Origin of the sequence: Paraburkholderia bannensis NBRC 103871 (assembly GCF_000685015.1) — a bacterium.
Classification (GTDB): Bacteria; Pseudomonadota; Gammaproteobacteria; order Burkholderiales; family Burkholderiaceae; genus Paraburkholderia; species Paraburkholderia bannensis.
In genome coordinates, this window is the sequence record NZ_BAYA01000010.1 from 230,686 (window position 1) to 288,356 (window position 57,671).

Annotated in this window: 48 protein-coding genes (1 of these 48 running past the window's edge); 20 read left to right on the forward strand and 28 right to left on the reverse strand. The window is 63.3% G+C overall.

Annotated elements, in window-relative coordinates:
- Positions 1-153 precede the first annotated feature (153 nt).
- The 6 genes from BBA01S_RS18120 to BBA01S_RS18150 all read right to left on the reverse strand — a co-directional run bounded on the left by BBA01S_RS18120 (position 154) and on the right by BBA01S_RS18150 (position 7,095).
- Positions 154-1,602 carry an APC family permease gene (locus tag BBA01S_RS18120; RefSeq protein WP_027817690.1) on the reverse strand — a complete coding sequence of 483 codons (1,449 nt, stop codon included), beginning with the start codon at positions 1,600-1,602 and terminating at the stop codon, positions 154-156.
- A 223-nt stretch (positions 1,603-1,825) separates the two neighbouring features.
- A complete protein-coding gene (locus tag BBA01S_RS18125) occupies positions 1,826-2,779 on the reverse strand; it encodes a helix-turn-helix domain-containing protein (RefSeq protein ID WP_027817691.1) in 954 nt (317 codons plus the stop codon).
- A gap of 102 nt (positions 2,780-2,881) precedes the next feature.
- A complete protein-coding gene (locus BBA01S_RS18130) occupies positions 2,882-4,210 on the reverse strand; it encodes an aspartate aminotransferase family protein (protein ID WP_027817692.1) in 1,329 nt (442 codons plus the stop codon).
- Positions 4,211-4,242: 32 nt separating this feature from the next.
- Positions 4,243-5,742, reverse strand: coding sequence for an aldehyde dehydrogenase family protein (locus tag BBA01S_RS18135; RefSeq protein WP_027817693.1), 1,500 nt, complete (start codon positions 5,740-5,742; stop codon positions 4,243-4,245).
- Between the two features lie 197 nt (positions 5,743-5,939).
- A complete protein-coding gene (locus BBA01S_RS41705; RefSeq protein WP_042297473.1) occupies positions 5,940-6,374 on the reverse strand; it encodes a hypothetical protein in 435 nt (144 codons plus the stop codon).
- Positions 6,375-6,399: 25 nt separating this feature from the next.
- Positions 6,400-7,095, reverse strand: coding sequence for a helix-turn-helix transcriptional regulator (locus BBA01S_RS18150; RefSeq protein WP_027817694.1), 696 nt, complete (start codon positions 7,093-7,095; stop codon positions 6,400-6,402).
- A gap of 205 nt (positions 7,096-7,300) precedes the next feature.
- Between BBA01S_RS18150 and BBA01S_RS18155 the strand changes: the two genes are divergently transcribed.
- A complete protein-coding gene (locus BBA01S_RS18155) occupies positions 7,301-8,098 on the forward strand; it encodes an SDR family NAD(P)-dependent oxidoreductase (protein WP_027817695.1) in 798 nt (265 codons plus the stop codon).
- 588 nt (positions 8,099-8,686) lie between these two features.
- Here the strand turns inward: BBA01S_RS18155 and BBA01S_RS18160 are convergent.
- The 5 genes from BBA01S_RS18160 to BBA01S_RS18180 all read right to left on the reverse strand — a co-directional run bounded on the left by BBA01S_RS18160 (position 8,687) and on the right by BBA01S_RS18180 (position 13,937).
- Positions 8,687-9,454, reverse strand: a complete 768-nt coding sequence (locus BBA01S_RS18160) for an SDR family oxidoreductase (protein ID WP_027817696.1) — start codon at positions 9,452-9,454, stop codon at positions 8,687-8,689.
- The gene (locus BBA01S_RS18165; protein ID WP_027817697.1) at positions 9,451-10,311 is read right to left on the reverse strand and encodes a MoaF C-terminal domain-containing protein; all 861 of its coding nucleotides are present in this window, start codon (positions 10,309-10,311) and stop codon (positions 9,451-9,453) included. The genes BBA01S_RS18160 and BBA01S_RS18165 overlap by 4 nt, the downstream gene beginning before the upstream one ends.
- A 141-nt stretch (positions 10,312-10,452) precedes the next feature.
- Positions 10,453-11,562, reverse strand: coding sequence for a class II histone deacetylase (locus BBA01S_RS18170; protein ID WP_027817698.1), 1,110 nt, complete (start codon positions 11,560-11,562; stop codon positions 10,453-10,455).
- A gap of 90 nt (positions 11,563-11,652) precedes the next feature.
- On the reverse strand, positions 11,653-12,840 hold the full coding sequence (locus BBA01S_RS18175) for an MFS transporter (RefSeq protein WP_027817699.1): 1,188 nt from the start codon (positions 12,838-12,840) through the stop codon (positions 11,653-11,655).
- A gap of 44 nt (positions 12,841-12,884) precedes the next feature.
- Positions 12,885-13,937 carry a porin gene (locus BBA01S_RS18180; RefSeq protein ID WP_042297474.1) on the reverse strand — a complete coding sequence of 351 codons (1,053 nt, stop codon included), beginning with the start codon at positions 13,935-13,937 and terminating at the stop codon, positions 12,885-12,887.
- A gap of 414 nt (positions 13,938-14,351) precedes the next feature.
- Here BBA01S_RS18180 and BBA01S_RS18190 point away from each other — a divergent pair, with 414 nt between their 5' ends.
- Positions 14,352-15,431, forward strand: a complete 1,080-nt coding sequence (locus BBA01S_RS18190; RefSeq protein ID WP_042297508.1) for a response regulator transcription factor — start codon at positions 14,352-14,354, stop codon at positions 15,429-15,431.
- On the opposite strand, the gene BBA01S_RS18195 is transcribed toward BBA01S_RS18190, so the two are convergent.
- The 3 genes from BBA01S_RS18195 to BBA01S_RS18205 all read right to left on the reverse strand — a co-directional run bounded on the left by BBA01S_RS18195 (position 15,428) and on the right by BBA01S_RS18205 (position 19,511).
- Entirely contained in the window at positions 15,428-16,585 is a 1,158-nt protein-coding gene (locus BBA01S_RS18195) for a porin (protein ID WP_156965979.1), read from the reverse strand. The genes BBA01S_RS18190 and BBA01S_RS18195 overlap by 4 nt on opposite strands.
- Before the next feature lie 96 nt (positions 16,586-16,681).
- On the reverse strand, positions 16,682-17,782 hold the full coding sequence (locus BBA01S_RS18200; protein WP_245641517.1) for a formylglycine-generating enzyme family protein: 1,101 nt from the start codon (positions 17,780-17,782) through the stop codon (positions 16,682-16,684).
- 1 nt (position 17,783) lies between these two features.
- A complete protein-coding gene (locus tag BBA01S_RS18205) occupies positions 17,784-19,511 on the reverse strand; it encodes an arylsulfatase (RefSeq protein ID WP_218004248.1) in 1,728 nt (575 codons plus the stop codon).
- Positions 19,512-19,792: 281 nt separating this feature from the next.
- On the opposite strand from BBA01S_RS18205, the gene BBA01S_RS18210 reads away from it, so the two are divergent.
- The 3 genes from BBA01S_RS18210 (at position 19,793) to BBA01S_RS18220 (ending at position 23,402) form a co-directional block, all read left to right on the forward strand.
- Complete coding sequence (locus BBA01S_RS18210) at positions 19,793-20,701, forward strand: LysR substrate-binding domain-containing protein (protein ID WP_027817705.1); 909 nt, start codon at positions 19,793-19,795, stop codon at positions 20,699-20,701.
- Between the two features lie 132 nt (positions 20,702-20,833).
- Positions 20,834-22,126, forward strand: a complete 1,293-nt coding sequence (locus tag BBA01S_RS18215; protein ID WP_027817706.1) for an MFS transporter — start codon at positions 20,834-20,836, stop codon at positions 22,124-22,126.
- A 25-nt stretch (positions 22,127-22,151) separates the two neighbouring features.
- On the forward strand, positions 22,152-23,402 hold the full coding sequence (locus BBA01S_RS18220; RefSeq protein ID WP_027817707.1) for a metal-dependent hydrolase family protein: 1,251 nt from the start codon (positions 22,152-22,154) through the stop codon (positions 23,400-23,402).
- Between the two features lie 5 nt (positions 23,403-23,407).
- On the opposite strand, the gene BBA01S_RS41710 is transcribed toward BBA01S_RS18220, so the two are convergent.
- Positions 23,408-24,982 (reverse strand): GGDEF domain-containing protein, encoded by a 1,575-nt coding sequence (locus tag BBA01S_RS41710; RefSeq protein ID WP_052391785.1) that lies wholly within the window; start codon positions 24,980-24,982, stop codon positions 23,408-23,410.
- Positions 24,983-25,054: 72 nt separating this feature from the next.
- Between BBA01S_RS41710 and BBA01S_RS45210 the strand changes: the two genes are divergently transcribed.
- Complete coding sequence (locus BBA01S_RS45210) at positions 25,055-26,884, forward strand: response regulator (protein WP_167336024.1); 1,830 nt, start codon at positions 25,055-25,057, stop codon at positions 26,882-26,884.
- A 3-nt stretch (positions 26,885-26,887) separates the two neighbouring features.
- On the opposite strand, the gene BBA01S_RS18235 is transcribed toward BBA01S_RS45210, so the two are convergent.
- On the reverse strand, positions 26,888-27,802 hold the full coding sequence (locus tag BBA01S_RS18235; protein ID WP_027817708.1) for a LysR family transcriptional regulator: 915 nt from the start codon (positions 27,800-27,802) through the stop codon (positions 26,888-26,890).
- A 93-nt stretch (positions 27,803-27,895) separates the two neighbouring features.
- Here BBA01S_RS18235 and BBA01S_RS18240 point away from each other — a divergent pair, with 93 nt between their 5' ends.
- The 6 genes from BBA01S_RS18240 to BBA01S_RS18265 all read left to right on the forward strand — a co-directional run bounded on the left by BBA01S_RS18240 (position 27,896) and on the right by BBA01S_RS18265 (position 36,108).
- On the forward strand, positions 27,896-29,461 hold the full coding sequence (locus BBA01S_RS18240; RefSeq protein ID WP_027817709.1) for an AMP-binding protein: 1,566 nt from the start codon (positions 27,896-27,898) through the stop codon (positions 29,459-29,461).
- A 41-nt stretch (positions 29,462-29,502) separates the two neighbouring features.
- The gene (locus tag BBA01S_RS18245; RefSeq protein WP_027817710.1) at positions 29,503-30,678 is read left to right on the forward strand and encodes an acyl-CoA dehydrogenase family protein; all 1,176 of its coding nucleotides are present in this window, start codon (positions 29,503-29,505) and stop codon (positions 30,676-30,678) included.
- A 71-nt stretch (positions 30,679-30,749) separates the two neighbouring features.
- Entirely contained in the window at positions 30,750-32,111 is a 1,362-nt protein-coding gene (locus tag BBA01S_RS41720; protein WP_084162272.1) for an MFS transporter, read from the forward strand.
- A gap of 64 nt (positions 32,112-32,175) precedes the next feature.
- Positions 32,176-34,083, forward strand: a complete 1,908-nt coding sequence (locus tag BBA01S_RS18255) for an alkyl/aryl-sulfatase (protein ID WP_027817711.1) — start codon at positions 32,176-32,178, stop codon at positions 34,081-34,083.
- A gap of 183 nt (positions 34,084-34,266) precedes the next feature.
- Positions 34,267-35,328 carry a porin gene (locus tag BBA01S_RS18260; RefSeq protein ID WP_027817712.1) on the forward strand — a complete coding sequence of 354 codons (1,062 nt, stop codon included), beginning with the start codon at positions 34,267-34,269 and terminating at the stop codon, positions 35,326-35,328.
- A gap of 156 nt (positions 35,329-35,484) precedes the next feature.
- Positions 35,485-36,108 carry an outer membrane lipoprotein gene (locus BBA01S_RS18265; RefSeq protein ID WP_027817713.1) on the forward strand — a complete coding sequence of 208 codons (624 nt, stop codon included), beginning with the start codon at positions 35,485-35,487 and terminating at the stop codon, positions 36,106-36,108.
- 86 nt (positions 36,109-36,194) lie between these two features.
- On the opposite strand, the gene BBA01S_RS18270 is transcribed toward BBA01S_RS18265, so the two are convergent.
- Together BBA01S_RS18270 and BBA01S_RS18275 are read right to left on the reverse strand one after the other, a co-directional pair.
- Positions 36,195-37,868 carry a long-chain-fatty-acid--CoA ligase gene (locus tag BBA01S_RS18270; protein ID WP_027817714.1) on the reverse strand — a complete coding sequence of 558 codons (1,674 nt, stop codon included), beginning with the start codon at positions 37,866-37,868 and terminating at the stop codon, positions 36,195-36,197.
- Positions 37,869-37,936: 68 nt separating this feature from the next.
- Positions 37,937-39,853: an MFS transporter gene (locus BBA01S_RS18275; protein WP_027817715.1), complete on the reverse strand. Its 1,917-nt coding sequence runs from the start codon at positions 39,851-39,853 to the stop codon at positions 37,937-37,939.
- A gap of 179 nt (positions 39,854-40,032) precedes the next feature.
- Here BBA01S_RS18275 and BBA01S_RS18280 point away from each other — a divergent pair, with 179 nt between their 5' ends.
- Positions 40,033-40,776, forward strand: coding sequence for a helix-turn-helix domain-containing protein (locus BBA01S_RS18280; protein ID WP_027817716.1), 744 nt, complete (start codon positions 40,033-40,035; stop codon positions 40,774-40,776).
- Positions 40,777-40,848: 72 nt separating this feature from the next.
- Here the strand turns inward: BBA01S_RS18280 and BBA01S_RS18285 are convergent, their stop codons facing one another.
- The 7 genes from BBA01S_RS18285 to BBA01S_RS46855 all read right to left on the reverse strand — a co-directional run bounded on the left by BBA01S_RS18285 (position 40,849) and on the right by BBA01S_RS46855 (position 48,269).
- Positions 40,849-41,379 (reverse strand): GNAT family N-acetyltransferase, encoded by a 531-nt coding sequence (locus tag BBA01S_RS18285; RefSeq protein ID WP_027817717.1) that lies wholly within the window; start codon positions 41,377-41,379, stop codon positions 40,849-40,851.
- On the reverse strand, positions 41,376-41,966 hold the full coding sequence (locus BBA01S_RS18290; RefSeq protein WP_027817718.1) for a helix-turn-helix domain-containing protein: 591 nt from the start codon (positions 41,964-41,966) through the stop codon (positions 41,376-41,378). Before BBA01S_RS18290 ends, BBA01S_RS18285 begins: the two co-directional genes overlap by 4 nt.
- 149 nt (positions 41,967-42,115) lie before the next feature.
- On the reverse strand, positions 42,116-43,165 hold the full coding sequence (locus BBA01S_RS18295; RefSeq protein ID WP_042297475.1) for an HAD family hydrolase: 1,050 nt from the start codon (positions 43,163-43,165) through the stop codon (positions 42,116-42,118).
- 81 nt (positions 43,166-43,246) lie between these two features.
- Positions 43,247-44,659 (reverse strand): DUF1254 domain-containing protein, encoded by a 1,413-nt coding sequence (locus tag BBA01S_RS18300; protein WP_052391788.1) that lies wholly within the window; start codon positions 44,657-44,659, stop codon positions 43,247-43,249.
- Positions 44,656-45,708, reverse strand: coding sequence for a DUF1254 domain-containing protein (locus BBA01S_RS41725; RefSeq protein ID WP_218004249.1), 1,053 nt, complete (start codon positions 45,706-45,708; stop codon positions 44,656-44,658). The genes BBA01S_RS18300 and BBA01S_RS41725 overlap by 4 nt, the downstream gene beginning before the upstream one ends.
- A gap of 1,209 nt (positions 45,709-46,917) precedes the next feature.
- Positions 46,918-47,541 (reverse strand): LysE family translocator, encoded by a 624-nt coding sequence (locus BBA01S_RS18315; RefSeq protein ID WP_027817722.1) that lies wholly within the window; start codon positions 47,539-47,541, stop codon positions 46,918-46,920.
- Between the two features lie 149 nt (positions 47,542-47,690).
- Positions 47,691-48,269, reverse strand: coding sequence for a hypothetical protein (locus tag BBA01S_RS46855; RefSeq protein WP_156965980.1), 579 nt, complete (start codon positions 48,267-48,269; stop codon positions 47,691-47,693).
- A 407-nt stretch (positions 48,270-48,676) separates the two neighbouring features.
- Here BBA01S_RS46855 and BBA01S_RS18325 point away from each other — a divergent pair, with 407 nt between their 5' ends.
- The gene (locus tag BBA01S_RS18325; protein WP_027817723.1) at positions 48,677-49,027 is read left to right on the forward strand and encodes a VOC family protein; all 351 of its coding nucleotides are present in this window, start codon (positions 48,677-48,679) and stop codon (positions 49,025-49,027) included.
- On the opposite strand, the gene BBA01S_RS18330 is transcribed toward BBA01S_RS18325, so the two are convergent.
- Together BBA01S_RS18330 and BBA01S_RS18335 are read right to left on the reverse strand one after the other, a co-directional pair.
- Positions 49,024-49,620, reverse strand: a complete 597-nt coding sequence (locus BBA01S_RS18330; protein WP_027817724.1) for a hypothetical protein — start codon at positions 49,618-49,620, stop codon at positions 49,024-49,026. The two genes, BBA01S_RS18325 and BBA01S_RS18330, sit on opposite strands and share 4 nt — an antisense overlap.
- A gap of 46 nt (positions 49,621-49,666) precedes the next feature.
- A complete protein-coding gene (locus BBA01S_RS18335) occupies positions 49,667-50,599 on the reverse strand; it encodes a LysR family transcriptional regulator (RefSeq protein WP_027817725.1) in 933 nt (310 codons plus the stop codon).
- 127 nt (positions 50,600-50,726) lie between these two features.
- Between BBA01S_RS18335 and BBA01S_RS18340 the strand changes: the two genes are divergently transcribed.
- The 5 genes from BBA01S_RS18340 (at position 50,727) to BBA01S_RS18360 (ending at position 55,225) form a co-directional block, all read left to right on the forward strand.
- Positions 50,727-51,476, forward strand: a complete 750-nt coding sequence (locus tag BBA01S_RS18340) for an SDR family NAD(P)-dependent oxidoreductase (RefSeq protein ID WP_027817726.1) — start codon at positions 50,727-50,729, stop codon at positions 51,474-51,476.
- A 69-nt stretch (positions 51,477-51,545) separates the two neighbouring features.
- Positions 51,546-52,085 carry a carboxymuconolactone decarboxylase family protein gene (locus BBA01S_RS18345; protein ID WP_027817727.1) on the forward strand — a complete coding sequence of 180 codons (540 nt, stop codon included), beginning with the start codon at positions 51,546-51,548 and terminating at the stop codon, positions 52,083-52,085.
- Positions 52,086-52,138: 53 nt separating this feature from the next.
- Complete coding sequence (locus BBA01S_RS18350) at positions 52,139-52,996, forward strand: alpha/beta fold hydrolase (protein ID WP_027817728.1); 858 nt, start codon at positions 52,139-52,141, stop codon at positions 52,994-52,996.
- Between the two features lie 204 nt (positions 52,997-53,200).
- Positions 53,201-53,908, forward strand: coding sequence for an SDR family NAD(P)-dependent oxidoreductase (locus BBA01S_RS18355; RefSeq protein WP_027817729.1), 708 nt, complete (start codon positions 53,201-53,203; stop codon positions 53,906-53,908).
- 66 nt (positions 53,909-53,974) lie between these two features.
- Positions 53,975-55,225, forward strand: a complete 1,251-nt coding sequence (locus BBA01S_RS18360; protein WP_027817730.1) for an MFS transporter — start codon at positions 53,975-53,977, stop codon at positions 55,223-55,225.
- A gap of 25 nt (positions 55,226-55,250) precedes the next feature.
- On the opposite strand, the gene BBA01S_RS18365 is transcribed toward BBA01S_RS18360, so the two are convergent.
- Positions 55,251-56,195, reverse strand: coding sequence for a LysR family transcriptional regulator (locus tag BBA01S_RS18365; protein ID WP_027817731.1), 945 nt, complete (start codon positions 56,193-56,195; stop codon positions 55,251-55,253).
- 100 nt (positions 56,196-56,295) lie between these two features.
- Here BBA01S_RS18365 and BBA01S_RS18370 point away from each other — a divergent pair, with 100 nt between their 5' ends.
- Positions 56,296-57,671, forward strand: partial view of an aldehyde dehydrogenase family protein gene (locus BBA01S_RS18370; RefSeq protein WP_027817732.1) — the 5' portion only. 43 nt of this gene lie beyond the right edge of the window; 1,376 of the gene's 1,419 nt are visible here — the first part of the coding sequence; it begins with the start codon at positions 56,296-56,298; its stop codon lies off the right edge, out of view.

The window sequence follows — 57,671 nt, forward strand, 5'->3', positions numbered from 1 at the left end:
CCTCCACTCGCCACGGGCCTTGCGCAGAGAATCGAAAAAATGTTTCCGATCGTTGAAGCACCCCATGCGGGCATTGCAATCGCCGTGCCCTGAGCCGTAAACGCAGTGCGGCCCGTCATCGACGGGCCGCACTTCACCGCTTCAAGCGCTCAATTACAGGCGCGAATTGCCGAGTCGCCCGTAAGCCGCCGGATCGCGCTGCTTCAACCGGCGCGCCAGATACACGCCAATCACCGCGAACACCGGCAGCAGCGCCGTCAACGCATACGAGAGCGTTGCGCCCGCGCCCGTGAGCAGCGGGAAGTTGGCGACCGCGAGCATCAACACGACGGCCAGCGCGATCCCCGAAATCACCGGGAACCACACGACGCGCAACGCGCCTTCCTGACGTACCGTTTGGCGGCGGAAGAACACGAACACCGCCGCCGACGCCAGCGTCATCAACGCGATGATGCACAGCGTCGCGACATTGGTGAGCCACGAGAACAGCGTCAGCACCGGATCGGCGTGCGCGACGATGAAGACGAGCACCACCACTGCCGCAATCGCCGATTGCCACAGCGAACCGCGATGGGGGCTGCAATGCACCGCATGCGTGCGGCCCAGCGACTTCGGCAGCAGCCCTTCGCGGCCGCTCGCAAAGAAGTAACGCGCCGCCGAGTTGTGGAACGCGAGCAGGCCCGCGTACACGCTCGTGATGAACAGCACGCTCATCGCCGCCGTGAGCGTGCTGTTGGCGTAGTGATCGGAAAGCGTATAGAGGAACGTGGTCGGATCCTGCAACGCGCTGAGCGTCTTGACGATATCGTCCGCGCCCGCGCCGATCACCATGCACCAGACCGAGAACGCGTAGAAGCCGCCGATCAGCAGTACTGAGATGTAGGTCGCGAGCGGCACCGTGCGCTGCGGGTCTTTCGCTTCCTCGCTGTAGATCGTGGTCGCCTCGAAGCCGATGAAACTCGCGAAGCAGAACAGGAAGCCGAGCGCGGGCGTGCCGCCAAGGAACACGCGCGGCGTGAACGACACGGCATTCACGCCATGTGCGCCGCCGCTCTTGAGGATCGCGAGATCGAGGATCAGCACGACCACGTACTCGCCCAGCACGAGCAGCGACAGCACCTTGGCCGACAAATCGATCTGCCGGTACCCGAGCACGGCGATGCTCGCCATCGCGGCGAGCGAACAGACCCACCACGGCGCATTCAGGCCGAAATGGGTCTGCAGGAAGCCCGACGCCACCGCGCCGAACATGCCATACAGGCCGATCTGCATGGTGTTGTAGCCGAGCAGCGCGAGCAACGCCGCCGCGCCGCCCGCCGTGCCGCCCAGCCCGCGCGCGGTGAACGCGTAGAAGCCGCCCGCATTCGTGACGTGACGCGACATCGCCGTATAGCCCGCCGCGAACAGCAGCAGGATCACGACGGTGGCGATCAGCAGCGCAGGCGTGCCCGCACCGTTGCCGAGCATGATGCCGATGGGAAAGCCGCCCGCAATGGCCACGAGCGGCCCGGCGGCGGAGATGACGAAAAAGACGATGAAGCCCAGACCGAGGGCGCCTTTGCGTAGTTCGGTCGAGGGCGTGGGTTCTGCCGCGACGTTCATGTATCTCGCTCCGATGAGTAGTAGTCGTCCCGCGGCGCATGATGTGCCGGGTGTCGGGAACCACTGTAGGGAGTCAAAATTGACTGGCGGCAGCACAAATCGGCAAGCCGCGCGGCGCGGGGCCAGAACCAGGGTTAGTCGGGAGCAGAAAGACGGGAAAACCGCGCCCTGCCGAAAGCAGAACGAAAAGGAACGCGATGGAGCGCGATGGAGCGTGACGGATTCAGCTCTTGCGCACCGTCTGCGAAGGCAGCTCGCCGAACAGGTCGCGATACTCGCGTGCGAAGTAGCTCAGGTGCGTGAAGCCCCAGCGCGCAGCGGCGTCGCCGATCAAAAGCTCGTCGGCGCTGGTAGAGCGCAGCAAGCGATGCACGGCGTTCAGGCGGATCGATCGCAGGTACTCGACCGGCGTGACGTTGGCCACGCGCTGGAAGCTCGTTTGCAGCGTGCGGCGGCTGCAACGCAGCATCCGGCACAGGTCGAGCACCGTGAGCGACTCCTGGGTGTTGTCTTCGGTGATGCGCTCGCAGCGCTTGACGATGTCGCTGTAGGTCGCGTGCGTGACGTCGCGCGAGGGCAGCCCCGTCGCGCTCTCCAGCAGGCCGAGCAGCACGCTCAGCACCTCGTCCTGGAAGCGCTTGACCGACGCCGCGTTCGACGCCGCATCGGCAAACACCGCGCAATTGCGCTCGCTGGCGTCGAGAAAAGGGGCAAGACGCAGGCGCAGCGCCTTCGCGGCTTCAGCCGGAAATGGCACCACGTTGCGGCGCAACTGGCGCGCGGACTCTTCGCCGATGGTCACGGCGACGAGTTCGAACATGGTTTCGGCGGGCAGGCTCACGCCCACGTAGTGCATGGCCTCGGGCGTGTAGAAGCGGAATTCCTCGCCAGGGCCAAGCTGCATGAGCGCGTAGCCATCGACCTTCTGGCCCTGGAACGTGCCCACCACGGGCGCATAAAGCGGCACCGCCAGCGAGGCAAAGCCCGCTGGCGACACGCCCGCCTGGACGACGCGGCGATTGGTCTGCTCGCGGAAGAAATGAAATTCGCTCGACGTGGCCTGTACGACGCGGCTTTCGTAGCGGCCTGGCGTCATCTGACGATAGACCTGCTCCCAGCCGCTCACGGCGAGCGAATGATCATGCACGTCGGCAAGCGCGCTGACCCTGAAATCCATCTGCTGTCTCCTGCATGAATCAACAGCATCTTAATCGACCCAGTTTAATCGATGAAGTCGGAAGCGGGTCTGCCGCAAAAAATATCCAGAAGAGCCTGAAAATCAGGCCTCTTCGAAGCCCGCAGCCAGCGCCTGGACGATGGCGTCGATCTGCGCGGTCTCGATCACGAGCGGCGGCGAAAGAATGATCTTGGTGCCGACCGGGCGCACCAGCACGCCGTTTTCGCGGGCGATTTCGGCGACGCGGTTGGCGTAACCGTCGGTGGGGTCGATCGGCTCGCGCGTGGCCTTGTCCTTCACCAGATCGAGCGCCACCATCAGGCCCTTGCCGCGCACGTCGCCCACGGCCGCGTAGCGCTTCGCGAACGGCTGGAGCGCTTCGAGCAGATGCTTGCCCTGCGCCGCCGCGTTGGCCGGCAGGTTTTCGTCGGCGACGATCTTGAGGTTGGCCAGCGCCGCCGCGCACGCGACCGGGTGGCCCGCGTAGGTATAGCCGTGCATCAGCGCGCCCGTGAAGTCGGCGTTCTTCATGAAGGCCTGCTCGATCCGCGCATTGAACGCGGTCGCGCCCAGCGGGATATAGCCCGACGAAATGCCCTTCGCGAAGCACATGATGTCCGGCTTCACGCCCCAGCCGCGGCTGCCGAACATGCTGCCCGTGCGGCCAAAGCCCGTCACGATCTCATCGGCGATCAGCAGGACTCCGTACTTGTCGCAGACTTCGCGGATCAGCGGCCAGTAGTTCTCCGGCGGCACGATCACGCCGCCCGCGCCCTGCACCGGTTCGGCGATGAAAGCGGCCACGGTGTCGGGGCTCTGGAACAGGATCTCGCGTTCGAGCATCTCCGCGCAGATGCGGCCCAGTTCCTGCGGATCCTGCGTGAACGGATTGCGATAGAGCCACGGCGTTTCCACGTGGAAGCAGCCTGGCAAATTAGGCTCGTAATTGCGGCGGAAAACCGTATTGCCGTTGACCGACGCGCCGCCGAAATGCGTGCCGTGATAACCCTGCTTCAGCGAAATAAACTTGGTGCGATCGGCCTGGCCCTCGACCTTCCAGTACTGGCGCGCGAGCTTGAGCGCCGATTCCACGGCGTCCGAGCCGCCCGAGCTATAGGTCACGCGCGTCATGCCTTCGGGTTCGAGCATGTCGATCAGCAGGCGCGAAAGTTCTTCGGCGCGAGGATGCGAAATGCCGTCGAACAACTGGAAGTATTCGAGCTCGTCGAGCTGCGCCGTGATGGCCTCTTTCACCTCGCGGCGGTTGTGGCCGATGTTGACGTTCCATAGCCCCGCCACGCCGTCGACCAGCTGCTTGCCGTGCTCGTCGAACACGAAGCAGCCGTCGCCGCGCACGATGCGGATTGGCGTGCGCCGCTGCATCTCGGCGGGGTGGATCATCGGGTGCCAGAAGGCGGATTGATGGCTCATGGTGTCTTCCTCTACGTCGATATTCAATGCGCTCAGTGCGCGATGCAGATGGACTTGGTTTCGGTGAAGCCTTCGACCGCGTACTTGCCGAACTCGCGGCCCATGCCCGATTGCTTGTAGCCGCCGAACGGCATCGACGGATCGAGCGGCACGTGGCAGTTGACCCAGACCGTGCCCGCCTCGATGCGCGGCACGAGGTTCATGACCGCGCGCAGATCGTTGCTCCACAGACTCGCGGCCAGACCATAGGGCGAATCGTTGGCCTGGCGCAGCGCCTCGGCGGGGTCGTCGAAGGGGATCAGCGCGAGCACCGGCCCGAACACTTCGTCGCGCACGAGCGCCGCGTCCTGCGGCACGTTGTCGATCACCGCCGGATTGACGTAGTAGCCCGGCCCATCGACGCGCGTGCCGCCCGCGAGAAAGCGCAGGCCATCGGCATGCGCGCGCGCGATGTGCTGCTCCACGCGGTCGCGATGCTGCGCGGACACCAGCGGGTTGATCTGCGCAGTGGGATCGAGACCGGCGCCCAGCGTCATCGAGCGCGCGACATCGGCAAGACCGTCGGCGATCTGACGGTACTTGCTGCGATGGATATAGATGCGCGAAGCCGCCGCGCACACCTGCCCCTGGTTGAGAAAGCCGCCCGCGAGCGCGCCCTGCACGGCCTGGTCGACGTCCACGTCCGCGAGCATCACAGCCGGATTCTTGCCGCCGAGCTCAAGCGAAAAGCGCGTCATGTTCTGCACGGCCGCCGTGCCGATCAGCTTGCCCGTGGGCGTCGAACCCGTGAACGATATCTTGGCGATCGCGGGATGGGCGGCGAGCGCGGCGCCGCATTCGCGCCCGCCCGTCACGACGTTGAACACGCCCGGCGGGATGCCCGCCTCGACAGCGATTTCGGCAATACGCAGCGCTGTGAGCGGCGTTTCCGGCGACGGCTTGATGACGATCGTGCAACCCGCCGCGAGCGCGGGAATCAGCTTCCACACGGCGATCATGAGCGGGAAATTCCACGGCACGATGCCCGCGACCACGCCTACCGGCTCCTTGCGCGTGTAGGCCGTGTAGCGCGCGCCCGGCGGAAACGGAATCGACACGTCGAGCGTTTCGCCGGTGATCTTGGTGGCCCAGCCGGCCATATAGCGCACGTATTCGACGGTCGCGCCCACTTCGATCGCGCGCGAAATGTTGATCGACTTGCCCTGTTCCAGCGTCTCAAGTTGTGCGAGGTCTTCGGCGTTGGCTTCGATCAGGTCGGCGAAATGCAGCAGGATGCGCTCGCGATCGGCGGGACGCAGGCCGCTCCAGACACGCGCGTCGAATGCCTCGCGCGCATTGGTCACGGCGCGGTCGACATCGGCGGCATTGGCGTCGGGAACCGAAGCGATCGCCTCGCCCGTGGACGGATCGAACACATCGACACGCATTGCGCTGAGCGCGGGCTGCGGGCCGCCGTTGATGAACAGGCCATGTTCGCGCGCGAGGAACGCGCGCACGCTTTCGTTGACCCTGACCTTTGCATCGCTACTCATAATCTCGCTCTCTCGCTTGGCACACTGTGGGCGCTTTTCGGGCGCTGATTGCTCGGTTGCCTGCGCCGACGGGCGCGGCATCGTGTTCCGACTTTAGGGGCGCGGGTCAGCACGCGTTAGCGCAAATTGGCAGATCGCCGCGCGGTGCGGGTAAACGTTCATCGCAGCGTTCATTGCGGCGTTCATCGCGGCTTTGATCAGTTCGGCCAGATGCAGCGCTCGAAACCGTCGCGCTCGCGAAACGGGCGCTCGGCCATCAGCACGGCTTCTGCCGCGTTCACCTGCATCAGCAGCACATGGCGCTTGCCGTCGTCGTGCGCAACGATGGCAAAGGCGGTGGCATCGATACCATGCCGAAAACGCGGATCGGCGGCGACGATGTCGGCGTCGTCGTGCAGGCCGCAACAGCGTGCGGCGTCGGCGATATTCCAGCAGTCGGGCAGGCGCAGGAGCACGTCGGGCACGTCCTCCTCGCGCGAAATCACGGCTGCGCCCGCGTGCGCGCAGCGGCGAAACCAGCCAGGCTCGCCAGCGGGTTCGACCGCGACTGCCGCGACCGCATAGAGCAGCAGGCCGCCTTCTTCGTAAGTCGAGGGAGCGTCGTCGTCCAGCAAGGGCGCGCGGGCGTTCATCGTGCAGTCCTCGTTCGATGGCAGGTCAAAGAAACAGCGCGCCGACCAGCTCGGTGCGGCTAGACACGCCGAGCTTGCGGAACATGCGCAGCAAGTGGGTCTTCACGGTGGGCTGCGAAAGCGCGAGGTCGCGCGCGATGGCCTTGTTCGAGAGGCCATCGCGCACGAGACGCGCGATCTGCTCCTCGCGGTGCGTGAGGCGCGGCGCCCCGGTCTCGTCGCTGGGCGCGGCGATGTGCAGTGCGCTTTCGCTGCGCAGCAAAGGCGCGAGTGCGACTTCGAGCAAGGGCTGTAGCGCCCGGGCATGGTCAATCTCGTGGGGCTCGAAAGGCGTATCCGGCGCGAAGCGCAACAGCGAAAAAGCAGCGACGGCGCGGCCCTCTTCCCGCAGCAGCACCTCCATCACGTCCACGACGCGATGGGGCTGCAAGAAGCGCCGCCAGTACACCGAATCGCCGCGCAGCGCCTCGGGCAACTCGCCCGCTAGCGTGAGCACGTTGCCGTGCTGGCGCAGGTAGCGCGACGGGTGCATCGGGTCGAGCACGAGATAGCGTTGCAGCCACGTGCGATGCATGGTCTCGGCGAGGCCGAACAGCTCGAAGCTAGATGGCTGCTGGTCGCCGCCGATCCGGTAAAACACGGTCGCGCCGGGGCGCACCAGCTTCGCGAGCGTGGCGACCGCGGTTTCGAGCACGGCGGCGCGGCAATCTTCTCTGGGCATGGGCGGTCTCCTGGCCGTGAGTCTTTCCGGACGGTTCGTATCGACGATGCTAGGCAGGCGGCGCGCCAGGGTGTGAGCGCAAATTGGCAAATCCGCTGCGCAGGCGCGGCTGTCTTGTCATCCTTTTGCCCGATAGGCCCGTCGATGCGCGACGCCTAGACTGCCCGCACACCTACGCGGTGCAACCATTTCAGGAGCCATCGGCATGACATCTTTTTTCCCGCCCGCTCAGGGCTGCGTCGTCATCACGGGTGCGGGCACCGGCATTGGCGAAGCCTGCGCCCGACTCTTTGCGGCTCAAGGCGCGCGCGTCGCGCTGATTGGACGACGGCGCGGGCCGCTTGAGCACGTCGCGGCGGCGACGGGCGGTCTCGTGCTGGAAGGCGATGCGGCGAGCGCGGCGGACTGGGAGCGGTTTAATGCTGCGCTGGAGGGTGAAGGTGGCGTCGCTAGCCTGATCGCTTGTGCGGGTGGACTGGGTGCCGGCAGCGCGCTGCAAACGGGCGACGACGCGTGGGCGGCTGCGATGCGGGCGAATGTGGATACCGCTTTTGTGAGCGCTCGTGCGTGTCTGCCGCAATTGATCGAGCGGCGCGGGTCGATCGTGATGGTGGCTTCTATCGCTTCGCTTGCCGCTGGGCCTGATGTGTGTGGGTACACCACGGCCAAGCATGCTTTGATCGGGCTAATGCGCTCGCTGGCGCGTGATTATGGCCCGCATGGCGTGCGGGTGAATGCGGTTTGCCCAGGGTGGGTTCGCACGCCAATGGCCGATCAGGAAATGCAGCCGCTTATGGATCGCCATGGCGATTCGCTCGACGAGGCCTATGCTCGTGTTTGTGGCGATGTGCCTTTGAGGCGTGCTGCAAGTGCTGATGAGATTGCGCAGGTTTGCGGGTTTCTGGCTTCGCCAGCCGCGAGTATCGTGACTGGGGCTGCGATTGTCGCCGATGGGGGGTCTTCTATTGTTGATGTGCCTACGTTGGCGTTTGATAGGGTTTGATTTGCTGTTTTTTCGCGTTTCCTTGTGAGCGTGTCGGTCTATTAGTGTTGCCCCTGTGCGGGGCGGCACTTACTTTCTTTGCCGCGGCAAAGAAAGGTAAGCAAAGAAAGCCGCTCACACCGCCAGTGTGACGCAGTCCACCACGCGCCCATGATCGGAGTGGTGACTGGGCAGCGCTCGCATCACGCGCCATACAACAGAGTGGTGACGCCCGCACATCCCGTTGCTTGCTTCGCTCGCAACGGAAGGGAATGCATGGGAAACCCACTGTTCTGATTGCCTTGGCGAGAGAAAAAACGCCTGCAAACCAAGGGTTTTTGTTATGCCCAACGGGGCGCTTGCGCCCCCGGATGTGCGGGTGCCGCCTATTCGTTGTACGGCGAGAGATGCGAGCAATGCCCAGTCACCACTCCCCTGGTGGGCGAGTGGTGGACGGCGTCACACTAGCGGTTTGAGCGGCTTTCTTTTGCCTACTTTTCTTTGCCGCTGCAAAGAAAAGTAGGTGCCGCCCCGCACAGGGGCGAAGCTTGCAGACCGACACGAAAACAAGGAAATGCCAACAAGAAACCGCAAAAAACCCAAACAAACCTAAACCAAAAACGCCGCCCCAGCCTCAGGCAAAGTAGCCCCGCCATCGACCACAATAGTCTGCCCCGTCACATACCCAGCACCTGGCGAAGCCAAAAAAATCATCGCAGCAGCGATATCAGCAGGCTCCCCCAACCGCCCGAGCGGCACCGCCCCCGCAATCCGCTCATTCAAAGCTGCGTCCCCAAGATTCTCCATAGCAGGCGTACGAATCATCCCAGGCTCGACGCCATTAACAGTAATTCGAAGCGGCGCAAGCTCCAAAGCAGCGGCCCGAATAAACCCATTAACCCCTGCCTTAGAAGCCGCATAATGCGCAAGCCCCGGATAAGCGACCCGCGGCCCCGTCACTGAAGAAGTCACGAGCAACCGCCCACCGCCCTGCCGCACAAACGCAGGCGTAGCCGCCTGAGCAAGCCAAAAGAGCGCACTCAAATTAACCGCAAGCGTACGCTCAAGCACATCAGGCGTAATCCCCGCAAACGGCGTAAGCGGAAAATACGCAGCGTTATGCACAAGCACATCGAGCCTTCCAAAATCGGCTTCGACCTGAGCAACAAGCGCATCAATCTGCCCGCGCTCAGCCAGGTCGACGTCATACGCGCGATGCAAGCCATCGTCCGCCAGCCACTCGCGCGCCACATCCGCACGCAGATCCGCTACAGCCATGCGCGCGCCCTCGCGCGCGAACGCCTCGACAATCCCGCGCCCGATTCCTTGCGCGCCGCCCGTTACCAGCACGGTTCGCCCCTCGAAAGTGCGTGTCATACCGGATACCGCGTCACGTTGAGCACCTGCGCGTGCGCGCCCACCGGAAAATTCGACAAGGCATCAAAGCGGCTGCCCTGATAACCAAAAATCTTGCCATCGGTTTTCATGCGATCGAGGTCGATCATGATGACGCCCAGCGTAGGCACAATCTTCTCGCGCCAGACGAACAGATAGAGCTTCTCGTCTATGCCGATCATGTGGCAACGGTCTACATCGGCAAGCCCCGCTTCGACGCCCGACAGGCACTGCCACGCGTAGAAGTTCTCGTTCAGGTAGACGTGCTCGTAGCGCTCCGTCGCGCTATACGTGTAGAGGTTGCGCATGCCGATCAGTTCGCGCGTCGGCGCGTGCAGCGCCGCCTGGGTCGGCTCCACGCCCTCGCCCGCCGCGATACGGCCATGCTGGATTTGAACCTGCACGCCGGTCAGCTCCATGCCGCGCTCGACACGCGTGAAGGCGTCGATATGCGTTTCCGTTTCGCTCGGCAGCGCGCCCATGATCGCCGTGCACAATGCGCGACGCACATCGAGCACGTAGCTCACGGACACATTGCGCGGCTTGCCCTGGTCATCGATGCGGGTTTCATCGGCGCCCACATAATCGACGAAATAAATGCCATTGCGCACCGAACTCACCCGGCACTCATGACGCGCAAGATGCGTCTTCCCGCCGATATCGCGCTCGACGTCCACGCTCTGAGCACCCGCAAAATGCAGGGAAACCGCGCTGCCGTCATCGAATTCGAGCGAAAAGCGGCGGCCTTCGAGGTCGCCAGAAGGCGCGAGGCTATGGCTATCGGGCGCGAAACCTTCGGCGAGTGCGCCGACCTGAATGAATACCGGTTGTGACGACATGATAAGGAGGACTCCGTAAGTAAGGTTGGATGGCCGCGCACCACGCTCGATCCAGCAACCGTGGCACCGCGGCGTGACTCACACTTTACGGAGCCGCCCCGCCACGCGGCATCGACCATAAGGATGACACCGCACGGGCCGTCAGCGCGTGAACGCCTCGGCCATTTCGTCGATCAACTGACGCTGGAACGCTGCAAAACGTGCGCTCGGCTGCTGCAGCACAGCGAGTTCGAGCATCGGGTCTTCCACCTGGGTGCGCACGTCCGCCAGCGTTTCCACGATCGCATGGCCGCAGAACGGCACATAGGCCTCCGAATAGCCCCCTTCGTGCACGATGACAAGCCGCCCTGCGCAATGGCGCTCCGCAGCGTCGCGCACGAGTTGCGTCATCGCGCGATAGCTCTCGCTGTGCAGCAGCATGCGCGCAAGCGGATCGACGGCGCTCGCGTCCAGCCCGCTCGCCACCACGATCAGTTCGGGCTTGAAGCGTTCGAGCGCGGGCAGCACGATGCGTTCGAACGCATAGAGATACGCGTCGTGGCCGCCGCCCGGCAGCAACGGGATGTTGATGTTCGCGCCTTCGCCGCGACCCGCGCCGCGTTCGTCTGCACCGCTGTAGCCCGGCGGGAAACAGCCTTCCTGATGCAGCGAAATCGTCAGCGTGTTGGGGTCGTCGTAATAGATCGATTGCGTGCCGTTGCCGTGGTGCACGTCCCAGTCGATCACCGCCACGCGTTCGACGCCGTGCTTCGCGCGCGCCGCCTCGATCGCAATCGGGATATTGGCGAGCAGGCAAAATCCCATCGGCTTGTCGCGCAGGCAATGGTGACCCGGCGGACGTGACAGCGAGAACGCGTTCGCCGCGCGCCCCGCAAGCACCGTATCGACAGCGCCGATGGCGAGTCCCGCCGACAGCGCCGCGATCTCATAGCTGCCCTTGCCGAATGGCGCGAGATCGCCCAGGTCGCCGCCGTTTGCGTCGCTCGCCGCCTTGAAGCGTTCGAGGTAGTCACGTGGATGGATGCGCCGCAAGTCGTCGTCGCTGGCTGCGTTCGCGCTGCCCATGTCGAGCGACGCCGCAAGCCCCGACGCCTGGATCAGCGCCAGCAGGCGGCGCTTGGATTCGGGCGACTCCGCGTAACCGCTCGCGGCGGGCGGTTGCACCCAGCCGCCGACGGGAAAGAACAGCGCGTGCGTACCGCCCGTGTGCCAGAAGGTGCGTTCGTCAGTGAAGAAGGCTGTTTTGCTCATGAGTTTCTCTTGCTGGTGGTGGTTCTTGTTGCGGTTTTTCAAATCGGAATTCAGGCGCGTTCATGGCGGTGCATGGACGTGCATGAAAGCTCACGCTTTTTCGACGCGAAGCAGGCAAAGACAGGAAATCACGCTGATGGCCGCCGCGCCCGCGAACAGGGTTGCGAGCGACGCGCCCGCATCGAGCAGCACGCCCGCGATCAGCGGCCCCGCCGCGAGTCCCGCGCCGATCACGAAGTTCAGCGACGCGACGAGGCGGCCGCTGCGGTCGTGCTTCGCGGCGGCCGCGAGAATGAACGGCAGTACGAAAGTCCAGGCGAACTTGAAGGCGAACACGGCGGCCATGTAGCCCGAGGTGCCGGGCTGCGTCGCGAGTCCGGCCAGCGACACGGCGAGGATCGCGTAGCCCGCTAGCAGCATCGCCAGGCGCGCCACGCGCCCGCCGATCAGCGACGCGCATCCCGCGCCGACAATGCCCATCACGCTTGCCGCCGCGAGCACTTCGCCCGTATGCGCGGCGTCGAAGCCCGCGAGCGCCGCCGCCTTGCTCGCAAACGTCCAGACGCCGCCGATCGCCACGTAGAACGCCAGCACGCCGCCGATCACGAGCGCGGCGTTCAGCGCCGTGCGCGCCCCGTTCTGCTCCTGCGTGGCAGCCGATGCGCTGCCTGTTTTCTTCGCGCGGCCCAGTGCCGGATCGAAACCGCGCACGAGCGGCGCGGCGCACAGTCCCAGCACGCCAAGCACGAGATACAGCGCCCGCAGTCCATAGCCCGCAAACACATGCGGCAGCACGAAAAGACCCACTGCGCCCGCCACCAGCTGGCCGACGACCCAGAGTCCATAGACGCGGTCGCGGTTCGCGCTGGTCGCCGCGCTCGTCATGCACAGCACCATCAGCGTGCCGCCGCCAAGCGCCGTGACCGTGCGCAGCGCAAGCAGGCCCGCGAAGCCAGGCATCGCCAGCGCCGTCGCGAAGTTGCCCGCGCAGAACACGACTGTCGCGATGGCCGCGACACGGCGCGCGTCGACACGTCCAAGCCACAGCAGCGAAGGCAGCGTCGCGCAACTGAACGCCCCCAGCTCGACGAAGAAATACGTGCCGATCTGCGACGCGGACAAGCCGAGTTGCACGGCGAGTTGCGCCGCGACAGCGGGCGCGACCAGCAACAGCAGCGGCGTAATGGCCGCGAACACGACAAGCGAAAGCAGCGTGGAGGCCGCGAAATCGCACGGCGCCGCGTCGACGGCGGCAAAGGACGGAGAGGGATTTTTCATGGCATCGGCATCGGGAAAATGAGGCAGGAGAATGTGTCGCGGGATCAGAACGTATGGGACATGCCGGCCATCGCGCCGAACTGCGAGACCCCGGCGACAGGCAGCGAGTCGTACTCGTAGACGGGCTGCGTGCTGCCGCTCGTGTTGTGCGAGTAGCCGAGGTTCAAATAGGCGAAGGTGCGTTTCGAAAGCGCATAGGTGCCGCTCGCGATGTAGAGCGTCGGATGCCCGACACTCGGCGTGTTTGAAAACGTGTGATAAATGCCCGCCGCGAAGCCGATTGCCGGATCGAGCCGATAACGCGCGCCGCCCCATGCAATCGTCCTGGCCGGTTCGAGCGAGCCGGTCAGGCGCTCCCCGCCGCCATAGAGCGAGAGCTTGTCGATGTCCCAGTGCGCGGCCAGCACCCCGACGACGCGTTGCTCGGCGGACGTATCCGCACTCGCCGACACCGCGCCATACGATTGATGGATCACCGCGCTCACGCCAAAGCCGTTGCCCGCGTATTGCGCGCCCGCCTCCAGCACACGGCCCGAGCGCGAGTTGCCGGCGACGCCGCCCGTAGCCGCGAGCGCTTCGCCGCTGAAGCCCGCGATATCGGGGCTCTGATACTTGACCGCGTTGTCGATGAAGTTCGCCGCCAGCGGCACGAGCACGCCCTGGCCGCTGTACGCCGCGTAGAGCAGCGGATCGTAGAAGACCGTGCGATCGAACAGCACGCTGAACTGGCGGCCCAGCGTAACGGTGCCGAAACCGCCCTTCAGCCCCACCCACGCGCCGCGAAAGAACGCGAGGCCCGGCACGGTCGCGGTGCCGTCGTTGAGATTGAGCCCCTGTTCAAGGCGAAAGATCGCCTGCAGGCCGCCGCCTAAATCCTCGGTGCCGGTAATGCCGATCTGCGAAGGCAGCACGCCGTAATTCTGGAGGTTCACGGCGCTGTGCTCGCCGTCCGCGTGAGTGCGGTACTGTATGCCCGCATCGAGAATGCCGTACAGCGTTACGCTCGACTGCGCGTGCGCCGCTGCGCTGGCGCCGCATGCTACCGTGGCTGCCAGCGCCACCCGGCGCGTTCGCCGGAATCCATCCCATCGTTTCATCGACCGACTCTCCAAACCGTACGACGTTGTTGTGATGAACAGCTTTCGTCCTCGTGTGTCCGCTGGCCGTCGTTCTGGCGGGTGCGGATCTGCGTGCAGTGTCGGTAGCGGGAAACATCGTGAACAGACGTTCAAGTGAACGCTGAGGAAAACCCTGATGCAGGCGACGAGGCTAGAAAAGACGGGCTTTGCGCCGGTTTCGTACGATCCCGGCATGCTGTCCGACGCGCATTGCCCCGTTCAAATGCAGGGGATGACGGCGTCACCGGAAACGCTGTTCGCCGAAATTCGGCGGCACGTATAATCGATCGCGAATCGCAGAAAAACGGCCAGAGACACGACACGAGCATCGCAGAGGAGGCGCGCTTGACACGCAATGCAGACCGGCATGTGCCTTTCGACAGCGCGCCCGGCATGCCCGCCGCCATCGCCATCGACGCCTACGCGCAAAACACGCCGCCCGCGCGCAGCGCCGACTTCGAAGGCCCGTTTTGCAGCAACGGCAGCAGCGGGCGCGACCTCAGCGTGCTGCTGCTCGACCTCTACGCGCTCGCCAATCAAACCGGCATCGGCGAATTCGAGAACGGCTTTTTCCGCCTGCTGGGCGCATTGCTGGACTTCGACGCAGGCTGGACAGGCGTGACCACGCATACGCCCGGCGGCCCCGTCATGCACAACAGCTTCACGTGGGGCCTGCCCGATTCGTTCTTTCCGGAATGGATCAAGGTGCGCGACTGCGATCCGCTCGCGACCGGCACGCGCGGCATCTATGGACGCGCGATGGCGATTTCCGTGGTCGATCCCGAGGTGCCGCCGCGCTTTCGCAACTGGGCCGTGAAACACGGGCTCGCGCAACTAATGGTGGTGACGGCGCTAGATCATCGCTTCGGACTCACGACTTTTCTTTCGGTGTACCGGCGCGCGCTCGACAAGCCCTTCAGCGCCGACGACGCGCACAAGGTCGAGAACGTGATCGTGCATCTCGCGGCGGCGCTGACGATCAACCGCTCGTTCCAGCTCACGCGCGAACGCGGCGCGACGCCCAGCGCCTCGCCCGCGCGCGCGATCTGCGATTCGTTCGGCACGGTGCACCAGGCCGACAAGGCGTTCGAAACCACCTTGCGCCAGGACTGGCCGCTCTACGCAAACCAGACCTTGCCGCCACCGCTGATCGACTGGCTGCACGGCGGCGGCGCACATCCTTATACGGGCGAGCGCGTCACCGTGGTGTGCGTGCCGAAGGCGGGCCTCTTCCAGCTGGAAGCGCGCACGCGCTCGGAACTCGATCGGCTGAGCCCGCGCGAGCTCGTCGCGATCCAGCACTACGGAGATGGCCTTTCGCACAAGGAAGTCGCGCAGCGCATGGGGATTTCGCCGACTACCGTGCGGCACTATCTGCGCTGCGCGTATCGCAAGCTCGGCATGCACGACAAGAGCGAGATTCCGCGTCTGCTCGCGGCGCTCGACCCGCAGGGCACGCCGGAGCTACGTTAGAAGCGATGGGCGATGCCCGCCGTCGCCACCAGTTGCCTGCGCGTGCTCGACGGCGTGACGCCGTAAATCTGCGCCTGCGCGTGCCGCCCCTGCTGCGCCACGCCAATCAGATAGAGCGTCGTGCGCTTCGATAGCTGGTACTGCGTGCCCAGATTGAGCTGATCCCAGCCCGGCTCCGCGCCCGCCGTGCCTTCGCCCGAATACCGGCCGTTGGTGCGAATGTAGGCCACGCCCGCAAGCCACTCGGGAGTCATCTGCCAGGTCACGCTGGCCTCGTAGTTGTCGAGCGTGAGCGCCGTGGCGTCCAGATAGCGATATTGCGTCTTCGAATACAGCCCCGCGAGCGTGAACGTGCCGATGCGATACGACGCGCCCGCCAGCCAGATGCGTTGACGCTGCACGCCCGCATCGCCAGGATTGCCCGCGATGCTGTTGCTGAACGTATTTGAGTAATCGTCGAAGATGCCCGCGCCCGGCGCGCCCAATGCACCCGCTGGCTGCGAATCGGGCCGGTCGGCCTGCACGAAGCCCACGCCCAGCGCAACCGGCCCGCGCGACCAGCCAGCGCCCGCCGCGATCAGACGATTGCCCGCGAAATCACCGGCCTGGTTGCTGAAACCATACGTCGCGCCGAAGCTGAAGCCCGCGAAAGTGGGGCTCGCGTACTTCACGGTATTGCTGACCTTGAAGGTGGCGTTGGTGTTATCGGCGTCGCCCACATGCGCGCCGATATAGCCCGCCCACGTTTCGTTGGTCGCGAATCCGGAGACGAAATCGATGGTCGAATCCCACTGGCGGCCGAGCGTGAGCGTGCCGTAGCCGTCGTTGGCCACGCCCACGTAGGAGACGTTGAAGGCGCGGCCTGGGCCGTGTCCGTTGTCGATATTGAACGGACTCATCATGCGGAAGATGGCGCGGTTGCCGCCGCCCAGGTCTTCCTGGCCGGACAGGATCCAGCGCGAGGACGAAAGCTGCCCGCTCGCCGTCGTCCATTGCGCGTGTCCGCCTGCATTGTTCGCGTAGAGCAGGCCCGTATCGAGAATGCCGCCCAGCGTGACACTGCTTTGCGCGTGCGCTGCGAGCGGCGCGCAGCAAAGGCATGCGCCCAGCGAACCGGCGAGCGCCGCCCTCACGGTCATCGAACGTGATTTCACGTAAAGATCTCCATATGATTGGACTACTAAATTGTTATTTGATTGTTGCTGCTGATGATTCAGGACGCGGCTCGCACCGCGTCCTGGTTCAATCGCTTATGAAGCAGGCATTCTCAGCACCGTGCGAAAGCCGATGTGATTGGTGCCCATCGTGAGGTCCTGCGCATGACGCGCGCTCGGCCGATAACGCTTGCAGTAAATGGGCGAGCAGAGAAACGAGCCGCCCTTGATCGTACCGAACTGCGTACCGCGCGCGCGGGCGACCAGCGCGTCCTCCAGGTCGACGGCGGGCGCGGGCGGCGGCTCGGCGGCCTGCTGCGCATGGGTCTGCTGCCACGGATCCTTCACCCATTGCCAGACGTTGCCGACCATGTCGTACAGCCCATAACCATTGGCCGGAAAGCAGCCGACCGGCGAGGTCGAAACGAAACCGTCCTTGTCGCTGTTCTGGAACGGGAACGCGCCCTGCCAGGTGTTGGCCATCATCTTCGAGCGCAGTTCGAACGTATCGCCCCACGGATAGACCGCGTTCTTGCCGCCGTGCGCCGCGTACTCGTATTCGGCCTCGGTCGGCAGGTCGCGGCCCAGCCACTTCGCGTAGGCCTGCGCGTCTTCGTAGGCGATCTGCACGACCGGATGATTCGCGAGACCGTCAATCGAGCTATCCGGCCCGTCCGGATGCCGCCAGTCCGCACCCGGCATGTAGTGCCACCACTGCATCGCACCCACCAGCAGATCCTTCGGCGGCAGGAACACGGTGGAGCCAGGACGCGTCATCGCCGCCGGTACGCCGGGATAGCGTGCGGGATCGAGCCCGCGCTCGGCCAGCGTGCGATAGCCCGTGGCCGCCACGAAGCGCGCGAACTGCGCGTTGGTCACGTCGTACCGGTCGATCATGAACGCGCCCACTTTCACGGCGCGTGCGGGTGCTTCCTCGGGATAGTCGCTGTCCGAGCCCATGACGAAGGTGCCCGCAGGCACTTTCACCTGGTCGGCTGCCTCGCCGGAAGGCGGCAAACCGCCGAACGCCTTGCACGTCTTCAGCGTGCCGAGCGGGGGCACAACCGCGCCAGCGCCGGCGGCGGGCACACTGGCCACGGCGCGCGAAGCCCCGTCGACGCCGCCCGCCAGCGCAGCCCACGCAAGCGCCACAGCGCATGCCGGGAGCGCCATCGCCTTGAATCGGGGGCGCGCCATATCAGTAGTCCGCGCGCGGATAGGACGTATCGCGCCCGGTCTCCACGACGTTGTTCTGCTGCACGTATTGCGACCACTCGGTCAGCAACTGCTCGACGACTTCAGGACGCTTCGCGGAAAGATCGTGCAATTCGCCGCGATCGTGCGCGAGATCGTAAAGCTGCCAATGGCCCTTGCCGTTGTCGTACGAATAGACAAGCTTCCAGTTGCCCTTGCGCAGCGCATTGCGGCCCATCAACTCCATGCCGTAGACGTAATCGTCGACGTGCACGCGTTTGCGCTCGCCCGTCAGCCACGGTTTCATCGACATGCCCTGCATCGGCAGCACGGTCTGGCCATGAAATTCGATGCCGGGCTGATGGATGCCCGCGAAGTCCAGGATCGTCGGCGTGAAGTCCTTGACCGTGAGGATCTGCTCGGCTTTGCCCGGCTGGACATGCCCCGGATACGTAATGAACGACGGCGAGCGAATCCCGCCTTCATTCGTATACGCCTTGAACAGGCGGAACGGTTGCGCGCTCACCTGTCCCCACGCCGGCCCTTCGAAGACGAACGAATCGGGCCTGCCGATATTGTCGAGCGCGTTGTTGAAATCGTGCGCGATCCATTGCGCGTTGCCGCTGTCCTTGTCCCACTCGTTGCCCTCGGGGCCGTTGTCGGAGAGGAACACGATCAGCGTGTTGTCGAACTGCCCGCTTGCCTTCAGGTAATCGATCAGCCGGCCGACGTTGCGGTCGAGTTCGCTCACCATCGCGGCATAGGCTTCGAACGTGCGCGCCGAACGCGCCATTTCCTCTGCGCTCAGTTCGCGCCAGGGTTTCGTGCCTTCGGGCAAGGGCGCGGGCTTCGTATCGGCGGACACGAGACCCAGGCGCTTCATCTTGTCGATTCGGCGCTGCGCGATCACGTCATAGCCCACGTCGTACTGGCCACGGAAGCGGCGCAGCGCGTCGTCGGGAGCCTGCAGCGGCAAATGGGCCGCCGTGTAGGCCGCATACGCAAAGAACGGCCGGTCGCCGCGTGACTTGTCGCTCAGATAGTCGATCAGCTTGTCGGTATAGGTGCGCGACGAATAGAAGTCTTCGGGCAGGTCGATCTTCTTGCCGTCCTCGCGATACGTCGGCTCCGGCGAATCCGACGTAATGCGCATTTCCTTTTCCTTGAAATGCGCCGCACCGCCGTTCATGAGCGCATAGGAGCGCAGGAAGCCGCGCTGATCGGGCCGCATGCCGTCGCTCGCGCCAAGGTGCCACTTGCCCGCCATCACCGTCCAGTAGCCGCCGTCCTTCATGATCTCGGGCAGCGCCGCCACACGGTGATTGAGGCCGCCCTCGTAGCCCGGATGGTTGACTTCCTCGGGTGTGAGATGCGGCGTAATCATCTCGGCCATATTGCCCACGCCCGCGAGGTGATTGTCGATGCCCGAGAGCAGCATCGAGCGCGTCGGCGAGCACGTCGGCGCGACATACATCGTATCGAGCAGGCGTCCCTGCGCGACCAGCGCGTCGAGATTCGGCGTGGGAATCTCGCTGCCGAATGCGCCCAGATCCGAGCGGCCCAGGTCGTCGGCGACGATCAACAGGACGTTGGGGCGCGCGGCGGACTGGACAGTTGCAGGGGAATTCGTCTGGTTATTCGCAGCGGCAGGCGTCGCGGCCTGTGCGAAAGAGAATGCGGCGAGAAGCGCGCAACCGCTCAACGCGGTGGCTGCATGAGTTTTCAGACCCAAGGTCATCTCCGTTATCGTGGTTATGGTGCGAGAACAGCGGATTCGCAGGTCTACGATACGGAGCCAAAAAGGCCACGCAGTATCACAAATCGGCAAACCGTCTCGAAGGCATCGTGGATACCTGTGCGAGCGCCTGCGCACAAGGGGGTTTTCCCTTGCATGCGTGCAGCGCATGCATCGCGTGCCCCCAATCCCAGTCAAGGCGCGTGCAGCAAAATATGGACGACCGTGCGCAACGCTTGCATCATGTCGTCAGTCCATTTCGACGCTCGTACGCCTCCATGCGCCTCACGCCTCTACCGCCGCTGCAGTGCCTCGTCGCTTTCGAAGCCGCCGTGCGCCACGCCAGCTTCACGCGCGCCGCTGCCGAACTGCATCTCACGCAAAGCGCCATCAGCCGCCAGATCCAGCAGCTGGAGGAATTCCTGGGCCGTTCGCTGTTCGTGCGCGAGCATCGTGCATTGCGCCTCACCATCGCGGGCGAACAGTACGCGGCGCAGGTACAACGCCTGCTCACCCAATGCGCCGAAGCCACCGCCGACGTCATGAAACACCACGCCGCGCTCGAACTGACCGTGGCGTGTTCGTCGGGCGTGGCGGTGCTCTGGCTCACGCCGCGCTTGCCGCTCTTTCGCGCGGCGTTTCCCGATATCAAGTTGCGCCTGATCGTGCGCGACGGGCTGGCCGCGATGTCGCCCGCCGAATTCGACGTCGGCGTCTATTACGTGCGGCAGCAGGCCAGCGCCGACTACACGGCGCGCCGTCTATTCGAGGAAGAAGTCTTTCCGGTCTGCTCGCCCGGCTATCTTGCGGGGCGCACGCTGGAACCCGCCGACCTGATCGGCGAAACCTTGCTGCTGCTCGAAGACGGCCAGCGCCAGTGGATGTCGTGGTCGGAATGGCTCGACTACAACGGCGTGGCGATGCCGAAAGCGCAGCAAGGCATGACCATCAACAGCTATCCACAGGTCGTGCAACTGGCGATCCTGGGCCAGGGCATTGCATTGGCCTGGCGTCATATGATCGACGCCTGCCTCACGCAAGGACTGCTCACGCGCGTCACGCAGGCCAGCGCGAGCCACGGCGGCGGCTACTATGTGATTTCGCCAGCCGACCGCTCGCAGAGCCAGGCCGCCCGCCTTTTCACGCGCTGGCTATTCGAACAGGCCGAGGCGCAACGCAGCCTGTAAAAGCGCCCGGCGCGCGATGCATGCGCGCCACGCATGCAAGCATGCGAATTTTTCGTTTCAGAAATAAATAGCGCCATCCTTAGCATCGGGGTCATGCGGGAGACATCCCGCCTTCCACACCAGGAGGAGGCCATGCAGGGAACGCTTTCACCGCGCGCCGCGCGTACTGTCAGTAGCGCCGCGCAGCAGCGCCGCCGCGCGATTATCGCCACCGTCCTCGGCAACGGGCTCGAATGGTTCGATTTCACCGTCTACAGCTTCTTCGCCGTCACCATCGCGAAGCTGTTCTTCCCGTCCGGCAACGAGCTGACCTCCGTACTTCTGGCCGTGGCCACCTTCGGCGTGGGCTTTTTCATGCGGCCCGTCGGCGGCATCGTGCTTGGCATCTACGCGGACAAGGTCGGCCGCAAGGCGGCGCTCTCGCTCACGATCCTGTTGATGGCGCTGGGCACGGCGCTGATCGGCTTCGCGCCTACTTACGAGCAGGCCGGCATCGCCGCGCCGCTGCTGATCGTCGCCGCGCGTCTGTTGCAGGGTTTTTCGGCGGGCGGCGAGATGGGCGGCGCAACGGCCTTCCTGACCGAATACGCCCCGCCCGGACAACGCGCCTGGTATTCGAGCTGGATCCAGTCGAGCATTGGCTTCGCCGTGCTGCTGGGCGCGGCCACCGGCACCTTCGTCACCACGGTGCTGAGCCCCGAAGCGCTGCATAGCTGGGGCTGGCGCGTGCCCTTCCTGCTCGGCATCCTGGTCGGCCCCGTGGGCTATTTCATCCGCAGCCAGATGGACGAGACCCCTGCGTTCAGCGCGGTCGAGGCGCAGGCGCGCGAGAACTCGCCGCTCAAGGAAGTGCTTTCGGAGTTTCCGCGCGAAACCTTCGCGAGCTTTTCGATGGTGATTCTCTGGACGGTCTGCACCTACGTGCTGCTGTTCTATATGCCGATGTATTCGGTGCGCACGCTGCACCTGTCGCAAACGACCGGCTTCGCATCGGGCATGATCGGCGGCCTCATGATCCTGTGCTGCGCGCCGGTCGTCGGCAAGCTCGCCGACCGTTATGGCCGCCGGGTGTTTCTCTCGGGCGCGGCGCTCGCCGTCCTCTTGCTCGCGTGGCCCATGTTCGCGTGGATCAACCATGCGCCCAGCTTCGGCTCGCTGCTGGTCTTCCAGGCCGTATTCGGCGTGCTGATCGCGATCTATACAGGGCCGATCCTCGCCGCGCTCGCAGAACTGTACCCAACCCGCGTGCTCTCCACCGGCCTCTCGGTCGCGTACAACTTCGCGGTGACGATCTTCGGCGGCTTTGCGCCCTTCCTCATCACCTGGCTGATCGCCCGTACGGGCAGCAACATGGCGCCCGCGCTCTACGTGATCGTGGCGGCTGCGATCAGCCTTGTCGGCACGCGCTTCGTCAAGGACGCGTGAAACCCCTGCATTTCAAGGACTCTCCATGACCATCACGGTTCTCAAAGGCGGCAACGTCCTCGACCTCGAACGAGGCGTGCTGCTCGAACATCATCATGTCGTGATCGAGGACGAGCAGATCGTCGAGGTCAGCGACCGCCCCATCGATATCGCGAATGCGCAGATCGTCGACGTGCGCGGCAAGACGGTGATGCCGGGCCTGATCGACTGCCACGTCCACGTGCTGGCGTCGAATGCGAACCTGGGCGCCAACGCCGGACAGCCTAATATCCTTGCCGCGATTCGCGCGTTGCCGATTCTCGACGCGATGCTCTCGCGCGGCTTCACGAGCGTGCGCGATGCGGGCGGTGCGGACTGGGCGCTCATGCAGGCGGTCGAAACCGGCCTCGTGCCGGGGCCGCGCATTTTCCCTTCGGGCAAGGCGCTTTCGCAAACGGGCGGTCACGGCGACTTCCGTCCGCGCGGCGACTTGCTGGAGCCGTGCTCGTGCTGCTTCCGCACGGGTGCGATTGCACGCGTGGTGGATGGCGTCGATGCCGTGCGCCTGGCCGTGCGCGAGGAAATCCAGAAGGGCGCCACGCAGATCAAGATCATGGCGTCCGGCGGCGTGGCGTCGCCGACCGACCCCATCGCCAATACCCAGTACTCCGAAGCGGAAATCCGCGCCATCGTCGAGGAAGCCCAGGCCGCGAATACCTACGTGATGGCGCATGCATACACGGGCCGCTCGATCGCGCGTGCGGTGCGTTGCGGCGTGCGCACGATCGAGCACGGCAACCTCGTCGATGAGGAAGCCGCGCGCGTGATGCATGAGCACGGCGCATACGTGGTGCCCACGCTCGTGACCTATGACGCGCTCGCCCGGCATGGCGCGCAGTTCGGCCTGCCGCCCGCCTCGGTCGCCAAGGTCGCCGCCGTGCAGCAGGCGGGCCGCGAATCGCTGGAGGTGTATGCGAAGGCCGGCGTGCCGATGGGGTTCGGCTCCGACCTGCTCGGCGAGATGCACGCGTTCCAGTGCGGTGAATTCCGCATTCGCGCTGACGTGCTGGGCAACCTGGCAGCGCTGCGCTCGGCAACCACGGTCGCCGCCGAAATCGTCGATATGAAGGGCAAGCTGGGCACGATCGCAGCGGGCGCCATCGCCGATATTCTCGTGCTCGACGGCGATCCGCTCGCGGACATCAACGTGATCGCCGGCGAAGGCGAACGCGTGGCTTACGTGCTCCAGCGCGGCAAGATCGTGAAATCGGGCGCCGCGGCACGGGAGCTACGTTAAGCAGGTCAAACGTGCGCGGCGAGCGTCTGCGCGGAGTCGAACGCATCGAGCACGCTCGCGCACACGCGGTTGCGCCCGCTTGACTTGGCGATGAGCAACTGGGCGTCGGCGGATTCAAGCAGCTTTTCTGCGCCATCCTCCACGCCCGGTGTCGCCTTGATGGTCGCGCATCCCACGCTGACCGTCACCGCACCCGTATCGCTTTTCGCGTGAGCGATACGCAACCCTTGCACCGCCTGCCGCACCCGCTCGGCGATTTGCGCGGCTTCCTGCGCATCGGTGTCGGGCAGCACCACGGCAAACTCCTCCCCGCCATAACGCGCCGCCATGTCCTGCGCGCGCCGCGCCTGCGAACCGATGGCCTGCGCCACGCTTCGCAGCACTTCGTCGCCAACGGCATGGCCATATTCGTCGTTGAAGAGCTTGAAGCGGTCGATGTCGATAAACAGTATGGATAGCTGACGATTCTTCCGGCTCGCGCGACGCCATTCTTCGTCGAGCCGGTTGTCCAGGGCGCGGCGGTTGCTCAGGCCAGTGAGCGCATCGGTCAGCGATATCTTGCGCAGCTTTTCCAATGCCTTGTAACGCGAACGCAGCGCGCTTTCCAGTGCCATCGACCCGACAGCCAGGGTCAACGCGAACGCCAGGGCCAACGCGCCCTGCCAGAGCGCCTGGCGTTGCCAGATACGTAGCGTCATCTCCGTCGACGGCGTCACGACCACGGCAAGCGGTGCGCTATTGACGCGTGCCACGCAGCCCTTCACGCGCGCCATGTCGATACGCTCGATCGCGCCAGCCGATGTCTGCGGCACGACCAGCGACGCAGCCTCGTCCGGATGAACCGCATTGGCCAGCACGACGCCGTCCTCGCGCACGACGCGCACCGCATCGACATCGCGCGACTCGAAGCGGCTGATAAAGCGCTGGAGATTGTCGAGCCGCACCACCAGCACCGCAACGCCGCCGAAGCCGTGGCCTGGCGTTTCGATAGTGCGTGCAAGCGCAACAGAGCGACGTCCGTCGCGAATGCGCGACGCGAGAGGTTCCGAAACATAGAGTTCAGGTGCAGTGCCGTGCGCCGTACCGTGCGACAGCGCCTGAAAGTAGTCGCGGTCGTGCAGGTCGATCCGCGCCGCGCCCGGGTTGTCGGGCGGCGCTTCAAGCATGCCGTCCGCCCCGACGATAAACGCATCGTCCAGAAATTCATGCGAGATCGCCTGACTGAAACGAATACGTTCGCGAACGTTCTCGGTCATAGGCGCCGACGAGTCGCGCGCCGGGGATGCCATGTCTGCGAGCAGCGCGTCGTAGATGGTCATGTTGGCGCTCAGGCCGCCCGCGACCAGCGACGCGACACTCTGCGCGCGCTCCTGGGCGCGTTCGATGCGCCCCGCGCGGTCGGCCGTGAGCCACGCGGTCGTGCTGGCGAGCACCACGATGGCGCACAGCACCCCCGCGACAGAAATCAGGTCGGGCCGCGCATCGAGCGCGCCCAGCAGGCAGCGAGACCAGCCGCGCAGGCCCCTGCCGATGAAGCGGCCCGCACGGGCGAATGATGCGATGACACGTCGGGTGGACACGTAATTCTCCTTATGTTCCGGGACGACGCGCGAGCGAATTCCCGAAGTCCTCGTCTATTCTCGGCTGATACGTTGCCGCGCGATATCGCAGAATCGCGATATGCGTGTAGAGAAATCGCTACACTCGAACCGGGCGGCGTAACGGGAACCCGAATGAGCACAAGCATCGTCATCGCGGAAGGACAGACCATCACGCGCCAGGCCGTGCGCCTGCTCGTCGAACGCGCGGGCTATCGCGTGCTTGCGGAAGCCGCGGACGGCATGAGCGCCGTGCAGCGCGTGCTGCAGCAGCGGCCCGATATCGTCATCATCGGCCTGCAAATGCGCCGTCTTTCCGGCCTGGAAGCGATCCGGCGCATTCACCACGAATTGCAGAATACGCGCATCGTCGTGCTCTCGGCGCTGGACAGCGCGCATTCGATGAGCCTGTGCGCCCACGCGGGCGCGGCGGCTTTCGTTAGCAAACAAGGTGAGCTGTCCGAACTGATTTCCGCGCTCGACGCGGTGCGGCGCGGACGTAGCTGGTTTCCCGTCGTCACCGACGCCAGCGCGTCGCCCGAGGCCGCGCAGATCGATGCCCTGTCGCCGCGCGAGCGGCTCGTCCTCTCGTATATCGTGAAAGGCGAGCGGCTGCGCCACATCGCCGCCGAACTCGCGCTCAGCGAGAGCACGGTTAGCACCTACAAGCGGCGCCTGCTCGACAAGCTCAATGCGGCTTCCGTGCTCGAACTCGCGGAGATCGTCCGCCGCAACGACGCGGATGCGACGCCCGTTCGCCCCGCGCCGGTGCGCGCCGTGCTCGACGCGCTGCCCTTTCATGCGACCCTGCGCGACCGCGAGGGCCGCGTGCTTTACCTGAACCGGCATGGCCGCGAAACGCTCGGCGAACGCGCGCAGCGGCTCGCGGGCACCGGATTTACCGAACACGCAAAATTGCTGGGTATTCCACTCGATCAGGCCGCGGAGCTTGAACGCGCGTTCGACGACGCGGTGCATGGCGGCCACACCTACCGGCGCGAAATCGCCGCCGACGGCAAGAACGGCATCGTCGCGGTGCTGCACTGGGGCGCGCCGTTTCATGACGGCGGCAAAGAGGATGCGATGCTCTGCGGCAGTATCAACATCACCGATCAGGAACAGCTTTTTGTGGCGCTGCGCGAGCAGCGCGTTCAGGCCGATGTGAGCGCTCGCCAGAAAGACGCGTTGCTCCAGCATGGCTTGCAGACACTCGCGCCGGACGTCGAGCGTCTGGGCGCGCTACTGGATCCTTTAAACGCGCTTGCGCCTGCGAGTAGCGCGGCCAATGAAGCGGCAACCGTGGTCGATTCGCTGCGCGCAAGCCTGAACCGGCTCGCATTGCTCGCGCGCGTACACGGCGAGTCGCAGGCAAGCGCGCTGGAGCGCGGCACGCCCGCAGCCATCGTGCGCGCCGCCGTCGATCAGGCACGCATGCGCCAGCCGCATGCGCAAATCACGCTGGACGTCGCCACGCCGCATTCGGCTGCGCGCGCGGCATGGCTGGACAGGCGGGCGTATGACGATCTGCTCGGGCTGTTGATCGATGCCGCGCTAGGTGCAGCACGTGACACGCGACATGTCGTCGTCGAATTGAAGATCTCGGCGCGCACACGCGGGATGCTCGACCTGGCGCTGAACATCGATGCCACATTATCGACAGCCAGACACGCGACTAAATCGGCCACTAAATCGGCCACTAAATCGAACACCAGGCGCATCCCACGCAAACCCACACGCGAGCGCACTGCGTGGCTCATGCCCGCGTGCGAGAAGATCGCGCGCGGGATCGACGCATCGCTCGATTGCGTCGACGACGGACAGCACTGCCATATCGCCCTCAACGCCCGGCTGGCGCGCGCAGAAGAAGACCACGCTGGCCGATAAGGACTATTCCATCGCGACTGCGCCCGCCGCGGGCTTCGCGCGCTGCAACAGTTCGATTAGCCGCTGCGCGAGCGGCGACACATAACCGCCTGCCCGCACGATGGCGCCCACGCTGCGGCCCAGTTCCAGCTCGCTGGGATCGAGATTCAGGCGCGCGAGGCCGCGCTGCGCATTCACCGAGGCATTGCCCGCGATACACAGCATGCGCGAGCCGCGCAGCAGTTCCAGCAGTGCGGGCACCGCGAAATCCGTCTCCACGCGCAGTACCGGCTCGGGCAGCCCCTGGCGGCGAAACGCATCGTTGACCTGGCGGCGCAACGGAATATTCATGCCCGGCAGCAGCCAGTCTTCGCCGACGAGATCGCGCAGCTTGACCCGTGTCTTGCGCTGCAACGGATGCGATTCGTCGGCCATGACATGAAGGCGGTCGTTGAATAACGGCACCGTGGCGAATTCGCGGCCCACGTCGGGCGGCTCGGGCGCCACGGCCATGTCCAGTTCGCCCCCGTTCATCAGCGCGAACAGATCGTTGGCGAGGCGGCGGCGCAATCGCAGCCGTGCGGCGGGACGCTCGTTCATCAACTGCCGGCAAGCGCGCAGCACGATCGAGTCCGGCACCGTCGGCGAATAGCCGACACGCAGGATGCCCTGCTCGCCCGTCTGGATCGCGCGCAATTCCTTGAGCGCGTCCTCATATTCGAGCGCGATGCGCCGCGCGCGCTCGACGAACACCGTGCCGCCCGGCGTGAGCGCCACGCCGTTCGGGCTGCGATGAAACAAGGCCAGGCCCACTTCGCTCTCGATCCGCTTGATGGCCTTGGTCAGCGCGGGCTGGCTCATGCCCAGCGCCTCCGCCGCCTTGCCGATTCCTCCGCAACGTTGGACTTCGAGCAGATAGTCCAGATCGCGTGTCTCCATGCCATTCCTTTCGGTTATGGGTTTATAGCCACCGCTTCATTGCGGTGATGACCGACATATTACACACTGAACCGACATTCATTGGAGACCTGAATGAGCTTCCCGTATTTCCTGCGTCGCGCCGCGGCCTATTGGGGCGACTTGCCCGCTGTGATCCATCGCGACCGAACGCTGAACTATCGACAACTCGAAGCGCGCTCGAACCAGCTCGCCCATGCGCTGCTCGCGCTCGGCCTGCAGCGCGGCGACCGCGTGGCCGTGCAGTCGCGCAACTGCACCGAACTCGTCGAAATCGAATGCGCGCTGTACAAGGCGGGCCTCGTCAAGGCCGCGCTCAACCCGCGCTTTACCGCGGCGGAAGCCAGCGACGTCGCGGAGAACTGCACGCCGCGCGTACTGATCGCGGGGCGCGGCTACGCGGGCTACACGCGTGCGACGCCGGGTTTCGCGAGCGTCGATGCATTCATCGCCATCGGCGGCGCCGAGGGTTATCTCGACTATGAAGCGCTGCTTTCGCAAGCCGCTTCGCATGCGCTGGATATCGTCAGCCAGGCAGACGATCTGGCCGTGCTGCATTTCTCGTCGGGTTCCACGGGCAAGATCAAGGCCGCGATGCAGAGCTACGGCAACCGCATGGCGTCGCTGCGCAAGCTGCTGATGGGCATGGATTCGCAGCCGCGCCCCGGCGACCGCCTGGCGCTGGTCGGGCCGATTACGCATGCCTCGGGCATGCTCATGCAGCCGTTTCTTTATGGTGGCGCGACGCTTGTGCTGTTTGACCGCTTCGAGCCGGAGGCCTTCCTTGCCGATCTCGAACGCCTGAAGGTCACGCACGTCTTCATGGTGCCCGCGATGGTCAACATGCTGCTCAACGAGCCGGCGCTCATGCGCACCGATCTCAGCGCGCTCAAGTCGCTCTCGTACGGCGCAGCGCCCATGGCGCCCGCACGCATCGAAGAAGCATGGGCGCGCTTTGGCCCCATCCTTTCGCAAGGCTATGGCGCGAGCGAATCGACCTCCGGCGTCACGCGTCTCACCGTCGCCGACCATGCCTTCGCCATCGCGCAACGGCCCGAGCGGCTCGCCTCCTGCGGCCGCCCGATGGGCGAGACCGAAGTGCGGGTGATCGGCGAAGACGGCCGCCCGCTCGCTGCCGGTGAGGTCGGCGAAATCGCCGTACGCGGCGACGACGTCTTCAAAGGCTACTGGGGCGCGCCGGAACTCAGCGCCGAAGTGCTCGTGGACGGCTGGCTGCTGACGGGCGACCTCGCCCGCACCGATGAAGAAGGCTATCTCTATCTCGTCGATCGCAAGAAGGACATGATCATCTCGGGCGGCTTCAACGTCTATCCGACCGAAGTGGAGGCGGTGCTCTACCGGCATCCCGATGTGCTCGAAGCCTGCGTGTTCAGTGTGCCCGACGAGCGCTGGGGTGAAGGCGTGAAAGCGGCCGTGGTGCTCAAGCCGCAGCGCGCGGGCGCAACCCATGCCGCAAGCGCCGACGACCTCGTCGCCCATTGCCGCACGCTGCTCGCCGATTACAAGCTGCCGCGCTCGATCAGCTTCGTGAGCGAACTGCCGCGCAATGCAAGCGGCAAGATCGCACGCAAGATCGTGCGCGAACAGTACTGGCAGGGCTCGGATCGCCGCGTCAACTGACCCTCGTCCGTTTCATAACGAATCACTCAGGATAGCGAATCATGTTCGACTACGTGACCGATCCCCTCTTCGACGCCACGCGCAAAGATATTCGCCGTTTCGTCACCGAGGAACTCGCGCCGATGGAGCGTGAGCTCGGCTTCGACTCCGAAAGCGTCTGGCCGCGCGACGTGTTGCGCCGTGTGTGGAAACGCTCGGCGGAACTGGGCTTCTATTCGGCCTGCCTGCCCGTGCAACTGGGCGGCAAAGGCTTTTCGATCCTTCAGCAATGCGCACTTAAAGCGGATCTTGCCGCGAGCGGGTGTTCGCTTGCGATTCACGTGCTGGGCGACCTGGGCGGGCCGCCGCGGGTGGGCAACATGCTCAAGTACGCGACGCCCGACCAATTGCAGCGCTATTTCATGCCCGTGATACGCGGCGAGAAGTCGACCTGCTTCGCACTGACCGAGCCGCATTCCGGATCGGACGCGCAAAGCATTCGCACCACCGCCGTTGAAGACGGCGACGACCTGATCGTGAGCGGCCACAAGCACTACATCAGCGGCGCGCCGTTCGCGGACTTCGCCATGGTGATGTGCGTGACCGACCCGGCGGCGACGCCGCCCGCCATCAGCGCGGTGCTGGTCGACCTCGACCTGCCGGGCGTCACGGTCGAACAGGAATACGTGCCGATGTCGGGCCAGCATATCGATGCCGATATCCGCTTCGACAATGTGCGCGTCCCGCGAGCGAACCTGTTTGGCGGTGCGGGCAACGGCTTCAAGCTCGGCATGTCGCGCATCAACGTGAACCGCCTGCTGCACTGCCCGACCATGCTCGGCCTTGCGACGTCGGTGTACGAGGCCTCGCTCGACTATGCGCGCAGCCGCCGCCAGTTCGGCCAGCCCATCGCGCGCTTCCAGGCGATCCAGCACATGCTCGCCGACATGGCCGCTACGTTGTGGGCCTGCGAAAGCATGATCGCGCAGACCGCTGCCCTTGCGGACGCGGGCGGCGACCTGCGCATGAAGGCGGCGGCCTGCAAGGTGTTCGTCTCCGAGCGCTGCTTCGAAGTGGCCGACAAGGCCGTGCAGATTCACGGCAACGTGGGCGTGACGCGACACCATCCGGTGGAGCAGGCGTTCCGCAAGCTACGCATGTTCCGCATTTTCACGGGCACGAGCGAGATTCAGCGCAATACCATCGCGCGCGCGATTCTCGACCCCGCTGCCGCGTGAAGCAGGTAGCGCGATAAGCGAACAGAAAGGCGCGCGAACGACGCGCCTTCGATACAAGATCGGAGACAGGCATGTCCGCAAACGGTAGTGACCATCGCGATTATCGCGGCCATCGCGATTATCGCGGCCATCGCGACTATCGGCCCGCACGCGCGTGGTCTATCGCCATCATGCTCGCGCTGATGATGATGGTGAATTTTCTCGACAAGATCGTATTCGGCATGGTCTCCGTGCCGATGATGCGCGATCTCGGCCTCACGCCCACTCAGTTTGGCCTGATTGGCGGCAGCCTCAACTGGCTGTTTGCCATTTCGGCGGTGGTGGGCGGCGTGCTCGCCGACCGCGTCGCCACGCGCGTCATCTTGCTGCTGATGGCCCTGTCGTGGTCGCTGCTGCAATTGCCGATGCTGTTCGCAAGCTCGATGGCCGTGATTCTGGTGTTGCGCGTACTGCTGGGCGCGGGCGAAGGCCCGGCCTCGCCGGTCGCGCTGCACGCGATCTACAAGTGGTTTCCCGATGAGAAACGCGGCCTGCCCGCTGCGGTGCTTTATCAGGGCAGCGCGCTGGGCCTGTTCATCGCGGGCCTCGCGATTCCACTCATTACCGCGCGCTGGGGCTGGCGTGCCAACTTCGCCGTGCTGGCCGTGCTGGGTTTCGTGTGGTGTGCGGGCTGGCTTGTGTTCGGTGCGGAAGGGCCGCTCGACTTTTCGCGCCGTGTTTCTGCGGGTCGGAATGCACAGCATGCGCCGCGCGTGCCCTGGCGGGTGCTGCTTGCGGATCGCACGATTGTCGGCAACTTCTGCGGGCATTTCGCGGCGAACTGGGTGCTGGCCACTTCGCTTACCTGGATGCCGCATTATCTGCAAGCGGGCCTGGGTTATAGCGCGAGCACGTCGGGTCGGATGTTTGCGCTCTTCGTCGGCATTACGACGCCGATGGGTCTTGGCTTTGCCTGGCTCTCGCAGCAGATGCTCTGCGCAGGCATGCCGTCGCGCCGCGCGCGGGGCCTTTTTATCGCCGTGACGCTGGGCGTGGCTGGACTGATGCGCATGGTGGTGTTCGCGCCCGCACTCGGCCCCTTCGAGAAAGTCCTGCTGCTCACGCTCAGCAGCGGCCTCACGCTCGCGATGTATTCGGTCGGCCCGGCGATGCTCAGCGAAGTCGCGCCCGATGGTCAACGCGGTGCGATTCTCGCGCTGAGCAATGCGATCGGCTCGCTTGCGGGCCTGAGCGCGCCGCTGCTCACCGGCATGCTCATCGAACACGCGCGCGGCGACACTGCCATCGGCTTCGAACAATCGTGCGTGCTGGCTGGTTTCGTGCTGATCGGCTGCGCCGCGCTGTGTGCACGCTGGCTCGATCCGCAACGCTCGCGCGCCGCGCTGCGCACGCAACCGGAGCCGGAATTCGCCCCCTCGCGCACGACGCATTAAACCTCTTGATGGCGTGGCGCGCCGTGTGAAGCGCGCGCCACGCCCGTTGAGCCTTCCTGAGATCATGAACGACACACTCCCCTTCCAGCGCGCCACACAGGCCACCATCGACGCGCAAGTCGCCGCGCAACGCACACTCCCCACCGACGATCCGCTCGATATCGAAGAAGCGCAGCGCGGCTTCATCGGCACGATTCCCGACGCCGAGATTCGCGACGCCTATGGCCGTCTCGTCTGGAGCATGGCCGATTACGCCTTTCTCGACGAGGAAAACGCGCCGACCACTGCAAATCCCGCGCTCTGGCGCCAGGCGCGGCTGAACCGGCTGCATGGCCTGTTCGCCGTCACTGACCGCATCTACCAGGTACGCGGCTTCGACCTGTCGAACATCACGCTGATCGAGGGCGACAGCGGCCTCATCGTCATCGACCCGCTAACTTGCCGCGAAACCGCTCACGCCGCGCTCGAACTCTATTACGCGCATCGCCCGCGCCGTCCCGTGGTTGCCGTGATTTACAGCCATAGTCATACGGATCACTTCGGCGGCGTCAAGGGCGTGATCGACGAAGCAAGCGTGCGCGCGGGCCAATGCGCGATCATCGCGCCCGAAGGCTTCATGGAAGAAGCCGTGTCCGAAAACGTGCTGGCCGGTACCGCAATGGAGCGGCGCTCACAATTCCAGTTTGGCCAGACGCTTGCGCGCAGCGCGTGCTGCCAGATTGACGCCGGACTCGGCAAGACCATGCCCAGCGGCTCGGTCACGCTGATCGAGCCTACGCAGCTGATTCGTCAGGAAACCGAAACACATACGATAGACGGCGTAGAAATCGTGTTTCAATTGACGCCCGATAGCGAAGCGCCCGCTGAAATGCACTTTTTCTTTCCGCAACTGCGCGCGCTGAACGTCGCGGAAAACGGCACGCGCACGCTGCACAACCTCTGCCCGTTGCGCGGCGCCCAGGTACGCAACGCGAAGCTCTGGTCGCGCTACCTGAACCAGGCCATCGAACGCTACGCAGGCGACGCCGACGTGGTGTTCGCGCAGCACCACTGGCCCACCTGGGGCACGGCGCGCCTCACCGGTTTTCTCGAACAGCAGCGCGACCTCTACAAGTACCTTCACGATCAGACGCTGCGCCTGATCAATCGCGGCCAGACCGCCGCCGAGATTGCCGAATCGCTCGCACTGCCCGATGCGCTGGCCGCGCAGTGGCACACGCGCGGCTACTACGGCACGATTTCGCACAACGTCAAGGCCATCTATCAACGCTACCTGAGCTGGTACGACGGCAACCCCTCGCATCTGCACGCCCTGCCCGACGAGGCCTCCGCGCCGCGCTACGTCGAATACATGGGTGGAGCGGATGCGATGCTCGAACGCGCACGCCGCGACTTCGCGCGCGGTGAATACCGCTGGGTCGCGGAGATCATGAATCGCCTCGTGTTCGCGCAGCCGCATCTGCGCGCGGCGCGCGAACTGGGTGCGGCCGCACTCGAACAGATGGGCTTCCAGGCCGAGTCCGCGACATGGCGCAACGCTTATCTGCTGGGTGCGCGCGAACTGCGCGAAGGCCCGGGCGCGGCAGCGGGACAGGTGATGCGCAGCCACGATCTCGTGCGCTCGCTCAGCGACGGCGCGTTTTTCGACTATCTCGCCGTGATGGTGGACGGGCTCAAGGCGCAGGCACTCGATATCCGCATGAGCTGGCACTTCACCGATCGCGACGCACGCTACGCACTGTATTTGAAGCACGGTGCGCTGACGTGGTCTACGGCTGCGCATCGCGACGCTCACGATCTGGGCGTAGCGATGACGCGCGCGACACTCGATCGCATCCTGCTAGGCGAAACGCAATTCGGCGCGGCCGTGGCCGAGGGCGAGATCGCGCTGGACGGCGCAAAAGCGTTGTTCGGCGCATTCCTGAAGACGCTTGAAAAGCCGGATGGGCGTTTTAACGTCGTCGAGCCCTGACGATCCCTGATTCGCGCGGTTCACTACGGCATGTCCGCATCGTCGGGGTAATTGCGGACATGCTCGCGGGGAATGTGTATATGCCAGACGCTTGATGGCGCGACCGGAAGCGCTCCGACACACTGAATGTCGATGATTGTTATTTCGTCATCCATATCAATTAAAAGAGCATCAAGGAGACAGATGAAAAAGCTTCTACTGACCGTTCTCGTCGGCGCAACGCTTCCGGCCGTCTCGCATGCGCAATCGGGCGTCACCCTCTATGGCTACCTGGGCGGCGGCGTGCGCTGGGTCAATGGCCTGAAGGGCGGCAGCGCCGTCACGTTCAACAACAATATTCTGGCTGGCAACCGCTTTGGCATTGCCGGCCAGGAAGACCTGGGCGGCGGCATCAAGGCGATCTTCAAGCTCGAAAACGCCTTCAATAGCGGCACCGGTGCGCTCAAGAATAGCGGCGTGCTGTTCTCACAGGCGGCCTATGCCGGCTTCAATGGCGACTATGGCCGCCTCACTTTTGGGCGCCAGGTCAGCTCGAACGAGTATGTTGCGATTCTCCTCGACCCGCTTGAAGGCCAGGGACAGACACTGGCGGTTTCGCCCACTGCGCTTTACTACTTTAACTATTTCACTTACGACACGCGCTTTAATAACACCATCAGCTATCTTGGACGCGCGGGCGGATTGCGTTACGGCGCGAGCTATTCGCCGGGCGGCGTCGCGGGCAACACACGTGCGGGCAGCAATGTCTCGGCGATGGCGCTGTACCAGTGGAGCGGCGGCCTCGCAGGCTTTGGCTACCAGAAGCAGTGGAACGCAGCCGCAACGCAATGGGCCGAAACCTTCCAGGGCGGCGGCTCGCTTGTCCTGGGCCCGGCGCGCCTCTTTCTCAGCTACGGCGACCTGCACGTGAGTTCGGCCACGCCGGGCGCGCCGCAGCGGCACGACCAGATGCCGGGCGCGGGGCTTGTCGTCATCCCAACGCCCGCCGTGCAATTGACGGCAGCGGTCTACTACGACCGCGCGACGCACATGGCGAACGCCAGACAGGGTAACGGCCACAAGCTCACGACCTACGCCGTCGCGGAGTATTACCTCTCCAAGCGCACCGAACTTTATGCGGAGGTCGATTTCGACGGCCTGTCCGGTGCGTATCGTAGCGATGCGCTGAATATCGCGGCACTCGGCATACGCTCGGGCACCTATTCGACGACTGGCGTATCGGTGGGCTTGATGACGCGGTTTTAAAGGGCGCACGCGGCGCGGCGCGTGATCGGCAACAGACTTTACACGTTGTTACCCGCGCGTAGCGGACGGCTGGACGGCCATTCCTTATACTCCGCCGAATCCGCTACCCGAAGACGGCCCGCCGCGCACCACGCGCGCAGCGCCGCAGAAAACACCGTGATGCCCATGCTCTCTACTCGCTCCGCCCTGACCGCCGCGCTCGTCGCTGCTACCGCCGTTTCGCTGTCCGCCTGTGTTGCGCCTGGCTACGGCCCGGGCTATTCGTCTTATGGTTCGCAACAGGGTTACCAGGGGCAATATGCGCAACCGGCCTACGCACAACCCGCCACGGTGCAGCAGCCGGCTTACACACCGCCTCCGCCGCCGCCCGCACAGCCTTATGACTCGCAGAATAGCGGTCAATATGGCGGACAGTACAACGCACCGCAGTACAACAATCAATACGGCACGCAGTACGGCACGATCGCCGCGATTCGCCCGGTCAGCAGCGCCACGAGCGCGGGCGGTGTCGGCGGAACGGTCGTTGGCGCGCTGGTGGGTGGCGTGCTCGGCAACCAGATCGGCCGGGGTCATGGCCGCGACGCCGCGACCGTCATCGGCGCGCTGGGCGGCGCCTACGCGGGCAACCAGATCGGCCAGCAGATGAGCGGCCCCGCAGGCTATCGCATCGACGTGCAAGTGAGCGACGGTTCGACACGCTCCTTCGACGTGCCGACGCCTGGCGACCTGCATCCTGGCGACCGCGTGCAGATCAACGGCAGCCAGCTCTCGCGTTATTGATTCGCACGCTGACGCTGATATTCGTTGCAAATGAGAAACGCCCTGCTTTCCCGGCAGGGCGTTTTTTTTATTGTCCAGCGATTCGATCAGGCGCGACCGTCGCGCAACTCGCGTCGCAGGATCTTGCCGATATTGCTCTTTGGCAGCCCCTCGCGGAACTCGACGAGCTTCGGTCGCTTGTATCCGGTCAGGCGCTCCTTGCACCAGTTGAAAATATCCGCGTCGGTAAGCGACGGATCTCTTCGCACCACGAATATTTTCACGGCTTCACCCGAATGGCGATCGGGCACACCCACTGCCGCCACTTCGAACACGCCCGGATGCTGCGCCACGACGTCCTCGACTTCGTTCGGATAGACGTTGAAACCCGACACGAGAATCATGTCCTTCTTGCGGTCGACGATCTTGACCAGCCCGCTTTCGTCCATCACCGCGATATCGCCAGATTTGAAGAAGCCATCGGGCGTCATCACCTTTGCCGTTTCGTCGGGGCGCTGCCAGTAGCCGGCCATCACCTGCGGCCCACGAATGCACAACTCGCCCGCCACGCCCACACCCAGCACGTTGTTGTCGTCGTCGCGAATCGACACGTCCACCGAGGGCAGCGGCAGCCCAATCGTGCCGCTCCACGTCACGGAGACCGCCGAATTGCAGGTCACGCACGCCGAAGTTTCCGTCAGCCCATAGCCTTCCACGATGGGCACGCCCGTCTTTTCGAACCAGCGCTTCGCCACGGCTTCCTGCACCGCCATGCCGCCGCCCACCACGGCGAACAATTGCGAAAAATCCAGCTTGCCGAAGTCGGGATGATCGAGCATCGCGTTATAGAGCGTATTCACCGCGGGGAACATGGTGATGTGATAGCCGCGCAACGTATCAATCATCCCGGCCATATCGCGCGGATTCGGGATCAGCACCGAAAGGCCGCCCGTGTGGATGCTCAGCAAGCCGCAAACCGTCAATGCGAATACGTGATAAAGCGGCAACGCGGCAACGGTCACGTTCTGTGTCACATCAGGGCGATTTGCGCGCGCCGGTTCAAGCCACGCCTGGGTCTGCAACAGGTTGGCGATGAGATTGCGATGCAGCAGCACCGCGCCCTTCGATACCCCCGTCGTGCCGCCCGTGTACTGGAGGAACGCAATGTCGTCGAGGCCCTGCTCCACGCGCTCGAACGGCAGACGCGCGCCCTCGGCGATCGCGGCGTTGAAGCTCGTGTATCCCGGCAGGCTCCACGCGGGCACCATCTTCTTCACTCGCCGCACCATGAAGTTCACGAGCCAGCCCTTCATGCCGAGCAGGTCGCCCATCGATGCAACCACAACATGTTTGATATCCGTGTGCTTCACCACCGCTTGCAAGGTAGTGGCGAAATTCTCCAGCAACACGATGGCTTGCGCGCCACTGTCCTTCAACTGATGTTCGAGTTCGCGCGGCGTATAAAGCGGATTGACGTTCACTGCCACATAGCCCGCGCGCAAGATCGCCGCCAGGGCGACCGGATATTGCAGCACGTTGGGCATCATGATCGCGACACGCGCGCCGCGCTCAAGTCCCTTCGATTGCAGCCACGCGCCAAGACGCTGCGAAAGCGCATCGAGTTGCGCGTAGCTGATGGTCTTGCCCATGCACGCAAATGCGGGCCGCTCTCCATATTGCCGGAAGCTGTCCTCGAAAAGCGCCGTGATGGAGTTGTAGCGCGACAGGTCGATTTCAGCCGTCACGCCCGCAGGATAGGAATGGAGCCAGGGTTTGTTCATGATGTCGTTCGAGAAAGCCAAATGAGTTTTTGAATCGCGCGCGTTTCGCGCAATGCATCGCGTGTTCTTTAAGGCTGCATGCCGCGCAGGCGCATGACGATTTCCTGAAGCCGTTGCGGCGAGGCATCGGCGGGTGCCAGCGGCTCGCCTACTGCCAGCGTGAGACGGCTCATTGCCCCCAGACGCAGCGGACGCGGCATGCTAGCCCGCTCGTCGCGCGAAAACACACTGCCCCACAAGCCCCGCAGCGCCATCGGCACGACCGGTGCTGGCACACGACGCAGGATCTCTGTTACGCCATGGCGAAACGTATTCATCTCGCCGTTGCGCGTGAGTTTGCCCTCGGGAAAGATGCACACCAGCTCGCCTTCCGTGAGCGCCTGCGCACAGCGCGCATAGGCTTGATCGAGCAACGCGGCATCTTCGTGTGCGGGGGCAATCGGAATCGCCTTCACGTGGCGAAACAACCAGCCCGCCAGGCGCGAGCGAAAAATGCGGTGATCCATCACGAAGCGAATCGGGCGCGGGCTTTCGGCCATGATCACGATGGCGTCGACAAAACTGACGTGATTGCAGACGAGCACCGCAGCGCCTTCATGCGGAATGCGTTGCGTATCGACGAGATTGACGCGATAAAACGTATGCACGAGCACCCATGCGATAAAGCGCAGCATGAATTCCGGCACAAGCGAGTAAATGTACACGGCAATGGCGATATTCAACAGCCCCGTAATAAGGAAAAGGCCCGGAATATGCATACCGACTGCGCCAAGCGCCACGCCCATCAGCGCCGATGCAATCATGAATAACGCATTGAGAATATTGTTTGCCGCGATGATGCGGGCGCGGTGCGTCGGCTTGCTGCGGCTTTGAATCAGCGCATAGAGCGGCACGCTATAGAAGCCGCCAAACATCGCGAGCAGGAACAGGTCGGCCAGCACGCGCCAGTGGATCGCCGCCCCCATGAATTCGCCCACCGATTGCAGATGCGTGTGTGCGGGCAGTGCATGGCTCGCGAAAAACAGGTCGATGGCGAACACACTCATGCCGATGGAGCCAAGCGGCACGAGGCCGATTTCGATGCGTCCGCGCGAAAGACGTTCGCACAGCAGCGAACCGATGCCAATGCCTGCGGAAAAGGTGGCAAGCAGCACGGTCACGACATCGGGATTCGCACTGAGCACGTCTTTCGCGAAACCGAAGAATGACGAGAGGAACGTAGCGCCTACAAACCAGAGCCACGAAATGCCAAGCAGCCCCAGAAACACGGTGCGATCTTCGCGCGCGATCTTGAGATTGCGCCACGTTTCGCCAATTGGATTCCAGTTGATGCGCAGATCGGGCTGAGGCGCGGGAGAAGACGGCACACGCGAGGACACAAGGCGCCCCAGCAGCGCGAGCGCCACGCACAGGCCCGCCAGCAGCATCGCGCCATGCGCGCCAGCGGCGGCAGCCGCGCCGCCTGCCACAGTGCCCGCGAGGATGGCCACGAACGTGCCCATCTCAACGAGGCCGTTGCCGCCCACGAGCTCCGCGTCCGAGAGATGTTGCGGCAAATACGCGTATTTCACCGGCCCAAACAGCGTCGAATGCACGCCCATGAGGAACGTGCAGAGATAGAGCAGCGGCGCGCTATGCAGCAGGAATCCCGCACCGCCAACCAGCATCGCGACAATTTCAAAGCTCTTCACGAAGCGCGTGAGCGCAGCCTTGTCGAAGCGGTCGGCAAACTGGCCCGCCGTCGCCGAAAACAGCACGAAAGGCAGCACGAACAGCGCTGGAATGACAAATGCAGCCGTCTTTGCATCGACGCCCGCGAAGCTCGACGCCTCGTAGGTCACGAGCGACGTGAAGCCAATCTTGAAGGCGTTGTCATTGAGCGCACCGAGGAACTGCGTCCAGAAGAACGGCGCGAAACGGCGCTCGCGCAACAGGGCGAACTGCGAGGGTTCGTCACGGCTTTCGCGGCTTGCGGTAGAGGTCATGGGAGGCTCGTGAGTTTGCGCAATGATCGGTCGGAGGGCGCGCTGTGCAGCTTGCCATCGAATGTCGCGCCCGGCGTGAAGACAGGAGCAAGTATGCCGACGAGGATCAAATAGAACGCAAACTCGTGCTAGAGTCACCTTTACTGTCACCTAAAGTATCATTTTTCAATACTTTTTTGATGAGCCAAACCGCCCAACTGGTCGAAACGCTGAAGCGGCAACTGCGCGCGCGACGCCTCACTTATCGCGACGTGGCGCAAGCCCTGCGCGTTTCCGAGCCCAGCGTGAAGCGGCTATTTTCGAAGGGGCGCTTCACGCTCGACCGGCTCGAAGAGATCTGCGGACTGCTGGGCTTCACGCTCGCCGAACTGGTGCAGGAAGCCGCGGCAACGGTGCCGCCATTGCGCATCCTCACGCAGGCGCAGGAAGCGCAGCTCGTCTCGAACGAGCGACTGCTGCTGGTGACGGTCTGCGCACTCAATCACTGGACGCTCGACGATATCGTCGCGACCTATCGCATCACGCGCGCGCAATGTCTCACGCTGCTGCTTGGCCTCGATCGTATGGGCCTGATTGCGCTGCTGCCCGGCGACCGCATACGGTTGCTGGTGGCGCGCGACTTCGACTGGATTCCGGGCGGGCCGATCCGGCAATACTTCAAGGCGCGCGGACTGGGGGACTTTCTGGAGGGGAGTTTCGCGGGCGCGGGCGAGTCGCTTGAGTTCACGCAAGGCATGCTGACCGAAGCGGCGCGCGCAGAGTTATCGGTGGAGTTGCGGCGCTTGCGCAGCAAATTCGCGGCCTTGCATGATGAGTCGGCAACGGCGCCGCTGACGCATCGGCGCGGGACGGGTTTGCTGATCGGCACGCGGGAATGGGAACCGCGTATGTTTGCCGAATTAAGGCGCGAGGTGGCGTCATGAGCGGTTCGGAAAGGCCATCCGGGGCATGGATGGTCGCTTCGCCTAGCTTCGCTTCGCTCGATCGAGTGAGACTCAGCCGTCTACAGGATTAGCCGGCGTATCCAGCACCAGCTGATAAAACGCCAGGTCGAGCCAGCGGCCAAACTTGAAGCCCACTTCCGGCAGCGTGCCGACGAGCTTGAAACCCAGTCGCTCGTGCAACGCGATGCTGCCCGCGTTGGTCGCATCGATGCCGCCCATCAGCACATGCACGTCGTTTTCGCGTGCGGCGGCAATGACCGCGTCCATGATCACGCGGCCAAGCCCGCGGCCGCGATGATCCTTGTGCACGTATACGGAGTGCTCAACCGTGTATTTGAAAGCCGGGAACGCGCGGAACGTGCCATAGCTGCCGAATGCCAGCAACGTGCCGTGTTCGTCTTCCACGCCGATCACCGGGAAATTTCCCGCGCGCTTGGCTTCGAACCACGCGGCCATCTTCTGCGCGTCGCGCGGCTTGTACTCGTACAGCGCGGTCGAGTTGACGATCGCGTCGTTGAAGATCTCCAGGATCGCATCGGCATGACGCTCGTGGGTGCATTGCACGATGATGGGATCGCTCATTTCGGTGTCCTTTGATTCGTGGATACGGTCGTCAACGCCAATGCGTAGCGCGCGGGCTTGCGGCCCGGGTTGTGAAAAACAATCTGCTGGTCGAGCACCATCGCGAGGCAATCGCCGGCTTTCAGGTGCCACGCCTTTTCGCCGACGCTAATCGACATTTCGCCTTCCAGCACCCACACCTGCTGGTGCGTCGTTGCAAGGCGCGTCACGTTATCGAACGTGACGCTCTCGCCCGGCGGAAAGCTGACTTCGACGAGTTCGAGCGGCGACGCAAAGCCCACCGGCGACACGTGGCGACGCCGATAACCCGTGGCGGGGTCAGTCCACGTCTGCTGATCCGCGCGGCGCGCGAGCGGCTGCTCCTGCGCGTCGCCGTCCGCTTCGTCAGTAAAAAGCGCGGGTAGGGTCACGCCCAGCGCGTCCGCCAGCTTGTTGAGCACGACGGCCGTGGGACTGATCTCCTGGCGCTCGATCAGCGAGATCGTCGAACGGCTGACGCCACTGGCTTCGGCCAGATCGTCCAGGGTGTGGCCGTGCGCCTTGCGCAGGTCGCGCACGCGTTTGGCGAGCAGGGCTTCGACATTCATGAATCCAGTATAATGGATTTTTATTCTAGTGCAATGGAAATTGTGCTGCCGAGCCAGTCCGTCTCGTGTCCGTATACCGATAGCTGGGTTTCAGGTGCGCAAGGCGGACACGCGTCGTCTGTTTCAGAACCGGCAACTGAAGCGGGTTCCTACCGCACAGCAGACGCAGGAAAGACCGTTTTCCAGTCCTGCTTCATGCTGACGATGTACCACCCGCGCCTGGGCGCTTCGTCCCAGGCCTTGTCCAGACTCATCGATCCGGGCTGCCGCCCATAGGCGAATTCGCGCGCGGCATCGTCGTGATTGAGCAGGAGTCCGAGCGAAGGCCCCGCGCCGCCTGTCGTGTATTCCAGCATTTCGCGATCGCCATCGGAGTTGCCAAAAGCGAGAATGGGCCGCCGGCCAATTGCGCGAAAAATGCCCAGCGGCTTGTTGGCGCCGTCGTTCCAGAAGTCGAGCCCCGGCTCGCGCACCAGCACCGCCTTGCCGTCTCGCATCTCGAACTTCAGCTTTTCTTCCGTTCCCACCACGTTTTCAGGCGCGACGCCATAGACTTTATCGGCGAAGACACGCATGAATTCCGTGGTGCCGCCGGACACGATCCAGACCGTGAAGCCATTCGCGCGCAATATCTGGAGCAATTCCAGTTGCGGTTGATAAACGAGTTCCGTGTAGGGCCGATTCAGTTGAGGATGCTTCGCGCTGGCGAGCCAGTCGCGAATGGTTTCGTCATACTCTTCGGTCGTCATCCCGCTATTGGCGACTTCGAGCAATTGCAGCGTCGCCTTTTCGTTCTTCGCCAGCGTCGCCATGTCGTGCGCCATCAGCGCGCGGTAGATGGGATTACGCCGCCACTCCGGATGCTGCGGCGCGACCGCCTTGAGGCGGTCGATCATGAAGATCACCTGAAATGGCAGCGGCTGCTCGCTCCAGAGCGTGCCATCGTTGTCGAACACGGCAATGCGCGCTTCGGGCGGCACGTATTGCGCACTGCCTGTCTGCGTGACTTCGGCAATGAACTTGAGGATCGCCGCGCGGGCCGCGCTGTCTTGCCAGGACGGCAACGCCGCAGCCACCGGCTCGCCGGCGGACACCGCATGAGCAACGGGCGGTGCGACCGGCGCGGGCGGCGGTTCATGGTGCGCGCAGGCGGATAAGGCGAGGCATGCGCAGGTGGCGACGCCAATCAGACGTCGCATGGCCAGACGACCGCCTGGAACAGAAAAGTGGTGAATAGGCATCGCGTTACGATCCACAGTCAGGCGGTTGAGCGGCTTAGATCAGTTCGCCTGCACCAGCGGCGGCGCTTTCCACTTGCCCTGCAGCGCCTCGGGTTTCGGCAGATAAAGCCGCATGATCAGCGAAAACGGCCCTTTTGGCGCCGGCAACCAGTTGGACTCCTGATCCTTTCCCGGCGACTCGTTCTGGACGAGCAGCGTCAGTCCACCATCGGGATCACGCTTGAATTGCGAAAGCATGGTCGAATTGAGCAGATAGCGGTTGATGGGATTCGCCACCAGCAAGCTCGACGGCTGCTCGTACAGGGTGATCGACCAGAAGGCATTCACGGGCGGCAACTGTCCTGGCGCGAAATGCAAGGTGTAGCGATGCACGCCATCCAGTTTCTGCCCCGTGCTGTCGACATAATAAGCCGGATACAGGGCTTCTTCCCTCGAATTGCCGTAGATGCCCAGCACCGCGCCGGTCATGCGGTAGAGATAGTTATTCTTCAGGAAACTGCGCGTGCCGAACAGATCGCCCGATGTGATTTCGCCGCTGGCCACACGTTTCTGGAGCGCCGCGAAATCGGCCCATGCGTCCGTCATGCCCAGCTGCAGCGCCTCTTTTATTTCGGGCTTGAGGTGATCAGGATCGAAGGGCTTGTTGGCGGCCACGCCAATCTTCGCGAAGCGTGCGCGCACAGCGCGCTCCGACGGCTCTACTGGAGCGAATTGCAGCAGAAAATTCAGTTCGCGGAAAAAATCGAGCGAGGTCTTCTGCATCTCCGCCGAGAGCGGCATCATGAAATCGATCGGACGCGCCGGCGCCGGTGCAGGCTTTTTGAGGAACGCGGAAAGCGGCTGCACCAGGTACTGATTCTGGATGCGCTTGACGTTGTCGAGATCGTCGGGATTGAAGAGCTGGGTACGGAACTGCGCAGAAGCGAGGGACGTCTCGCAATGGATCACTTTGTCGATGCCCTTGGGCTTCGTGCCCTTCCAGCCCGGGCCGACGATCATATAACTGCCGCCCTGATTGCCCGTCGTGCGCGTGCCCAGATACGCAAAATTCTGGGTGTACAGGTCAATCAGTTGCAGACTCCAATAGCGGTCTTTTTCGATCTTCGGCACGGTGAACACAATTGGCTCCGTGCGCAGGTCCAGGCCGATCCAGGAATAGGGTGTGTCGGAATTGGGCGTCTGGATGGCCTTGTCGTCGGGCGTGAAAACGCGCGGAATATTGAATAACTGGTTATAGGGCGCCTTGTATTCAGGATTCTTTGCGTCAACGAAATAAGAGTATTGAATGCGGTAATTGTCGACCATCGGGTAGCCGTAGAGATAAGCCTCTTTGGCGATCACGCGGGCTTGCGCCGGAGTGACGTCGATGGTCTGCGCGCGGCCTTCCGGCATACTCGCCAGTGCCGCCGTCACGCACGACAGCAGCGCAAGCATCAGGCTCCGGATCTTCATTGCGCTGCCTCCTGTGCCTTGCAGGCCAGCGGATCCGGAAGCTTGTACTGACGCTTGACGACGGATTCACCAGGGCGATAGATACGCATCAGGAAATTCCATCCCCCGGTTGTATCGAGCCGGTTGGGAACGTTGCCGCACTGCGCCTCGGAACCGAAGTGAGCGGTGACCGTGCCGTCGGGGTTAGGTTTCGCATTGATGCCGTTCAGGATGCTGTTGGCACTTTTCATGTAGCCGTCCGCGCCATACACCGTAATAGACCAGAACGCTTTGTTGGGAGGAATCTTGTAGGTTGCGCAGTAACATTGATTGGCGGACTGGCCGCCGTTGTAATTGATGTAGACCGCGTCCTGGGTCGGAAACAGCCCCCAGGCGCCCGCTGCTGCGAGATGGCGAATACGCTCGTCGGCCTTGCCGCGCGGCGCCATCGAACCATCGGGATATTGCTTGAATTTCGCAAACTCGCGGTTATAGCGCTCAGTGAGCGCAGTCAGCGACTTCTGATCCCACTTGGGCTTGGGAAACGGGTCGGCGCTGCCTGCATTGATGACGAACTTGTCCTGCAGCGCGTTCACCAGCGCGATATCGGCGGGATCGTCTGGATGGAGAAGCTGGATGCGGATCGCGAGAAACAGATATTGGGTATCGCGTGGCAATTCATGGACGCCCGGTGTGTAAATAACGCCGGGGCTGTAGTGATCGTTGTCGATCATCAAAACTGAGAAATAGCGGCCCGGTGGCATTTCGGGCACGGTCAGCGTCGCGCCTTTTGAGGTATCCACAACGGCGCCGGAATAGAGCGTGTCCTTGTTCATGCGAACCACGGACTGCTTGTCCAGCGGGGTGACGCTTCGATAGTGATAGAAGCGGTTCACGCCGCCTGCGAGCGTGGCAATGTTGTAGAAAGTGCGGTCGGTTTCCGCTCGTATATAGGTCGAACGGGTCACCACTACGCCGTTTGGCCCGCTCGCGGCAACAGCCGGAGCCGTGAGCAGCGCAATGGAAAGTGCAAAGATTGCTCCTGGAAACATCCTTTTGAGAGATTTCACGGCAACTCCTCATTTTTCGCATGCGACCGGCGAGGGGTTTCATTAGATTATTGGTCGCATGACGAATCAATGTAGTTGCGCGACCAAACAGAGAGCGTAGCCAGCAATTTCCTTGCCCGAGGGAATTAGACAAGGGAATTGTTTTACAGCATGTTTGATAACTTAAAAAATCGGCCTCACCCGTTGCGCCCGACGGTCGGCATACGAGCAGATTTCCCAACCGCCCTTTTCATCGATCAAAGGCTGACGATATCACCGCTTTACGCAGAACCTGGCGTCGTGTGATCGTGCGGATTTTTTATGAATTTCCGAGATTACCGGTTATCAGCCGATAGCGTACGAGCAATGAGCGGCTGTTTCGGGTCGCACTCCGCAGTTCGCCCGATGCCGTCCTGGTTTATGCGAAACCTATCGGACGCCGCCCTTAGGACATTCGACCTCAGAAGCTAAAGCGTCGATAATCGGAGCGTCACGAAGGCCGAGTAGTCGTTAAGTCGTTATCCTGGCTGGTTTTCGGGGTGCGCACGGACACACGCCTAACCGGATCTTCGAACCCAATCAATTACCTATCCGTTCCGTGGACACATTTCTTTCGCTCGCAGCGCGCTTACTGAAGGCTATTTTCCCGGCCCTGTTTCTCGCCGGGATGGCTCGCCTCTCACTGAAACTCTTTTCGCTCGGTCGCTACCCTACGACCGCTCGCTGGTTACCGGGATGGGACGACATCGATGTGCTTCAGTTGATCGGCGCTGTTGAATGCCTACTGGCTCTTGCTGCGGCAGCCTGGCTGTTTAGTCATTTTGGGCGGTGATGTTCAGGGTTACGATGGCGTCATGCAGCGACGCGTCGGTACAGATCGAGTGCCGCAACTGACTCGATGCTGCATGGCTCATGCTAGACACATTAGGCGCTTGAATCCATAGCCATTTTCGGTCATTCAATCTGCCTCAATATTCACGGCAAACGTCGGCGACAATATCCGCATAATGAAACGGTTCGGATATTCGCTCCCGGACATCAGGGCCAGCCTCGATGGTCAACTGGCCGGCGTGCCGCCACAGCTTCTGCAGCGGCAGATCAAGGTCGCGTTGAGCCGGTCGCATTCATGCCGTTGCATAAGATACTTCGAGGCGCGATCGTGAGACGGAGTGCGGCCAGTTTGAGTCATTCGGCATCATGCGCCGGATCATCAACAATCGGCAGACACCATCAGATTTTCTCTGTTGCCAACTTCAGACCTAGCCCGACGAACATAGCGCCCATGGTCTTAGTCAACCATGCAGAAATAGCTTGGTTACGACGAAATGCGCCTGTCATTCTCGCCGCAAGGAACACGTAAGCGATGCTCATGGAAATTCCGACCATATTGCCAGTGACGCCCAACGCAATGAGACGCTTCACAGGACTCGGGTCGTGTGCGCTCACGAACTGGGGAAGCAACGCGATGTAGAACAGAGCGACCTTCGGGTTCAAGACATCACTGAGAAAGCCTTGCCAGAAGATCAGGCGCAGAGCTTTTTTCCTGGCATCTCCGACTGGGAAGGCGACCCCCTTGGAGCGCAATGCGCCCCAGCCAAGGTAGATGAGATAAGCCGCACCCAACCACTTCACCAGTGTGAACGCCGTCGCTGATGCCAGTACAAGCGCCGAAAGACCCGTTACCGCCGCGAGCAAATGCACGTAGGAACCGAGATTAATTCCGAACGCAGCACATAGCCCTGCCGCACGTCCCTGAGCAATCGTCCTCCCAAGCAGGAACAACATATCGGGTCCAGGGACGAGAGACAGAACAAGACTCGCACCAACAAAGAGCATGTACGTATGCAGACTCATGATTTCTCAGGTTCAATGTCGCTTGGGGATTGACGACGAGTATATCCGTCCCAGTTCGGCCAGGAAGCGACACTGGCCTCACAAGCAAACCGACATTCGAGTGCCGGCTCATGATCGGCTAGCGGCTTTTCGTTCGAATCAGTAGCGCTCTACTTGGCGGGAATATTGGAGACTTCGCGCAAGACCTCCCTACCGAGTCGGACGATTGATTCGAGCAAGACAATAGCTGGGGCAAGTAGTTGGGCTTGCCGTGGGACAAACTCTTTTTCACCATGAAAGATGTTGCAGCGAATTTGGTAAAGACATTCGAGAACCGCCAAAACACTATGCCGTTGCAACCCATCGGCAAGTCTCGCGTCTCTTGCATAATCAGGTTCTTTCGTACCGCGAACACTATGCAAAAAAAACTGACGGTTCAGTAGCAGTTCTGAGATCGCTTTGCAGGAATCGGCTATAGCGGGATTTTCCCATACGGCATCTGAGAATCGAGATTGTCGAATAAGTCGAGCCATTACGGAAGTAGCCTCTTGACGGTCTCCATGAAACTTCAGTATCTGTCGTGGATCAAAGGTCGCTCGGTATAACTCGGCTGATGCGGAGTAAAGGCGGTTGTAGGCTACAAATAATGTAAAGAATCGATCGAATAGATCTTCCAAGTTGTCGGATCGATAGGCATCTGCCTTGGAGATCCAACGATCACAAAATATTTCGATTGAGTAGATATCCATTGAGCGTTCTGTCGATTATTGTGCGAACTCGAAAGGTTGTTAGCGGAAACAATTTCAACAGCACATTGTGCGACTGAAATTCAGTCCGCAGCATAGACTCCGGGTACTAGCAGCTCTGCAATCGGAAGCGATCCGGAGAAAACAAACTATGCCAATGTAGGTTTCCAGCACCGCATAGAACTCACGTGCTCACCGTCGCATTTATGCGAAAAGGCCAGTTTACCTCTGAAGCGGTCATTCAGATGTATCAAAATGGAAAGACTGCTCAGCGTCGACAAAAGCCGCTATCCCGTGCGCGAATTGGAAAGCAGATAGTTCAATGCTGGGTGAATCTCGACACCTGCGTCTCACGAGCCACTTTTTTTGCGTCTGCTAGATTGTGCGCACATTCAATGCGGAGGCATGTCATGCAGCTCAGGACGGTCTATTTGAAGGTGAAAGAGATGGAGCCGGCAATCTCTTTCTGGCAATGCATCCTCGGATATGAACCGCATAAGCGATCCGCGAAGTGGAGCGAGTTCATGGTTGGCGCCTGCCGCCTGGGTTTGCTGCTAAACGACTTTGACGACGACTTTAAAGGCAGCAGTTCAGTACCGGTCTTCGAACTTGAGGAGATTGCACTCCATGCCTGCGTGAAACGAGCAACGGAAAACGGCGCCTCCATCGTCATGGACGGACTGAAGATCGAAGCCATGCGGAGCATCGTCCTAAGCAGCCCGGAAGGCCACGAGTTCGAGCTTTGCATGTGCCACATCTAACCGTCCTTGACTTGCGATGCCTCAATCGCCTTCCCCAGCTTGATCAGATAGCGCCTCGCCGCATCGTACTCCCCACGCCAGAGCCATTTCAGGCAGTTGAAAAGCTCCCACGCGAGGCCTCGGTCGCCATATCGAAAGACCGTCGTGTCGCGATCTGTTGACGCACGCCGCTGTGAAGCTCTGGCTTCAAGCACCTGGCCCCGGTTCACGATCTCCACGTACGGGCGCTCCAGTTCGAGTTTTGTCTCCGGCCCGATCACGTGAAACTCGATCGAGGTCATATCGGCCAGAACGAGCTTCCGGAAGGGGCTATCTGGCCCATGCGTGCCGTCGACGGTGAATAGGATTTTCGCCTGCTCGATCTGCTGCGTCACCGCGCGAAACACCGATTGGCCCGCACCTTTCGAGCAGAATGCCACCAGGTCGACATCAGACAAACGGTCAGCGCTATGCTTCGCGAACGACCCGACCACGACTGCACCGATGCAATCGGTCGATTCTCGCAGCGCCGCAGCGATGCGCATAAGAAGCGCGATTTGCAGCGTCGTTGAGGGATTCTTTCGCCATTGCTCAAGGAATGCTTCGAAGCTCATAGGATGGCCCTGTCGCTGAAGGAGATGCCGAAGGCAGGCATCAATACTAGTTTTTGACGACGGTATCGGCCAGCGCATTGGCGACGTGCTGGGCGAACGCCCTCACCTTCGCCGAGTCGCGCCGCTCGCGCGGGCTGACCAGGTGTACGGGAATCGGCGGCGGTTGCCAGTCCGTCAGGAGCGGCTGGACTTCGCCGCTCGCGATCTCCTCGTCGAACAGCCAGTCGGGCGCGTACGCGATCCCCATTCCGGCGAGCGTCGCCGCCCGGATCACCTCGCTGCTATTGGTTTGCAGGTTCCCCTCGACACGCACGACGCGCGTCGTGCCCTCCGGATCCGACGCGCCAGCGCCCGCTGTGAAGGGCCAGTTGTTGCGCATCGCGAGTTCCGTATAGACGATGCAGTTGTGCTGTGACAGGTCTTCTGGTTTGCGCGGCATCGATTTCCCTTTCGGCAGCGACCGCAGATAGCGCCGATGCGCCACGATCTGCCGGTGAGACGTCCCGATGCGCCGCGCAACCAGGCTGCTGTCGGCCAGGTCGCCGATGCGCACCGCAGCGTCAATGCCCTGCTCGACCAGATCGACAAAGCTGTCATGCAGACGCAGGTCGATCTTCACCGTCGAATGGGCGGCAAGAAATGACTGGACGATCGGCATGAGCTTGAGCCTGCCGAATCCCACTGACGCGGCGATCCGCAGCCAGCCAGTCAGTTGCTGCTCGCCGCGCTTCAACGCGCCTTCGGCCTCGGCGATCTCTGCGACAAGACGGCGTGCCTGCTCGAAATAGCGCTCGCCTTCTTCTGTCAACGCCAGCGAGCGGGTGGTACGCGTCAGCAGCTTTACGCCCAGTACGCGCTCCAGCGCGGCGACCTGCTTGCTGATCGCGCTCTGCGTCGTATCCGATTCGTGCGCGACTGCCGAAAAGCTGCCCGCCTCGACCACGCGCACGAAGGTTGCCATCGATTGCAGCTTGTCCATTTGCCCACCCATTCATTCCATTCAGGACTAGATGATAGGCAAGCAGACGGTCTACTGCAAATTTCCGGAATCAATCAAAGTAGCTCCATCGCAAACGCGATTTAAACCGACCTCAAGGAGCACCAACATGAACCAGCCCGTCATCCTCATCACCGGCGCACTTACCGGCATCGGCCGCGCCACCGCTCTGGCTTTTGCCCGCGAAGGCGCGCGCATCGTCGTCAGCGGCCGTCGCGAAGCCGAAGGCCATGCGCTCGCCGCAGAGCTGCGCAACCTGGGCGTCGAAGCGGAATTCGTCCGCGCCGACGTGCGCTACGAAACCGATGTCCGCCATGCCGTCGAACAGACCGTGCAGCGCTTCGGCCGCCTCGACGTCGCGGTCAACAACGCCGGAACCGAAGGCCAGCTCGCTCCGGTCACCGAGCAGTCTGCGGCGAACTACGAAGAGACGTTCTCGGCGAATGTGCTCGGCACGTTGCTTTCGGTGAAGCACGAAATGCGCGTGATGCTGGAACAAGGCTCGGGTTCGATCATCAACCTGTCATCCATCGCGGGGCAGATTGGCATTGCCGGTGCGTCGGTCTACGCAGGCAGCAAGCACGCAGTCGAGGGGATCACGAAAAGCGCGGCGCTCGAAGCCGCAGCCACCGGCGTGCGCGTGAATGCCGTCGCCCCCGGCCCCGTGGCGACCAACATGCTTGACCGCTTCGTAGGCGGCAGCGACGAAAACAAGTCGGGCTTCCTCGCCACCGTGCCCGCACGCCGCGCCGCAACGCCGGAGGAAATCGCCGAAACCATCCTGTTCCTTGCCAGCGACAAGGCCCGCTACATCACCGGCCAGTCCATCGTGGTCGATGGCGGCTACACCGCGCAATGACATGCAATAACACGCAATGACTCGCGATTACGCTTCTTGAACCGCTCACTTTCAAACCGGAGAATTCACATGAACACGATCAACGTCCCGACCCGCGACGAAGTTTCCCCCGCCAACCAGGCCCTGTTCGACAAGCTCAAGTCCGGCCTCGGCATGGTGCCGAATCTCTACGCGACATTCGCTCATTCGGAGCATGCGCTCGGCAACTATCTCCAACTGCAGAACGCGAAAAGCAGCATCACCGGTCGCGCTCGCGAAGTCGTCAATCTCGTCGTCAGCCAGGTCAACGACTGCGCCTACTGCCTCGCCGCGCACACGGTAATCGGCAAGATGAATGGCTTCACCGATGAACAAGTGCTGGAGATTCGCGGTGGCCGCGCCAGCTTCGATCCGAAACTCGACGCGCTTGCGCGGCTGGTGAAGAACATCGCGCTCGAACGCGGCCATGCCGATCCCGCGCTGGTGGAAGCGTTCTTCGCGGCAGGCTGGACGAAGGAACATCTTGTGGACGCCATCGTCGTCATCAGCGACAAGACCATCACCAACTATCTGCATGCCACGACGCGCGTACCCGTCGATTTTCCGGCAGCGCCTGCACTGCGCAGCTAAACCAGCAAAAAACATTCGCATTACGTAACGATCAACGTTCCAGGAGATTTGCCATGACCCGCATCACCTACCAGACGGCTGACGTCGACGGCTTTGAAGTGTTCTATCGCGAGTCCGGTGACCGTTCGAATCCCACGCTGCTCCTGCTGCATGGTTTTCCGAGTTCCAGCCATATGTATCGCGACCTGATCCCGCTGCTGGCCGAGCGCTTTCACGTCGTCGCGCCGGATCTGCCGGGCTTCGGACTCTCCGCGCAGCCGCCGCGCGCGCAATTCGCCTACACGTTCGACAACCTGGCAAAGGTGATTGGACGGTTCACCGAAGTCATCGGCCTGGAACGCTACGCGCTTTACGTGTTCGACTACGGCGCACCCACGGGCTTCCGGGTCGCGATGGCGCACCCCGAACGCGTGAGCGCGATCATTTCGCAGAACGGCAACGCCTATGAAGAAGGCCTGAGCGAAGGCTGGAATCCGATCCAGCGCTACTGGCAGGCGCCGAGCGACGCCAACCGCCAGGCATTGCGCGAACTGCTCACGCCCGCGTCGATTCGCTGGCAGTACGAGCACGGCGTGGGCGACACGACGCAAATCTCGCCCGACGGCTACGGCCTGGACACGCTCTATATCGCGCGCCCGGAGCGCGACGAAGTGCAGCTCGACCTGTTCCTCGACTACGCCAGCAACGTCGAGCTGTATCCGGCCTTCCAGGCGTACTTCCGCGCACACCAGCCGCCGCTGCTGGCCATCTGGGGCAAGAACGATCCGTTCTTCCTGCCGCCGGGCGCCGAAGCCTACAAGCGCGACCTGCCGAACGCCGACGTGCGGTTCCTCGATACCGGCCACTTTGCGCTTGAGACGCACGCACGCGAGATTGCAGACGCGATCATCGAGTTCTCGCCGGGCAAGTAACCCGCACTCACGCGGGCGGTCAGCGACCGCCCGCGCACATCTCAACGCACCAACACTGACGGTGCTCATTTGTTCTCGCGGCGCAAAACTCTTGCTCCATGGCGGGTGTTCGAATCCCGGGCCGATGCGCCTACAGTCTGCATTCATCGAGTCACCGGATTCGACCGGAAAGCAGACCGGACACCACTTCCAGCGAGGCATATCATGAGCACTTCCAAAGTCATCGTCGTCACCGGCGCATCGCAAGGCATCGGCGCGCAAACCGTCAGGGCGTTTCTCGCGCAAGGCCATCGCGTCGTCGCCACGTCGCGCACGATTGCACCGTCCATCGATGCGAATCTCGTGACCGTGGCCGGCGATATCGGCGACGCCGGCACCGCGCGCCGCGTAATCGACACCGCCATCGAGCGCTTCGGCCGCGTCGATACGCTCGTGAACAACGCGGGCATCTTTATCGCGAAGCCGTTCACGCAGTACACCCCGGACGACTACGCTGCGATCACGAAGGTCAATCTCAACGGCTTCTTCTACATCACGCAGCTGGCCGTCGAGCAGATGCAAAAGCAAGCCAGCGGGCACATCGTGAGCATCACCACCAGTCTTGTGGATCAAGCCAACCATAATGTGCCGTCGGTGCTGGCGTCGCTGACCAAGGGCGGCTTGAATGCGGCGACAAAGTCACTCGCGATCGAATACGCGGCGCACGGCATTCGCGCCAACGCAGTTTCGCCTGGCATCATCAAGTCGCCGATGCACGCGCCAGAAACGCATACCGCACTGGGCGCATTGCATCCGATGGGCCGGATGGGCGAAATGAACGATATCGTCGACGCGATCCTGTATCTTGACTCCGCCGCGTTCGTGACGGGCGAAATCCTGCACGTGGACGGCGGCCAGAGCGCCGGGCATTGAGCAAGGACGTGCCCCTGCGATTCATGGAGTCATCGACATGACGTTTCTCACACCATCGGGGGCGCAATGAGCACGCTCGAATCCTCCTCCGCCGATACCCCGGCCCTCGGTTACGCCGAACGCAACACGCTGTATTGGCGCCGCAACCTGGTGGTCTGCGTGTTCGGTTCGTTCACGACGCTCGTGAGCTTGAGCATGCTGCTGCCGTTCCTGCCGCTGTATGTGCGCCAGCTTGGCGTGAGTTCGCAGGCGGCGGTGATCCAGTGGTCGGGCATCGCCTTCAGCGCGACGTTTCTTGGCACCGCCGTGACCGCGCCGATCTGGGGCCGCCTGGCCGACCGCTTCGGCCGCAAGCCCATGCTCGTGCGCGCGGCCATCGGCATGGCGATCGTGATGTCGCTGATCGGCGTCGCGCACAACGTCTACGAGCTGGTCGCGCTGCGGCTCGTTGCCGGGCTGGTGGGCGGCTACGCCTCCGCATCGACGGTGATGGTCGGCACGCAGGCGCCGCGCGAGCGTGCGGGCTGGGCGCTCGGCATCCTGTCGACGGGCGCGCTTGCGGGCAACCTGATCGGGCCGCTCGTGGGCGGCTTCTTGCCGGGCTGGATCGGCATTCGCGGCACGTTCTTCGCGGGCGGCGCGATGATTGCCGTGGCGGCGCTCGGCACCATCTTCATCGTGAAAGAGGATTTCGATGCACAGCGCGACGCGAAGCGCCGCGCACAGCATGTGGCGTCGGCGAGCGCGCAGCGCGCAAACGTGGGCGTCGTCGCGGCGCTGCTCGTCACGGCGATGATGGTGCTGCTCGCGAACATGTCGATCGAGCCGATCATCACCGTCTATATCTCAAGCCTGCACGTGGACGCCGCGCATCTGGCGCGCGTCGCGGGCGCGGTCATGGCGTGTTCCGCGCTCGGCAGCATGTTGACGGCCGCACGTCTGGGCGCGTTGGCCGATCGCATCGGCAGTTGGCGCGTCATCATCGGCTGCCTGCTGCTCACCGGTCTCGCGATGATTCCGCAGGCTTTCGTCACGCACTGGTGGCAACTCGCGGGGCTGCGCGTGGTCATGGGCATGACGCTCGCCGGGCTGTTGCCGTCCATCGGCAAGCTCGCGCGTCATTGCGTCGATGAATCGTCGACGGGACGCCTGCTCGGCTGGCTGCAATCGGCGCAGTTCAGCGGCCAGGTGATCGGGCCGCTGATTGGCGGCTTCATCGGCGTGCGGCTGGGGCTGCATGCCGTGTTCTTCGCGACGGGCGCGTTGCTGGTGTCGTGTGCGCTGCTCGCGCAGTGGGCGCACAGGCGCGCTCGCTAGCACGCCGTTGCCGGGCGGGAACGCTTCACCCCGGCTTCGCTTTACCGCGGCGCGCTTTCCTGGCCGTGCGCACACGCGTGGCGTCGGCGTGCTCGCGGATCGTCTCGATCAACGCGCGCAATCCGGCAGGCACGTGGCGGCGGCCCGGGTAGTAGAGGCATAGCCCGTCCAGCGCGGGCGTCCAGTCCTCCAGCACGCGCACGAGCGTCCCGGCCTCCAGATCGGCGTTGACGTTCCACTCGGTCAGATAGGTGAGGCCCAGACCCGCGCGCGCCGCCGCCAGCATCAGGTTCGGCTCGTCCAGCGTGAGCGCGCCCTCGCCGTCCACGCGCACGACTTCGCCGCGCTTTTCGAATTCCCATTGGTAGATCATGCCGCTCGGCATGCGGCTTCGAATGCAGCGATGACGCGCGAGATCGGCGGGCGTGCGCGGCGGCTTGTTACGGGCGAAATAGTCCGGATTCCCTACGACTGCAAAGCGCTGGCTTTCACCGAAGGGCACGGCAATCATGTCCTGCGGCACGGTATCGATCAAGCGGATGCCCGCATCGAATCCTTCGACCACGATATCGACCAGCTTCCCCTCTGTGACGATGTCGAGTTTCATCTCCGGATAGCGCTGCAGGAAGTCGATGAATACCGGCATCACCTGCCGCGCCGCGCCCGCCGACGTATTGATGCGCAGCGTGCCGGATGGCGTGTCGCGAAAGCTCCCGGCCTGGTCGAGCGCCGTCTGGATGGTCGCGAGCGCCGGGGCAACCGTCTGCACGAATTGCGCGCCCGCCTCCGATAGCGACACGCTGCGCGTGGTGCGATTGAAGAGCCGCACGCCGATGCGCGCTTCGAGCGCCGCAACCGCATGGCTGAGCGCCGAGGTCGAAACGCTCAGTTCATCGGCCGCGGCGCGAAAGCTGCGACGGCGCGCCACCGCGAGCACGGCTTCGAGTTCGGTGAGTCCAGAGGTTTTCATTATCCTGGATCGTTCAAGAGGTCATCCCGGATTGTACGGCTAGTCAGGCTAATGGCAACGGTCTATCTTGCGATCTGGGCAACGCATCCGGACTTCCATCATGCAGATCATCGACCACATCTATATCGACGGCGCCTTCGTCGTGCCGCACGGCAACGAGTATTTCGATCTTTTCAACCCGTCGACGGAGCAGGTCATCGGCCGCGTGCGACTCGCCGACGCCGAAGATGCGCGCGCTGCCATTGCGGCCGCGAAACGGGCCTTCCCGGCGTTCTCGCGCACCGACAAGGCCGAGCGCGCAGCGATGCTGCGGCGCATGCACGCGGCGGTCGTGGCGAAGGAAGACGCGCTGTTCGAAGCAATCGTCGAGGAATACGGCGCGCCGGTTTCGCGCGGTCGCTGGATGGCGCGCCACGCGAGCGACGTGCTCAAGCAAGCCGCCGATACGCTCGACACCTATGCGTTCGTGAGCCGCGCCGGCACCGCCGACGTCGTCATGCAGCCGCTGGGCGTAGCGGGACTGATCACGCCCTGGAACAGCGACGCGGGCTTCATCTGCGGCAAGCTGGCCGCCGCGCTCGCGGCGGGCTGCACGGCCGTCGTCAAGCCCAGCGAAATGAGCGCGATGCAGACGCGCATCGTCACCGAAGCGCTGCACGAAGCGGGCTTGCCTGCTGGCGTGTTCAATATCGTGACCGGACGCGGCGATACGGTCGGCGCCGAAATCAGCACGCATCCGGACGTGGCCAAACTCTCGTTCACGGGATCGACGGCGGTGGGCAAATCGATTCTGCGTGCGGGCGCGGAAACGCTCAAACGCGTCACGCTGGAACTGGGCGGCAAATCGCCTTTTATCGTGCTCGACGATGCGAATTTCGACGAAGCCGTGCCGCTCGCGCTGCAAGCGGGTTTCATGAACAGCGGTCAGGCCTGCATTGCCGGAACGCGCATTCTGGTGCCGCAATCGCGCCTTGCCGAATTCGAGCAAAAGATCGTGGCGGCAGCCGCGGAGTTTCAATCGGGCGACCCGCGCGACGCGCGCACGAGCATCGGCCCCATGGTGAGCCAGAAGCAATGGGAGCGCGTGCAGCGCTATATCCGTATCGGCATCGACGAAGGTGCGCGCCTGCTCACCGGCGGCGAGGGACGGCCCGAAGGCGTGGACGCAGGCTGGTTCGTGCGCCCGACGCTCTTTAGCGACGTGCGCAACGACATGACGATTGCGCGCGAGGAGATCTTCGGGCCGGTGCTGTCCATCATCGCGTATCGCGATACCGAGGACGCCGTCGCCATCGCGAACGATACGCCCTATGGATTGCAGGCTTATGTCTGTTCGAGCGATGCGGCGCGCGCTCGCGCCGTGGCCGCTCGCATCGACGCGGGCCGCGTGCTGGTCAATACGCTCGCCCACGAACCGGCGGCGCCGTTCGGCGGCTTCAAGCAGTCGGGCATCGGGCGTGAATATGGCAAATACGG

What these genes read in the sequence shown, in the direction of transcription:
- BBA01S_RS41720 (WP_084162272.1), top strand. Translation starts at nt 30,750, where the DNA reads ATGTCCGCAAACGGTAGTGACCATCGCGATTATCGCGGCCATCGCGAT.
- BBA01S_RS18300 (WP_052391788.1), bottom strand. Translation starts at nt 44,659, where the DNA reads ATGAAGATCCGGAGCCTGATGCTTGCGCTGCTGTCGTGCGTGACGGCG.
- BBA01S_RS18285 (WP_027817717.1), bottom strand. Translation starts at nt 41,379, where the DNA reads ATGAGCGATCCCATCATCGTGCAATGCACCCACGAGCGTCATGCCGAT.
- BBA01S_RS18180 (WP_042297474.1), bottom strand. Translation starts at nt 13,937, where the DNA reads ATGAAACGATGGGATGGATTCCGGCGAACGCGCCGGGTGGCGCTGGCA.
- BBA01S_RS18270 (WP_027817714.1), bottom strand. Translation starts at nt 37,868, where the DNA reads ATGAACAAACCCTGGCTCCATTCCTATCCTGCGGGCGTGACGGCTGAA.
- BBA01S_RS18255 (WP_027817711.1), top strand. Translation starts at nt 32,176, where the DNA reads ATGAACGACACACTCCCCTTCCAGCGCGCCACACAGGCCACCATCGAC.
- BBA01S_RS18340 (WP_027817726.1), top strand. Translation starts at nt 50,727, where the DNA reads ATGAACCAGCCCGTCATCCTCATCACCGGCGCACTTACCGGCATCGGC.
- BBA01S_RS18130 (WP_027817692.1), bottom strand. Translation starts at nt 4,210, where the DNA reads ATGAGCCATCAATCCGCCTTCTGGCACCCGATGATCCACCCCGCCGAG.
- BBA01S_RS18150 (WP_027817694.1), bottom strand. Translation starts at nt 7,095, where the DNA reads ATGCCCAGAGAAGATTGCCGCGCCGCCGTGCTCGAAACCGCGGTCGCC.
- BBA01S_RS18160 (WP_027817696.1), bottom strand. Translation starts at nt 9,454, where the DNA reads ATGACACGCACTTTCGAGGGGCGAACCGTGCTGGTAACGGGCGGCGCG.
- BBA01S_RS18295 (WP_042297475.1), bottom strand. Translation starts at nt 43,165, where the DNA reads ATGCGACGTCTGATTGGCGTCGCCACCTGCGCATGCCTCGCCTTATCC.
- BBA01S_RS18360 (WP_027817730.1), top strand. Translation starts at nt 53,975, where the DNA reads ATGAGCACGCTCGAATCCTCCTCCGCCGATACCCCGGCCCTCGGTTAC.
- BBA01S_RS18315 (WP_027817722.1), bottom strand. Translation starts at nt 47,541, where the DNA reads ATGAGTCTGCATACGTACATGCTCTTTGTTGGTGCGAGTCTTGTTCTG.
- BBA01S_RS18210 (WP_027817705.1), top strand. Translation starts at nt 19,793, where the DNA reads ATGCGCCTCACGCCTCTACCGCCGCTGCAGTGCCTCGTCGCTTTCGAA.
- BBA01S_RS18365 (WP_027817731.1), bottom strand. Translation starts at nt 56,195, where the DNA reads ATGAAAACCTCTGGACTCACCGAACTCGAAGCCGTGCTCGCGGTGGCG.
- BBA01S_RS18165 (WP_027817697.1), bottom strand. Translation starts at nt 10,311, where the DNA reads ATGTCGTCACAACCGGTATTCATTCAGGTCGGCGCACTCGCCGAAGGT.
- BBA01S_RS18125 (WP_027817691.1), bottom strand. Translation starts at nt 2,779, where the DNA reads ATGGATTTCAGGGTCAGCGCGCTTGCCGACGTGCATGATCATTCGCTC.
- BBA01S_RS18170 (WP_027817698.1), bottom strand. Translation starts at nt 11,562, where the DNA reads ATGAGCAAAACAGCCTTCTTCACTGACGAACGCACCTTCTGGCACACG.
- BBA01S_RS18215 (WP_027817706.1), top strand. Translation starts at nt 20,834, where the DNA reads ATGCAGGGAACGCTTTCACCGCGCGCCGCGCGTACTGTCAGTAGCGCC.
- BBA01S_RS18240 (WP_027817709.1), top strand. Translation starts at nt 27,896, where the DNA reads ATGAGCTTCCCGTATTTCCTGCGTCGCGCCGCGGCCTATTGGGGCGAC.
- BBA01S_RS46855 (WP_156965980.1), bottom strand. Translation starts at nt 48,269, where the DNA reads ATGGATATCTACTCAATCGAAATATTTTGTGATCGTTGGATCTCCAAG.
- BBA01S_RS18135 (WP_027817693.1), bottom strand. Translation starts at nt 5,742, where the DNA reads ATGAGTAGCGATGCAAAGGTCAGGGTCAACGAAAGCGTGCGCGCGTTC.
- BBA01S_RS18120 (WP_027817690.1), bottom strand. Translation starts at nt 1,602, where the DNA reads ATGAACGTCGCGGCAGAACCCACGCCCTCGACCGAACTACGCAAAGGC.
- BBA01S_RS18325 (WP_027817723.1), top strand. Translation starts at nt 48,677, where the DNA reads ATGCAGCTCAGGACGGTCTATTTGAAGGTGAAAGAGATGGAGCCGGCA.
- BBA01S_RS18345 (WP_027817727.1), top strand. Translation starts at nt 51,546, where the DNA reads ATGAACACGATCAACGTCCCGACCCGCGACGAAGTTTCCCCCGCCAAC.
- BBA01S_RS18350 (WP_027817728.1), top strand. Translation starts at nt 52,139, where the DNA reads ATGACCCGCATCACCTACCAGACGGCTGACGTCGACGGCTTTGAAGTG.
- BBA01S_RS18260 (WP_027817712.1), top strand. Translation starts at nt 34,267, where the DNA reads ATGAAAAAGCTTCTACTGACCGTTCTCGTCGGCGCAACGCTTCCGGCC.
- BBA01S_RS18290 (WP_027817718.1), bottom strand. Translation starts at nt 41,966, where the DNA reads ATGAATGTCGAAGCCCTGCTCGCCAAACGCGTGCGCGACCTGCGCAAG.
- BBA01S_RS41705 (WP_042297473.1), bottom strand. Translation starts at nt 6,374, where the DNA reads ATGAACGCCCGCGCGCCCTTGCTGGACGACGACGCTCCCTCGACTTAC.
- BBA01S_RS18330 (WP_027817724.1), bottom strand. Translation starts at nt 49,620, where the DNA reads ATGAGCTTCGAAGCATTCCTTGAGCAATGGCGAAAGAATCCCTCAACG.
- BBA01S_RS18175 (WP_027817699.1), bottom strand. Translation starts at nt 12,840, where the DNA reads ATGAAAAATCCCTCTCCGTCCTTTGCCGCCGTCGACGCGGCGCCGTGC.
- BBA01S_RS18155 (WP_027817695.1), top strand. Translation starts at nt 7,301, where the DNA reads ATGACATCTTTTTTCCCGCCCGCTCAGGGCTGCGTCGTCATCACGGGT.
- BBA01S_RS18275 (WP_027817715.1), bottom strand. Translation starts at nt 39,853, where the DNA reads ATGACCTCTACCGCAAGCCGCGAAAGCCGTGACGAACCCTCGCAGTTC.
- BBA01S_RS18335 (WP_027817725.1), bottom strand. Translation starts at nt 50,599, where the DNA reads ATGGACAAGCTGCAATCGATGGCAACCTTCGTGCGCGTGGTCGAGGCG.
- BBA01S_RS18355 (WP_027817729.1), top strand. Translation starts at nt 53,201, where the DNA reads ATGAGCACTTCCAAAGTCATCGTCGTCACCGGCGCATCGCAAGGCATC.
- BBA01S_RS18200 (WP_245641517.1), bottom strand. Translation starts at nt 17,782, where the DNA reads ATGGCGCGCCCCCGATTCAAGGCGATGGCGCTCCCGGCATGCGCTGTG.
- BBA01S_RS18280 (WP_027817716.1), top strand. Translation starts at nt 40,033, where the DNA reads ATGAGCCAAACCGCCCAACTGGTCGAAACGCTGAAGCGGCAACTGCGC.
- BBA01S_RS18245 (WP_027817710.1), top strand. Translation starts at nt 29,503, where the DNA reads ATGTTCGACTACGTGACCGATCCCCTCTTCGACGCCACGCGCAAAGAT.
- BBA01S_RS18220 (WP_027817707.1), top strand. Translation starts at nt 22,152, where the DNA reads ATGACCATCACGGTTCTCAAAGGCGGCAACGTCCTCGACCTCGAACGA.
- BBA01S_RS18190 (WP_042297508.1), top strand. Translation starts at nt 14,352, where the DNA reads ATGCCCGCCGCCATCGCCATCGACGCCTACGCGCAAAACACGCCGCCC.
- BBA01S_RS18235 (WP_027817708.1), bottom strand. Translation starts at nt 27,802, where the DNA reads ATGGAGACACGCGATCTGGACTATCTGCTCGAAGTCCAACGTTGCGGA.